The sequence below is a fragment of the Halococcus saccharolyticus DSM 5350 genome, from assembly GCF_000336915.1.
In the GTDB taxonomy this organism is placed as follows: domain Archaea; phylum Halobacteriota; class Halobacteria; order Halobacteriales; family Halococcaceae; genus Halococcus; species Halococcus saccharolyticus.
On the sequence record NZ_AOMD01000033.1, the window covers coordinates 111,206 to 166,353 of the forward strand.

At 65.5% G+C, this 55,148-nt stretch carries 60 protein-coding genes, 1 tRNA gene and 1 pseudogene (2 of these 62 running past the window's edge); 29 read left to right on the forward strand and 33 right to left on the reverse strand.

The features are described 5' to 3' along the window. The 3 genes in view from C449_RS16240 to C449_RS16250 are tightly spaced (each overlapping or abutting the next) and all read left to right on the forward strand, a layout consistent with a single transcriptional unit that may run on beyond the window. Positions 1 to 312: the 3' portion of a hypothetical protein gene (locus tag C449_RS16240; RefSeq protein ID WP_006079136.1), read on the forward strand. It extends 288 nt beyond the left edge of the window; only the last 312 of its 600 coding nucleotides appear in the window; the start codon falls outside the window, past its left edge; its stop codon occupies positions 310 to 312. Beyond that, positions 309 to 833 carry a cation:proton antiporter regulatory subunit gene (locus C449_RS16245; RefSeq protein ID WP_006079137.1) on the forward strand — a complete coding sequence of 175 codons (525 nt, stop codon included), beginning with the start codon at positions 309 to 311 and terminating at the stop codon, positions 831 to 833. Before C449_RS16240 ends, C449_RS16245 begins: the two co-directional genes overlap by 4 nt. Then, entirely contained in the window at positions 834 to 2,021 is a 1,188-nt protein-coding gene (locus C449_RS16250; protein WP_006079138.1) for a cation:proton antiporter, read from the forward strand. A 91-nt stretch (positions 2,022 to 2,112) separates the two neighbouring features. Here C449_RS16250 and C449_RS16255 read toward each other — a convergent pair whose 3' ends face one another. Beyond that, entirely contained in the window at positions 2,113 to 2,541 is a 429-nt protein-coding gene (locus tag C449_RS16255; RefSeq protein ID WP_006079139.1) for a hypothetical protein, read from the reverse strand. A 221-nt stretch (positions 2,542 to 2,762) separates the two neighbouring features. Between C449_RS16255 and C449_RS16260 the strand changes: the two genes are divergently transcribed. Next, complete coding sequence (locus C449_RS16260) at positions 2,763 to 5,213, forward strand: DEAD/DEAH box helicase (protein ID WP_006079140.1); 2,451 nt, start codon at positions 2,763 to 2,765, stop codon at positions 5,211 to 5,213. On the opposite strand, the gene C449_RS16265 is transcribed toward C449_RS16260, so the two are convergent. The 4 genes from C449_RS16265 to C449_RS16280 form a co-directional block, all read right to left on the reverse strand. Then, positions 5,214 to 5,858, reverse strand: a complete 645-nt coding sequence (locus C449_RS16265) for an Sjogren's syndrome/scleroderma autoantigen 1 family protein (protein ID WP_006079141.1) — start codon at positions 5,856 to 5,858, stop codon at positions 5,214 to 5,216. 142 nt (positions 5,859 to 6,000) lie between these two features. Beyond that, positions 6,001 to 6,630, reverse strand: a complete 630-nt coding sequence (locus tag C449_RS16270; protein ID WP_006079142.1) for a hypothetical protein — start codon at positions 6,628 to 6,630, stop codon at positions 6,001 to 6,003. Positions 6,631 to 7,013: 383 nt separating this feature from the next. Continuing rightward, entirely contained in the window at positions 7,014 to 7,874 is an 861-nt protein-coding gene (locus C449_RS16275; protein WP_006079143.1) for a sulfurtransferase, read from the reverse strand. A 1,042-nt stretch (positions 7,875 to 8,916) separates the two neighbouring features. Continuing rightward, positions 8,917 to 9,807, reverse strand: coding sequence for a sulfurtransferase (locus C449_RS16280; protein ID WP_006079144.1), 891 nt, complete (start codon positions 9,805 to 9,807; stop codon positions 8,917 to 8,919). 184 nt (positions 9,808 to 9,991) lie between these two features. Between C449_RS16280 and C449_RS16285 the strand changes: the two genes are divergently transcribed. The 3 genes from C449_RS16285 (at position 9,992) to C449_RS16295 (ending at position 11,906) form a co-directional block, all read left to right on the forward strand. Continuing rightward, positions 9,992 to 10,780, forward strand: coding sequence for a sulfurtransferase (locus C449_RS16285; protein WP_006079145.1), 789 nt, complete (start codon positions 9,992 to 9,994; stop codon positions 10,778 to 10,780). 239 nt (positions 10,781 to 11,019) lie between these two features. Next, a complete protein-coding gene (locus C449_RS16290) occupies positions 11,020 to 11,679 on the forward strand; it encodes a helix-turn-helix domain-containing protein (RefSeq protein WP_006079146.1) in 660 nt (219 codons plus the stop codon). Positions 11,680 to 11,765: 86 nt separating this feature from the next. Beyond that, complete coding sequence (locus tag C449_RS16295; RefSeq protein WP_080504954.1) at positions 11,766 to 11,906, forward strand: YHS domain-containing protein; 141 nt, start codon at positions 11,766 to 11,768, stop codon at positions 11,904 to 11,906. 53 nt (positions 11,907 to 11,959) lie between these two features. Here the strand turns inward: C449_RS16295 and C449_RS16300 are convergent, their stop codons facing one another. After that, complete coding sequence (locus tag C449_RS16300; protein WP_006079148.1) at positions 11,960 to 12,637, reverse strand: class I SAM-dependent methyltransferase; 678 nt, start codon at positions 12,635 to 12,637, stop codon at positions 11,960 to 11,962. 179 nt (positions 12,638 to 12,816) lie between these two features. Between C449_RS16300 and C449_RS16305 the strand changes: the two genes are divergently transcribed. The 3 genes from C449_RS16305 to C449_RS16315 all read left to right on the forward strand — a co-directional run bounded on the left by C449_RS16305 (position 12,817) and on the right by C449_RS16315 (position 15,494). Continuing rightward, complete coding sequence (locus C449_RS16305) at positions 12,817 to 13,242, forward strand: DUF2391 family protein (protein WP_006079149.1); 426 nt, start codon at positions 12,817 to 12,819, stop codon at positions 13,240 to 13,242. 103 nt (positions 13,243 to 13,345) lie between these two features. Then, a complete protein-coding gene (locus C449_RS16310) occupies positions 13,346 to 13,924 on the forward strand; it encodes a DUF7090 family protein (RefSeq protein WP_006079150.1) in 579 nt (192 codons plus the stop codon). 148 nt (positions 13,925 to 14,072) lie between these two features. After that, positions 14,073 to 15,494 (forward strand): S8 family peptidase, encoded by a 1,422-nt coding sequence (locus C449_RS16315; RefSeq protein ID WP_006079151.1) that lies wholly within the window; start codon positions 14,073 to 14,075, stop codon positions 15,492 to 15,494. Positions 15,495 to 15,622: 128 nt separating this feature from the next. Here C449_RS16315 and C449_RS19075 read toward each other — a convergent pair. After that, positions 15,623 to 15,771, reverse strand: a pseudogene (locus C449_RS19075) (DUF7089 family protein); the annotation flags it as partial. A gap of 101 nt (positions 15,772 to 15,872) precedes the next feature. On the opposite strand from C449_RS19075, the gene C449_RS16320 reads away from it, so the two are divergent. Continuing rightward, the gene (locus C449_RS16320; protein WP_006079152.1) at positions 15,873 to 16,382 is read left to right on the forward strand and encodes a hypothetical protein; all 510 of its coding nucleotides are present in this window, start codon (positions 15,873 to 15,875) and stop codon (positions 16,380 to 16,382) included. Positions 16,383 to 16,404: 22 nt separating this feature from the next. On the opposite strand, the gene C449_RS16325 is transcribed toward C449_RS16320, so the two are convergent. The 3 genes from C449_RS16325 to C449_RS16330 form a co-directional block, all read right to left on the reverse strand. Next, positions 16,405 to 17,187, reverse strand: coding sequence for a DUF7089 family protein (locus C449_RS16325; protein ID WP_006079153.1), 783 nt, complete (start codon positions 17,185 to 17,187; stop codon positions 16,405 to 16,407). 6 nt (positions 17,188 to 17,193) lie between these two features. Then, positions 17,194 to 17,283 (reverse strand): hypothetical protein, encoded by a 90-nt coding sequence (locus C449_RS19080; protein ID WP_445298244.1) that lies wholly within the window; start codon positions 17,281 to 17,283, stop codon positions 17,194 to 17,196. Positions 17,284 to 17,402: 119 nt separating this feature from the next. Continuing rightward, positions 17,403 to 18,011 (reverse strand): MBL fold metallo-hydrolase, encoded by a 609-nt coding sequence (locus C449_RS16330; protein WP_006079154.1) that lies wholly within the window; start codon positions 18,009 to 18,011, stop codon positions 17,403 to 17,405. 94 nt (positions 18,012 to 18,105) lie between these two features. Between C449_RS16330 and C449_RS16335 the strand changes: the two genes are divergently transcribed. The 4 genes from C449_RS16335 (at position 18,106) to C449_RS16350 (ending at position 20,570) form a co-directional block, all read left to right on the forward strand. After that, a complete protein-coding gene (locus C449_RS16335) occupies positions 18,106 to 18,288 on the forward strand; it encodes a DUF5786 family protein (RefSeq protein ID WP_006079155.1) in 183 nt (60 codons plus the stop codon). Further along, complete coding sequence (locus C449_RS16340) at positions 18,289 to 18,876, forward strand: endonuclease dU (protein WP_006079156.1); 588 nt, start codon at positions 18,289 to 18,291, stop codon at positions 18,874 to 18,876. A gap of 253 nt (positions 18,877 to 19,129) precedes the next feature. After that, entirely contained in the window at positions 19,130 to 19,720 is a 591-nt protein-coding gene (locus C449_RS16345; protein WP_006079157.1) for a uracil-DNA glycosylase, read from the forward strand. A gap of 148 nt (positions 19,721 to 19,868) precedes the next feature. Then, positions 19,869 to 20,570, forward strand: a complete 702-nt coding sequence (locus C449_RS16350) for a TIGR00266 family protein (RefSeq protein WP_006079158.1) — start codon at positions 19,869 to 19,871, stop codon at positions 20,568 to 20,570. Positions 20,571 to 20,609: 39 nt separating this feature from the next. On the opposite strand, the gene bioD is transcribed toward C449_RS16350, so the two are convergent. From bioD to bioB, 4 genes are read right to left on the reverse strand one after another with little or no spacing between them, the layout of a single operon-like run. Further along, on the reverse strand, positions 20,610 to 21,311 hold the full coding sequence (bioD, locus tag C449_RS16355) for a dethiobiotin synthase (RefSeq protein WP_006079159.1): 702 nt from the start codon (positions 21,309 to 21,311) through the stop codon (positions 20,610 to 20,612). Beyond that, positions 21,304 to 22,581 (reverse strand): aminotransferase class I/II-fold pyridoxal phosphate-dependent enzyme, encoded by a 1,278-nt coding sequence (locus C449_RS16360; protein ID WP_006079160.1) that lies wholly within the window; start codon positions 22,579 to 22,581, stop codon positions 21,304 to 21,306. Before C449_RS16360 ends, bioD begins: the two co-directional genes overlap by 8 nt. Then, entirely contained in the window at positions 22,581 to 23,675 is a 1,095-nt protein-coding gene (locus C449_RS16365; RefSeq protein ID WP_006079161.1) for a hypothetical protein, read from the reverse strand. Before C449_RS16365 ends, C449_RS16360 begins: the two co-directional genes overlap by 1 nt. A 30-nt stretch (positions 23,676 to 23,705) precedes the next feature. Beyond that, the gene (bioB, locus tag C449_RS16370) at positions 23,706 to 24,827 is read right to left on the reverse strand and encodes a biotin synthase BioB (protein ID WP_006079162.1); all 1,122 of its coding nucleotides are present in this window, start codon (positions 24,825 to 24,827) and stop codon (positions 23,706 to 23,708) included. A gap of 109 nt (positions 24,828 to 24,936) precedes the next feature. Here bioB and hisH point away from each other — a divergent pair, with 109 nt between their 5' ends. The 9 genes from hisH to C449_RS16415 all read left to right on the forward strand — a co-directional run bounded on the left by hisH (position 24,937) and on the right by C449_RS16415 (position 35,793). Next, a complete protein-coding gene (gene hisH, locus C449_RS16375) occupies positions 24,937 to 25,590 on the forward strand; it encodes an imidazole glycerol phosphate synthase subunit HisH (RefSeq protein ID WP_049914388.1) in 654 nt (217 codons plus the stop codon). Between the two features lie 76 nt (positions 25,591 to 25,666). Further along, the gene (locus C449_RS16380; protein ID WP_006079164.1) at positions 25,667 to 26,611 is read left to right on the forward strand and encodes a cation diffusion facilitator family transporter; all 945 of its coding nucleotides are present in this window, start codon (positions 25,667 to 25,669) and stop codon (positions 26,609 to 26,611) included. Positions 26,612 to 27,096: 485 nt separating this feature from the next. Next, positions 27,097 to 29,319 (forward strand): ATP-dependent DNA helicase, encoded by a 2,223-nt coding sequence (locus C449_RS16385; RefSeq protein WP_006079165.1) that lies wholly within the window; start codon positions 27,097 to 27,099, stop codon positions 29,317 to 29,319. 98 nt (positions 29,320 to 29,417) lie between these two features. After that, a complete protein-coding gene (locus C449_RS16390) occupies positions 29,418 to 29,831 on the forward strand; it encodes a hypothetical protein (RefSeq protein ID WP_006079166.1) in 414 nt (137 codons plus the stop codon). Next, the gene (locus C449_RS16395) at positions 29,828 to 30,049 is read left to right on the forward strand and encodes a helix-turn-helix transcriptional regulator (RefSeq protein WP_006079167.1); all 222 of its coding nucleotides are present in this window, start codon (positions 29,828 to 29,830) and stop codon (positions 30,047 to 30,049) included. The genes C449_RS16390 and C449_RS16395 overlap by 4 nt, the downstream gene beginning before the upstream one ends. Positions 30,050 to 30,149: 100 nt before the next feature. Then, positions 30,150 to 30,572 (forward strand): PPC domain-containing DNA-binding protein, encoded by a 423-nt coding sequence (locus tag C449_RS16400; protein WP_006079168.1) that lies wholly within the window; start codon positions 30,150 to 30,152, stop codon positions 30,570 to 30,572. Beyond that, positions 30,572 to 34,117 carry a DNA polymerase II large subunit gene (locus tag C449_RS16405; protein ID WP_006079169.1) on the forward strand — a complete coding sequence of 1,182 codons (3,546 nt, stop codon included), beginning with the start codon at positions 30,572 to 30,574 and terminating at the stop codon, positions 34,115 to 34,117. The genes C449_RS16400 and C449_RS16405 overlap by 1 nt, the downstream gene beginning before the upstream one ends. Before the next feature lie 467 nt (positions 34,118 to 34,584). Further along, positions 34,585 to 34,905: a DUF7130 family rubredoxin-like protein gene (locus tag C449_RS16410; RefSeq protein WP_006079170.1), complete on the forward strand. Its 321-nt coding sequence runs from the start codon at positions 34,585 to 34,587 to the stop codon at positions 34,903 to 34,905. 9 nt (positions 34,906 to 34,914) lie between these two features. Beyond that, positions 34,915 to 35,793: a ketopantoate reductase family protein gene (locus tag C449_RS16415; RefSeq protein ID WP_006079171.1), complete on the forward strand. Its 879-nt coding sequence runs from the start codon at positions 34,915 to 34,917 to the stop codon at positions 35,791 to 35,793. A gap of 24 nt (positions 35,794 to 35,817) precedes the next feature. Here C449_RS16415 and C449_RS16420 read toward each other — a convergent pair whose 3' ends face one another. After that, positions 35,818 to 37,281 carry a sulfatase gene (locus tag C449_RS16420; protein ID WP_006079172.1) on the reverse strand — a complete coding sequence of 488 codons (1,464 nt, stop codon included), beginning with the start codon at positions 37,279 to 37,281 and terminating at the stop codon, positions 35,818 to 35,820. 186 nt (positions 37,282 to 37,467) lie between these two features. On the opposite strand from C449_RS16420, the gene C449_RS16425 reads away from it, so the two are divergent. Then, positions 37,468 to 39,189 (forward strand): cation:proton antiporter, encoded by a 1,722-nt coding sequence (locus C449_RS16425; protein ID WP_006079173.1) that lies wholly within the window; start codon positions 37,468 to 37,470, stop codon positions 39,187 to 39,189. A 71-nt stretch (positions 39,190 to 39,260) separates the two neighbouring features. On the opposite strand, the gene C449_RS16430 is transcribed toward C449_RS16425, so the two are convergent. Next, the gene (locus C449_RS16430) at positions 39,261 to 39,629 is read right to left on the reverse strand and encodes a NifU family protein (protein ID WP_006079174.1); all 369 of its coding nucleotides are present in this window, start codon (positions 39,627 to 39,629) and stop codon (positions 39,261 to 39,263) included. A 31-nt stretch (positions 39,630 to 39,660) separates the two neighbouring features. Next, positions 39,661 to 40,023, reverse strand: coding sequence for a DUF5783 family protein (locus C449_RS16435; RefSeq protein ID WP_006079175.1), 363 nt, complete (start codon positions 40,021 to 40,023; stop codon positions 39,661 to 39,663). Between the two features lie 122 nt (positions 40,024 to 40,145). On the opposite strand from C449_RS16435, the gene C449_RS16440 reads away from it, so the two are divergent. Both C449_RS16440 and C449_RS16445 read left to right on the forward strand, forming a co-directional pair. Continuing rightward, positions 40,146 to 41,237 (forward strand): aminopeptidase, encoded by a 1,092-nt coding sequence (locus C449_RS16440; protein ID WP_006079176.1) that lies wholly within the window; start codon positions 40,146 to 40,148, stop codon positions 41,235 to 41,237. Positions 41,238 to 41,307: 70 nt separating this feature from the next. Next, positions 41,308 to 42,408 carry an aminopeptidase gene (locus tag C449_RS16445; RefSeq protein ID WP_006079177.1) on the forward strand — a complete coding sequence of 367 codons (1,101 nt, stop codon included), beginning with the start codon at positions 41,308 to 41,310 and terminating at the stop codon, positions 42,406 to 42,408. 6 nt (positions 42,409 to 42,414) lie between these two features. On the opposite strand, the gene C449_RS16450 is transcribed toward C449_RS16445, so the two are convergent. Then, positions 42,415 to 43,113, reverse strand: coding sequence for an SDR family NAD(P)-dependent oxidoreductase (locus C449_RS16450; RefSeq protein ID WP_006079178.1), 699 nt, complete (start codon positions 43,111 to 43,113; stop codon positions 42,415 to 42,417). A 320-nt stretch (positions 43,114 to 43,433) separates the two neighbouring features. Further along, a tRNA-Arg gene (locus tag C449_RS16455) sits at positions 43,434 to 43,508 on the reverse strand. Positions 43,509 to 43,591: 83 nt separating this feature from the next. Here C449_RS16455 and C449_RS16460 point away from each other — a divergent pair. Together C449_RS16460 and C449_RS16465 are read left to right on the forward strand one after the other, a co-directional pair. Next, entirely contained in the window at positions 43,592 to 44,173 is a 582-nt protein-coding gene (locus tag C449_RS16460; RefSeq protein WP_006079179.1) for an AAA family ATPase, read from the forward strand. Beyond that, complete coding sequence (locus C449_RS16465; protein WP_006079180.1) at positions 44,170 to 44,583, forward strand: RNA-binding domain-containing protein; 414 nt, start codon at positions 44,170 to 44,172, stop codon at positions 44,581 to 44,583. The genes C449_RS16460 and C449_RS16465 overlap by 4 nt, the downstream gene beginning before the upstream one ends. Here C449_RS16465 and C449_RS16470 read toward each other — a convergent pair. The 14 genes from C449_RS16470 to thpR all read right to left on the reverse strand — a co-directional run. Continuing rightward, positions 44,567 to 45,658 (reverse strand): molybdopterin-dependent oxidoreductase, encoded by a 1,092-nt coding sequence (locus tag C449_RS16470; RefSeq protein ID WP_006079181.1) that lies wholly within the window; start codon positions 45,656 to 45,658, stop codon positions 44,567 to 44,569. The two genes, C449_RS16465 and C449_RS16470, sit on opposite strands and share 17 nt — an antisense overlap. A gap of 60 nt (positions 45,659 to 45,718) precedes the next feature. Next, positions 45,719 to 46,702: a lamin tail domain-containing protein gene (locus C449_RS16475; protein WP_006079182.1), complete on the reverse strand. Its 984-nt coding sequence runs from the start codon at positions 46,700 to 46,702 to the stop codon at positions 45,719 to 45,721. Positions 46,703 to 46,765: 63 nt separating this feature from the next. Next, positions 46,766 to 47,323, reverse strand: coding sequence for a magnesium transporter (locus C449_RS16480; protein WP_006079183.1), 558 nt, complete (start codon positions 47,321 to 47,323; stop codon positions 46,766 to 46,768). Further along, positions 47,324 to 47,902: a magnesium transporter gene (locus C449_RS16485; RefSeq protein ID WP_006079184.1), complete on the reverse strand. Its 579-nt coding sequence runs from the start codon at positions 47,900 to 47,902 to the stop codon at positions 47,324 to 47,326. A 147-nt stretch (positions 47,903 to 48,049) separates the two neighbouring features. Further along, positions 48,050 to 48,901: a type II CAAX endopeptidase family protein gene (locus C449_RS16490; protein WP_006079185.1), complete on the reverse strand. Its 852-nt coding sequence runs from the start codon at positions 48,899 to 48,901 to the stop codon at positions 48,050 to 48,052. A gap of 89 nt (positions 48,902 to 48,990) precedes the next feature. Then, entirely contained in the window at positions 48,991 to 50,394 is a 1,404-nt protein-coding gene (locus C449_RS16495) for a signal recognition particle protein Srp54 (RefSeq protein ID WP_006079186.1), read from the reverse strand. A 244-nt stretch (positions 50,395 to 50,638) separates the two neighbouring features. Beyond that, entirely contained in the window at positions 50,639 to 51,130 is a 492-nt protein-coding gene (locus C449_RS16500; protein WP_006079187.1) for a metal-dependent hydrolase, read from the reverse strand. 18 nt (positions 51,131 to 51,148) lie between these two features. Further along, positions 51,149 to 52,462 carry a signal recognition particle-docking protein FtsY gene (ftsY, locus tag C449_RS16505; RefSeq protein WP_006079188.1) on the reverse strand — a complete coding sequence of 438 codons (1,314 nt, stop codon included), beginning with the start codon at positions 52,460 to 52,462 and terminating at the stop codon, positions 51,149 to 51,151. Between the two features lie 9 nt (positions 52,463 to 52,471). Then, positions 52,472 to 52,945: a prefoldin subunit alpha gene (pfdA, locus tag C449_RS16510; protein WP_006079189.1), complete on the reverse strand. Its 474-nt coding sequence runs from the start codon at positions 52,943 to 52,945 to the stop codon at positions 52,472 to 52,474. 109 nt (positions 52,946 to 53,054) lie between these two features. After that, the gene (locus C449_RS16515) at positions 53,055 to 53,720 is read right to left on the reverse strand and encodes a translation initiation factor IF-6 (protein ID WP_006079190.1); all 666 of its coding nucleotides are present in this window, start codon (positions 53,718 to 53,720) and stop codon (positions 53,055 to 53,057) included. Between the two features lies 1 nt (position 53,721). Then, positions 53,722 to 54,000, reverse strand: a complete 279-nt coding sequence (locus tag C449_RS16520; RefSeq protein ID WP_006079191.1) for a 50S ribosomal protein L31e — start codon at positions 53,998 to 54,000, stop codon at positions 53,722 to 53,724. Further along, positions 53,997 to 54,149, reverse strand: a complete 153-nt coding sequence (locus C449_RS16525) for a 50S ribosomal protein L39e (protein WP_006079192.1) — start codon at positions 54,147 to 54,149, stop codon at positions 53,997 to 53,999. The genes C449_RS16520 and C449_RS16525 overlap by 4 nt, the downstream gene beginning before the upstream one ends. Positions 54,150 to 54,209: 60 nt before the next feature. Continuing rightward, positions 54,210 to 55,007 carry a ZIP family metal transporter gene (locus tag C449_RS16530; RefSeq protein WP_006079193.1) on the reverse strand — a complete coding sequence of 266 codons (798 nt, stop codon included), beginning with the start codon at positions 55,005 to 55,007 and terminating at the stop codon, positions 54,210 to 54,212. Between the two features lie 80 nt (positions 55,008 to 55,087). After that, positions 55,088 to 55,148: the 3' end of an RNA 2',3'-cyclic phosphodiesterase gene (gene thpR / locus C449_RS16535; RefSeq protein ID WP_006079194.1), read on the reverse strand. 491 nt of this gene lie beyond the right edge of the window; only the last 61 of its 552 coding nucleotides appear in the window; its start codon lies off the right edge, out of view; its stop codon occupies positions 55,088 to 55,090.

Sequence of the window (55,148 nt, forward strand, 5' to 3'; positions counted from 1 at the left end):
CTGATGCTGACGATCGCGGACCCGATCAGCGGCCTGCTCGGCTCGGGCGAGCTTCGGACCGCGAAGCAGGCGTCGGTGCTCGCGATCACCTTCTCGATCTGTTTCGCCATCGCGATCCCGTTCGTTCCGGCTATCCCTGCCGTTTCGGGGGCGATCGCTGCGACGATCGCCGATGGAGTGAAACCCGTCGTTCGGGGGTACGTGATCGACGACAATCTCACGATCCCGATCGCCGCGGCGGTGGCGATCGCGGTCGGACTCCGCGTTCCTCTCCACACCGTTTTGCCCCTCGGTATCGGAGGTCTCATATGACTGTCTATGAGACCGACCTCCCCGGCGTCGGCAAGAAGTTCGAAGTCGAACTCGATGGCGAGCGCCGGCTGGTCGTCGTGATCCACAACACGGGCCGGCGTGAGGTGTTCGTCCGTCCCGAGCCTGACGCGGACGCCGAAAAGCTGTTCGACCTCTCCGACCGACTGGCTCGCCAGGTCGGTACTATTCTCGAAGGCGCGTATTTCCAGCCCATCCGGACCGATTCCATCGAGACCGTGCTCTCCGACGATGCGCTCATCGAGTGGGTGAACGTCGGCCCGGAATCGCCCTTCGTTGGCGGCACGCTCGCGGAGACGCGACTTCGCGAGGAAATCGGCGTCTCGGTCGTCGCGATCCAGCGCGGTGAGGAGACGATCACCAACCCCGGACCGGACACCGAGATCGGAACCGACGACACGCTCGTGGTGCTCGGCTCGCGGGACGCTTGTCGCCGGCTCCACGATCTCGCCGCCGGCGACCGCACCCTCGACGACGATCCGGACGACCCGGACGCGACGTAGATGGCGACGCTCCTGCTCGAACTCGGCGCGGCCTTCGCCGCGATCGCGCTCGCGGGCTCGCTCGCCCGAGCGCTCGGTCAGTCGGTCATCCCGTTTTACATCCTCGCCGGCCTCGTAGTCAACCCCTTCGTGCTTGGTACACTCGGCTTGCCCGCCATCGAGGACCGCGAGGTCATCACCGTCCTCGCGGAGCTCGGGATCGTCTTCCTCCTCTTTTTCCTCGGACTCGAGTTCTCGTTCGAGCAGTTGCTCGCGAGCGGCGACCGGATGACGAGGGTGGGACTGCTCGACATCGTGGTGAACTTCCCGGTCGGCGTCGGGCTCGGTCTCGCGCTCGGCTGGACGCCGATCGAGGCGGTCGTGCTCGGCGGGATCGTCTACATCTCCTCTAGTGCAGTGATCACGAAGTCGCTGATCGACCTGGGGTGGATCGCGAACGCCGAGAGCGAACCCGTGCTCGGGACGCTCGTGTTCGAGGATCTCGCCATCGCAGTCTACCTCGCGCTTCTGGCGGCACTGCTCGGTGGGACCGCCGACCTCGGTGCAGCGCTCGTGGACGTCGCGGTCGTGGCCGGCTTCTTCCTCGCCTTGGTGCTCGCGGTGGCCGTCGGCGGCGGGTGGTTCGAGCGCATGCTCGCCATCCGCTCGAACGAGCTGTTCGTTCTTCGGGCGGTGGCGCTGGCGGTACTCATCGCGGGTGCGGCGCTCGCGATCGGGGCGAGCGAGGCGGTTGCGGCCTTTTTCGTTGGGATGGGGTTCAGTTCGACCGACCACGTCCACCGGCTCGAAACGCTGCTCGTCCCGCTCCGGGACGTGTTCGCGGCCGTCTTCTTCTTCTGGATCGGGCTCCGGACCGATCCGCGCCTCGTCGTGGGAGTTGCCGTTCCGCTCGCGTTGGCAGTCGTTCTCACTGCCCCGGCGAAGTTCGTCTCGGGGTACTATGGGGGACGGCTGTATGATCTCGACGACCGTCGGTCGGTCCGGGTCGCGTGCAGCCTCGTTACCCGCGGGGAGTTCTCGCTTATCATCGCGGCGCTCGCGGCGACCCAGGGCACCGGACCGGTGCTGACTGAGACGGTACCGGCATTTGCCGTGGGTTACGTCCTCGTCATGAGTGTGCTTGGCACGACCCTGATGGATTCCGCAGGGACCGTCGAACGGCTGCTTGAACCTGTTCTTCCCGGCTGATGGCGCTCGATCCGTCGCTCCGCTGGAGATGTCTCCGAGAGGAGTTCTACTGTGTTGGAGATCGAGACGGTCGATGACCCGTCTCGCGTCGTTAGCTGGTCTGATCGACGATGATGTAGGTGCGTTGGTAGTCCTGGGCGACGCCCTGTCCGTTGAAGTCGAAGGTGAGTGCTTGCTGTGATCCACTGCTCACCGACGCGTCCTTCGAGATCGACGAGGCCACGTTGCCGGACGAATCGAGGACTTGGACAGTGATGTTCGCTTCGTGAGCGTTGTTGGTGTCGGTGTTTTCCGCAGTCAGTCGAACGACCATTCGGTCTTCACTGTAGACGGACGTGTCCTGGCTCTTGATGTTGAGATCCGATGACGCCGTTTCTGCGCCGAAGAGCGATATCTTCTCCGTGTTCAGCTCAGTGAAGCTCAGTGCTGCGGCGACGCCCGTACCGCCGATCACCAGACCGACGATGAGTGCGACAACGAGAGCGTTTCTGCCGGTGGTTCGGTTGATGGGTGTGTCCATCGTACACGACGTTTCATTCGCTCCAGTAAATATCAGTACCGATATTATATATTACGAGCTAATATTCGCAATATAGTTTTTGGGACTTCGAAGTGGCGTACTTTAGTATTTCTGTCCAGTTCCCGACTATCACCAGCAGTCGGACCGTCCGGGTTGGTGTGTCGATCAGTTTCAGCCCGGTACGCGAACGCTTAACCCCAGCGACACACAACCGCGCTCCAATGGCGACGACCGGCGAGGAGTACGTCGAGCGCCCGCTCGTGGCTTCGGACGTCCTCGAACGCCGGCAGTATCAGGTCGAACTCGCGCGCGAGGCCGCGCGCGGGCACACGTTGGTCTGTCTTCCGACCGGGCTGGGAAAGACCACCGTGAGCCTGCTCGTGACGGCGACCCGACTCCACGAGGTAGGTGGGACTGCACTCTTGCTCGCGCCGACCAAACCCCTCGTGACCCAACACACCGAGTTCTACCGCGAGGCCCTCACGATCCCGGACGAGGAGATCGTCGTGTTCACCGGCGAGGTCCGGCCCGACGACAGGGAGGATCTCTTCGAGCGCGCACGCGTGGTGATCGCCACTCCCCAGGTGATCGAAAACGACCTCATCGGCGGCCGAATCGATCTCGCCGACGTCTCGCATCTGACGTTCGACGAGTGTCACCGCGCGTCGGGCGAGTACGCCTACAACTACATCGCCGAGCGCTATCACGCCGACAGCGAGGCCCCCCTGGTCACCGGCATGAGCGCGTCCCCGGGCGGCGATGAGGAGGCGATCCGGTCGGTCTGTGAGAACCTCGGACTCTCGACCGTGGCGGTGATGACCGAGGACGACGCCGACGTCGCGGCGTACACCCATCGCACGGACGTCGAGTGGGAGCGCGTGACCCTTCCCGACGAGATTCTCGCGATCCGGGACGCGCTGGTGGCGGTGATTGAGGATCGGCTCGAGGGGCTGAAAGAACTCGGTGTGACCCGTTCGACCAGTGCGGACATCTCCCAGCGCGATCTGAATCGGATTCGCGGGGAACTCCAGCAGTTGATCGACAACGATCAGTCAGAGGGCTACGAGGGGATGAGCATTCACGCCGAGGTGATGAAGCTCCGGCGGGCGGTCACGCTCGCCGAGACCCAGAGCGTCGAGTCCCTCCGACGATACTTCGAGCGCCAGCGCAACGCCGCACGCTCCTCGGGGGCGTCGAAGGCCGCCCAGCGGTTCGTCTCCGAGGCCAAAGTCAGAGACGCCATGGACCGCGTCGAGCGCTTCGACGATCTCCACCCGAAGTTCCGCCGAGCGCGCATTCTGCTCGCCCAAACGTTAGGAATCGAGGACGGCGAGCGCGTCATCGTGTTCACCGAGTCGCGCGACACCGCCGAGACTCTGACCGACTTTCTCGGCGAGCACTTCAGCACGCGGAAGTTCGTGGGGCAGGGTGACAAGGAGGGCTCGGATGGGATGACCCAGAAGGAGCAACAGGAAACCTTGGACGAATTTCGGAATGGGGAGTTCGAGGTCCTCGTCTCGACCTCCGTGGCGGAGGAGGGTCTCGACGTCCCCGAGGTCGATCTCGTCCTGTTCTACGAGCCAGTCCCGACTGCGATCCGATCGATCCAGCGCAAGGGCCGGACCGGTCGCCAGACGGAGGGCCGGGTGATGGTGTTGCTCGCCGAGGACACCCGCGACGAGGCGTACTTCTGGAAGTCCCGTCACGAGGAATCTCGGATGGAAGAAGAGCTCGAAACGCTGAAAAGTGCCGCCAGAGCCATCGAGTCCGATCTCGCCCAGTCGGACCTCGGTTCGTTCGAGAGTAGTGACGTGGCGGTGACCGGCGAATCCGCCACGACCGACGACGGCGCAGCCGCGAACGCGACCGCGGGCGACGGCGGGCAGTCGGGCCTGACGGCGTTCGCAACACCGGACGAGGTCGCCGCTGAGGACGGGGCTGCCGGAGCGACCGACGTGGGTGACGCGGACGAGGAGGACGAAGCGGGCGTCGTGGCGACAGCCACCGCTGACGCCGAGGACGAGACCGAGATCGTGATCGACCAGCGCGAACTCGACTCGTCGATCGCGCGCGACCTCTCGACGCGCGAGGGGACCGAGACCCGTCTGGAGACGCTCGCGGTCGGCGACTACGTGCTCTCGGATCGGGTGGTCGTCGAGCGTAAATCCGTGAGCGACTTCCTCGACACGCTGACCGGCGGGGACCGGTCGGTGTTCGAGCAGGTCGGCGACGCGTCGCGTCACTACGCCAGGCCCGTCGTCGTGATCGAGGGCGAGGACCTCTACGGCGAGCGGAACGTCCACCCGAACGCGATCCGGGGTGCGCTCGCTTCCTTGGCCGTGGACTTCGGCGCGAGCGTGCTCCGGACGACAGACGAAGCCGACACCGCTGACCTCCTCGCCGTGATCGCCGGCCGCGAACAGGAGGTTGACGATCGCGAGGTCAGCGTTCACGGCGAGAAGGGGACGAAGACGCTGGCCGAACAGCAGGAGTACGTCGTGAGCGCGATCGCGGACATCGGGCCGGTGACCGCACGCGCACTGCTCGACGCGTTCGGGACGGTTGAGGGCGTGATGATCGCGAACGAGGACGACCTCCGTGAGGTGTCGGGGATCGGTGAAGTCACGGCCGAGCGGATCCGCGAGGTCGTCGGCAGCGACTACGAGACGTAGTTAACGTCGTGCGTTCCGCACGGCTTCGAGCGCTTCAGCGGCCTCGTGGGCGGCGGCGAGGTGGTCGCGTGCTCGTCCGAGGTCGTCGATGTTCTCGGCGGCGCTCGCGAGTCGATGGAGGGTGCGCGAGAGCGACGCCTCGGTCGCCGCGAGATCGCCCGTTCCTTCGTTGGAGCCCCGATCAGGGCTCGCATTCGTCACGTCGCCACGCGACTGCGACGGTGGCGCACGCCGATCGTCGACCGGTGTCGACTTCGGCCGTCCTGTCCCCGCAGTCGTCTCCCGGGGTCGTGATTCCGCGGCACGATCGGCTTCGGCGGACCGCTCGTCGTGAGGATCGTCGACGGGGATCTGTCGGCTGTCGTCCGCTGTTTCGGCCCCTGCTGCCCCGCCAGCGGCCGGCGCGTCGTTCGCCGCGGTCCTCGTCTCGCTGTCTTCGCCGGTGGCCTGCTGGCACGTCGAGCAGAACGTCTGTCCGTCGTAGCGGAACAGCGGGTTCCCGCAGGTGTCGCAGTGGCTGTTGGTCATCGTCGCACCCTGGAGGAGGAGCTCGCTCATCTGCTCGGTCGTCTCGCGTTTCTCCTCGTCCTCGGCGAACCGCTCACGGAGTTTCTCGCGTTCGGCTTCCTTGTCGAAGTCGCTCATACCCGTCGAAAGGCACCGCGATTCAAAAAGGACTGTGGGTCGGTCTCGTAGGGATTACCCGGCGGTAGGAGTACGGTAGCGGTGCAGTCGTGGACCGTTCGAGCGAGTAAACTCGCGAGCGCGTGACCGCAGCAAACGGTGGTTAGCAGACGGGTTTCGGATTCACGCCCATCGATTCGAGCCGCTCCGTATACTCGTCGTAGGCGGTCTGGATCGCGTCGCCGGCGGCTTCCTCGGCACGCGCCCACTCCTCGTCGGTCTCGCAGACGTCGCCGAGGAGGTCTTTGCCGCGCTCGAGCTGGGCGTCGACGTCGTCGCCGAGATCGCGGAAGAGCTGTGCGCCGCTCGTGTCGGCCTGGCCGACGAAGAAGCCGACGAGCTGTTCTTTCGACTTCGCGGTCGCGATGGTCCGGCCGACGAACGCGCCTGCGCGACCGGCGGTGTCGTCGATCGAGCGGAGGTACTCGTGGATGGCCGGCGTCTCGTCCGGTTCGTGGTCACCGTCGAGACGCTGTGTGACCTGGCCGTAGTGATCGCCCTCTTCGCTGGCGGTGGTGGCGAAGACCTCTTGGGCGGCGTCGTCACCCTCGCTTTCGGCCCACTCCTCGAACGTCTCGCGGGCGTGAAACTCGCTGTCGGCGGCCGCGCGGAGCACCGGTGCGGACTCCATCTCCCCTTCGGTGTCGGCGTACAGCGACTTCGAGGAGCCGAGCCGCGAGAGCGCGGTTCGGTTGTCCTCGCGAACGCTATCGACGAACTGACTCGAATCCATGTGCGCTCACAGACACGCAGGCGGTTTGTAACCATCGCCCTCTTTCGAACACGAACGAAGTCGATCGCTCGAAGCGAGCGCCATCGATCACTGAAAAACGGTGGGTGGTTGCTGTGGCGTGGACTGCCTGACGGTTCGCCACTTCGATTTGAGGCCTCGCCCTGCTCCGCGGGTCGTTCCTCCCCGCTCCGCTACGAGGCCTCGTTTACTCCGTTCACTCGGCCTCGCCTGTCTCGATCGGGGCGTTGACCAGATTCCCCCACTCGGTCCACGAGCCGTCGTAGTTCNGCCAGCCCGCTCAGAGATGTGTATAAGAGACAGGGCCTCGCCCTGCTCCGCGGGTCGTTCCTCCCCGCTCCGCTACGAGGCCTCGTTTACTCCGTTCACTCGGCCTCGCCTGTCTCGATCGGGGCGTTGACCAGATTCCCCCACTCGGTCCACGAGCCGTCGTAGTTCACGACGTTCTCGTAGCCCAGCAGTTCGTGGAGCGCGAACCACGCGATCGAGGAGCGCTCGCCGATCCGGCAGTACGCGACGACCTCCTGATCGTCGGTCACGCCGTCGGACTCGTAGAGCTCGCGGAGTTCGTCGGCGGTCTTGAACGTGCCGTCGTCGTTGACCGTCGCGGCCCACGAGATGTTCGACGCGCCGGGGATGTGGCCGCCACGTTGGGCGGTCTCCTGGAGTCCGGGCGGCGCGAGGATCTCGCCCTTGAACTCCTCGGGCGAGCGAACGTCGACGAGGGGAACGCCGCGCTCCATCGCGTTCTCGACATCGGTGCGGTACGCCCGAATCCCCTCGTATGGGCCGCTCGCGGCGTAGTCTTGACTCGAAAACTCCGGTACGTCGGTCGTAGTCGGGTAGTCGTTCGCCAGCCAGTAGTCCCGGCCGCCGTTCATCAGCTTCACGTCGTCGTGGCCGTAGTACTTGAACTGCCAGTAGGTGTACGCCGCGAACCAGTTCGAGTTGTCGCCGTAGAGAACTACTGTACTATCCTCCGTGAGACCGTGCTCGCCCATCACGTCCGCGAAGTCCTCCTTCGAGAGGACGTCGCGTCGGGTCTGGTCCTGAAGTTGGGTTTCCCAGTTCAGCCCGATCGCACCCGGTGCGTGGGCCTCCTCGTACGCCTCCGTGTCGACGTCGACCTCGATCAATCGGTATGCGGGGTCGTCGTCCTGAAACTCCTCGATGTGCTCCTCGACCCAGTCGGCCGAAACGAGCACGTCATTTGCGTAGTCACTCATGACCACTCGTCGCTTCGATCCGGGGGCATATATTACCGATACTCTCGGCAGATCACGTCACCATCACCCACGTACCAGAAAATTTTGCTGGTTCAGACTGGGGACGAGTGCGGTAAGCCAGGCCGACCGAGCTGCGATGACGACCGGTGGAAGCGAGTTGCCGAGTGACGTGCCACGAACCAGAGATTTTTGCTGGCATCTCTGAGTGTCGATCTGCGGATGAGCTACTTCGCCATGCTCCGCGGCTCGCATTCGTTCGCCGCTCCGCCACGTGGCGGAGTTCGCTGCGCTTACTCCGCCTCGCCAGTCTCCACAGTTTGGGGTATCCTAAAACGGTTGGTATGGTGTTCAGCCAACAGCAGGGAACTCCGCTACTGCCGGGACTGAATAGCAGTGATACTTGGCTGCTTCTCAGAGGCCGCTTTTCAGGTCGTTTCTGAGATGTGTGAAGCGTTTTATGACACCTTCGACAGCAATTTAAATGATAGCTGTTGAATCCGAATCATGGCGTCAGATCAAACTAAGACGTTAATCGGGGTAGGATGGGTTGTAATTGGGTTGGTGCAGGCAGTTCTCTATGCCGTGCAAAGTGACTGGTTAGCTACTGGTTTTGGTATATTCTACTCTATCTTAGGAATCGTGTATCTCTGGGCGGAAGTTTACAGGTGAGGGTGTCATAGAACAGTTGGCATGGCTTTCGACTATCAACTGAGATGCCTGCTACCGCTGTTTCTGAATGGCAGCGATATTAGGTAGTTCTCAGACACCTGGTTCTTGGGCTGCTGCTGAGGTCTGGGAAGAATTCTATGACACCCTCCACGGTTCGCCCGACGGCTCACCGTTCCGATACGAGGCCTCGTTCACTCCGTTCACTCGGCCTCGCCTGTCTCGATCGGCGCACGAACCAAATTACCCCACTCGGTCCACGAGCCGTCGTAGTTCCGGACGTCGTCGTAGCCCAGCAGGTCGTGGAGCGCGAACCACTCGATCGAGGAGCNGATGTGTATAAGAGACAGCCGCTACGAGGCCTCGTTTACTCCGTTCACTCGGCCTCGCCTGTCTCGATCGGGGCGTTGACCAGATTCCCCCACTCGGTCCACGAGCCGTCGTAGTTCCGGACGTCGTCGTAGCCCAGCAGGTCGTGGAGCGCGAACCACTCGATCGAGGAGCGCTCGCCGACGCGGCAGTAGGTGATGATCGATTCGTCGCCCTCGACGCCGTGATCGGCGTAGAGTTCGCGGAGCTCGTCGGCGGATTTGAACGTGCCGTCGTCGTTCAGGACCTGTGCGACCGGAACGTTCGACGCACCGGGAATGTGGCCGCCGCGCTGGGCGGTTTCCTGGAGGCCCTCGGGTGCGATCTTCTCGCCGGTGAACTCCGCAGGCGAGCGCACGTCGACCATCGGGATTCCGGTTTCGAGTGCCTCGTCGACCTCGCGCTTGTACGCTCGGATGTTGTCGTAGGGACCGCCAGCGACGTACTCGGTGGGTGAGAACGCGGGCACCTCGTCGGTCAGGGGGTAGTCGTTGTGAACCCAGTAGTCTTTCCCGCCGTCGAGCACGCGCGCGTCGTCGTGACCGAAGTACTTGAACTCCCAGTAGGCGAACAGCGCGAACCAGTTGGCGATGTGGCCGTCGCCGTAGAACACTACTGTGGAATCGTCCGCGATGCCGTGGCTCCCACAGAGCGACTCGAACCCCTCCTTGTCGAGGATGTCGCGTTCGGTCTCGTCCGAGAGGTCTTCGTCCCACTGGAGCCCGATCGCGCCGGGGATGTGCCCCTCGTCGTACCGTGAGGGAAAGTCGTCGTCTTCGGGTGATTCGGGGCTGTTGACCTCCACGAGCCGGTATTCGGCATCGTCATCTCGAAACTCGTCGAGGTGGTTTTCTATCCAGTCGGCCGAAACCAGGACGTCGTTGGCGTAATCGCTCATGATCCGTCTTCGTTTCGTCGACTGAGCACAAAGCGTTCCTGCTTGAATAGGTAGCGTCGTTCGTGGAACGATCGCTTCGTGCCCCTCTCACCGATTCTTCGTTGTGCTCCGCCGTCAGCAGCGGTGCCGAACCGTGGTCGCATCGGATGGTTGGGTTCAAGCCACCACGCCACGTAGCAAAATCATGACTGATGTCGTGGTGTCCGCCGAATGGCTCGACGAGAACCGCGATGACGTGCGGATCGTCGACGTGCGCGACGAGTGGGAGTTCGAGGGGATCGGCCACGTTCCCGGTGCGGTCAACATCCCCTTCGATTCGTTCCGCGCTCCCGACGGCGACGAGGGAATGCTGCCCGGCGAAGAGGTCTTCGCCGATCTCCTCGGCGGGGCGGGAATCGAACGCGGCGACGAGATCGTGGCGTACGACGACACGCACGGCGTGTTCGCCGCCCGATTTCTCGTCACGGCCGAACTCTACGGTCACGACCGGTCAAATCTCCATCTGCTCGACGGGGATTACAGCGCGTGGGGTCGTGGCCACGAGACGACTACCGAAACGACTCCGGCCGACCCCGTCGAGTACGCCCTCGAACGACCCGACGACACAGTACTGATCGATCGTGAAGCGATCACAGCAGCGGTCGATGACGGCGATGGACTGCTGGTCGACACTCGTGAGGCGTGGGAGTACGAAGAGGGCCACATCCCCGGCGCAATCCAGCTCGACTGGCGTGAGTTCGTCGACGACGAAACACGTGGACTCGAGGATCGAGAGACGATCGAGGACCTTCTCGACGACCACGGCATCCCCCGCGACCGCCGAGTGATCCTCTACTGCAACACCGCCCGCCGGATCAGCCACACCTACCTCGTCTTGCGACATCTCGGCTTCGAGAACCTCGGGTTCTACGAGGGGAGCCTGACCGAGTGGGAGCAGGCGGGTGGGGTGATCGAGACAAGCGAGGGCGACTGAGTGCAGCGAGGAAGCCCTCGTAGCGGAGCGGGGAGCGAACGCGACCCGCGGAGCAGGGCGAGAGCGACTGAACGGAGTCGTTCGAGAGGCCCGGAGGGTCTCTCGTGATGACGAGTGTGCGAAACTCTCTCGAACCATGAAGGGGACCTCGAATCGAAGCGGCGAACCGCGGAGACCGACTGATCGCCCGCTCCATTGGATCAACACGCATATGCAAACACGCGGTGAATGGATCCTCAATGAGCACTATCGCGAACATCGAGATTCCCGCCGACGAGTTCGCCCTCCACGATACACTCGTCGCGGTGTCCGACCTCGAACTCGACGTCGAGCGCGTCGTGGCCCACGACGACGAGCGCGTGATGCCGTTCATCTGGGTGTCGAGCGACCACATGGACGACGTCGAACGGGCGTTCGAGAACGATGCGAGTATCGAGAACCTCGAACTCCTCTCCGATCTCGGCGAGGAGCGACTCTACCGGATGGACTGGACCACGGAAATCGAGGTGGTGGTCCAGATCCTCGTCGAGGCGGATGCGACGGTACTCGACGCCTTCGGGACGGACGGCCGGTGGGAGTTCCGAATCCTGTTTCCCGAGCGCGAGGCGCTGTCGATGACCCACGAGTTCTGTGAGGAGAACGGACTTACTATCGATATCCAGAACATCTACGAGATGGACGCTGATCGCCACGGTCGGTTCGGACTCAGCGAAGCCCAACACGAGACGCTCATCGCGGCGTTCGAGCACGGGCACTACGAGGTACCCCGCGACATCACCCTCGACGACCTCGCCGATGAACTCGACATCTCTCACCAGGCACTCTCCGAGCGGTTCCGGCGGGCGTACAGCACGCTGATCGAGAACACCCTGATCGTCGGTGTCGGCGACGAGGAGTGACGGAGTCGGCGGCAGACAGGGTGGTTCGCTCGTCGCTTGCAACTGCTGGACAGGGATTTAGTCGTGTTCGGACCGAAGAAGCGACGATGACACGATGCGTAGTCTGCGGAAGGGACGTGCATCGAGACGACGCACCGGAGCGAACGGATCACGACGGCGAGACGTACTACTTCGACGCCACGGAGTGCAAAGAGGCGTTCGAGGACGATCCTGAACAGTACACGTAGACAGGAGTCTCGCCGCGGCGGCCCGGACTTCTCTGGCAGTTCCCGTCGAGATGTCAGGGAACGACGCCGACGGTCAGCAGCGTGCCGTGAGTCCGGTAGCGCTCGACCATCGCCGTGCGGGTGTCGAACCCGTCGGTCGGGAACTCTTCGTCGGGCGGGATCTCGATCTCACGGTCGGGAATCGTGTCCTGGCTGGCGACGTGAAACCCCGCCTCGCGGAACACGTCACGGTACTCGGCCATCCCCCACCGAGTCATCGCCACGCCGACGTTCTCCTCCCAGTCGGCGGTGTGGACGCTCTCTTCGAAGTAGTTCACCGCACAGTAGAAGGTGCCGCCCGGCCGGAGCACGCGCCGGAGTTCGTCGAGTGCGGCGCGGGGATCGTTCGCGTAGTAGAACGCTTCCATCGTGACGGCGTGATCGAGGCTGTCGTCGGCGAACGGGAGGTGTTCGAAGTCACCGACGAGAAAGCCGACTACGGGATCGTCGGTGTACGAGGCGGCGTTTCTGACCATCTCGGGTGCGCCGTCGAGACCGTAGCTCCGCACGTCGGCGGTCTCGCGGAGTGCGCGCCCGGCGTAGCCGCTGCCACAGCCCAGATCGAGCACGCGGTCGCCGGCCTCGACGGGCATGCGGGCGAGGACGTGCTTTGCGGTGTGCCAGTGGCGTTCCTCCATCCCGCGGTCGCGGCCCTCGGCGGCCCACGCGTCGAACTCCTCTCTGACGCTCATACCGGGGCCAGGGAGGCGACCGTGAAAACCGATTCGCCGGGCCGTCGTTCAGCAGTCGTTCACGGACCGGAGCGGTAGGACGACCGTCTCGCCGGAAGGGGGGTCGGATGTGCGAGTCGATCGGGACGTGGCCGTCCCGATAGCGCAGGCGTCTTGTTCGACGGCCGCGAGCGACCGGTATGGCGCGATGGCGACCCCAGTTCCAGGTGGCGGACATCGCTCAGCAGGTCGTCGGCGGTTTCCTGCTCGCCGGGCCGTTCGTCGTCACCGAGGAGGTCTGGACGCTCGCGATCAGCATGGGGTGGCTGCACGGGATCGCCACCATCGCGCTCGTGTTCGCCATCGGCTACGGTGCGCTCTATGAGGCCGACGCCGACCGCGACCCGGAACGCGAGCGGACCGTCGTGGGAGTCCCGGTCCGGTTCGTCTCGCTGATGGGTGTCGCCTTCGGATCGGTCGTGATACTCGCGGTGGTGTTCGACGCCCCGGCGACGTTTCTCGCGGATCTACCGGCGATGGAGCGCCTCGGCGTGACGCTTCGGGCGATCTCCGTGGGGGCGATCTTCAGCGTCGTGGGTGCGGCCACCGCGGATAGCGTGTACTGAACCGGCGGATTTTGCGGGAACCGGTGCCGAACGGTGTCGCCAAACCGATCGAGCGGACCGCGGGGTCGCAGGGATTAAGACGACTCCCGTCCCGGTTCGGCGCATGGATTATGCGCTCACGGTTGAGGACACACCGGACACCATTCCAGCCGGGACCGGAGTACTCCTCTGTCATCCAAGCACCGGCGAAACCGACCGGATCGACACCGACTTCCTGAGTACCGACACTGACCGCTTTCTCGTGATCTCGACGCGGACCACCGCCCGCGAGGTCGAACAGAAACTCGAACACTACACGGTCGACCGATCGAAAGCGACGATCCTCGACGCACTCAGCGTCGAACGAGGCTACTCGCGCCGCTCGGGCGACGATATCCATTACGTCGCCTCGCCCGACGACCTCGATGGAATCGTCGAGAGCACTCGCGAGTTCCTCGCCGCGACCGACGGCAAACGACGGGTCAGCGTCGACTCGATCACCGAGATGGCGTACTACGCCGACGAAGAGCGCGCCCGCGAGGCGGTGACGTCGCTGCTCGCCCTCCTCGACGAACACGACGCCGTCGGACTGTTTCACCTCGCGGAGGAGGTCCACGACGAGAGTATCGTCGAAGGCTATCGCGACCTGTTCGACGGCGTGATCACGCTCGACCCCGACGGCAGCGTGGTCGGCGAGTTCTGACGGTTCCGGCAGTGTTCACGTCGCCCTGACCGGATTGCTGCTAATAGACGCCGAACTCGATCCGTGAGCAAATTCCGCCATCCCATGACAAACGATAACATCGGGTAAGACAAACCTTATCAATTTCGGGGAAGAATCGAATATTGCCATGTCACAGCACAACAGACGAACGTTCCTTCAGCTGACTGGTACGGCGATCGGCGCTGCAACGCTCGGTGCAGGCACCGCGACGGCGAGTACCTCGGACTCGCGATTCTTCATCAACCTCCGCGACGTCGACCGTTCGGAGGTCCCCGACGACATCGAGATCATCCACGATCTCTCGCAGGCCGATGTCCTCGTCGCACGCGGCGACCAGGAGCGTGTAAATGGCACGACGGTCGCCGACCGTGTCATCGATCGGGGCGACGATCGCACTGGTGCCGTCAAGTCACGGGATGGACCGACAACCGACGGCAAGGGGTCGAGCCACAACCACGACGGTCCGCCGAAAAACAGCGAGTTCCAGTGGGACAAGCGGATCCAGGATCTCAACAACGAACTGACCGACAAACCGGGCGGCGGCAAGTCCATCCACGATACGGCGACCGGCGCGGGCACCCGTGTCGCCGTCGTCGACTCCGGCGTCTACGACGCCCATCCCGATCTCGCGGGCGTCGTCAACGACGACCTCTCCGAGAACGTCTCGGAGGACGAGTTCGACTTCCGTCCCAACGGTGCCGGCGACCACGGGACACACGTCGCGGGCATCATCGCTGCGACCAACAGCAACGACGGTCCAGATGGCGGTGTCCTTGGGACGGCCCCGGACACCGAAATCGTCGCCTATCGGATGTTCTCGGGTCAGGAAGGCAAACAGGGCGACGGCTACGCCGGATGGGTGAAAGCCGCCGAAGCGGACTGTGACGTCATCAACTACAGCGTCGGCTTCCCTGCACCGTTCGTCTACGTCGACGAGTACCCGTTCCTCACGGAGGAACTCCGCATTGCTGAACAGGTCGCGGAGTACGTCCGTTCGCAGGGAACGGTCATCGTCAACTCCGCGGGCAACGACTCACTCAACATGTCCCCGGAGAACACCCTCAGCATCCCCACGGAGGCCGAGGGTGTCTTCGGCGTCGCCGCGACCGGACCGATCGGCTGTGGCTGGGGCGGCAAGCACAGCGACAACGAGGCGAAGTGGCTCACGGGCAACCGACTGGAGGACCCGACGGACTCCCCGGCCTTTTACACCAACTACGGGAGCGCCGTCGACGTGAGCGCCGCGGGCGGGGACTTCGACACCGAAGCCGAGGTCGAGGAAGCCCAGCGCGACCTCGTTTACTCGACCGTCTTCGAAACCGACGAAAGCGGCGACACTGTTCCGGCCTACGGCTGGAAGGCCGGCACCTCGATGGCCGCCCCGCAGGTCGCGGGTGCGGCTGCGCTCGTCCGCTCGCTGCGTCCCGACGCCAGCGTCGAAGAGATCGAATCGCTCATCCAGGACACCGCGAGCAGCGCACCTGGGGGCGAAACCTATCACGGTGCCGGTCACCTCGATCTGGAACGACTGGTCAAGCGCGTGAAGTAACGGCCACTGTCCGTCGTCTTCCGAGCACTTCACGCCGTCGGCGATCGCCTTTCGTTTCTAAATGATGATTTACCGCAGCGAGGGCAATCGCTTGATGAGCGTGCGCTCGTCGATCGACGAGCGGTGGGTCACCCGTCGAATTCCCCGAGAGTCTTCGTGGCCCATTCGGCCACGTACTCCGCACCATACTCGCGGTAGGCTTGGTATCGAGCGCACCGAACGGTGTTGGGAGGTCGAGGTCGTGTTTTATCCCGCTGCAGGCGAGTTCTGACGATGCTCGGATCAGCGCGGAGACGACTCTCACCTCAAGACATTTGTTTCCGGATCATGTGGCTGGAATAGATGGGAGAGTTTCGGACGAGAGGCGGTCGCTGTGTGGTGGAACACGGTGAAGTACGCCTCGAACCTCTCGGCCTCGGTGGTCGGCTCCGGCGGCATTACGAGAACCTCAAACTCGCCCACCGGCAGCGGTACGAGCGGGGACTGCTTCGTTTTGGATTCGTTCTGTTGATGGGTGTCTACAGCGTCGGACAGTTTCTGTACGCGCTGGTGTTCGGTAACGAGTGGCTCGCAGTGCTGGGAATCGGCGGCGCAGTCGGATTCCTCGTAGTCGTATATGGATACTTTCTGGTCCGCAAACGCATCAGACGGTGGTTTCGCGGATATACGGACGAGCGAACGATCCCGGTACGTGCCATCGAATCGATCGATCCGCGGCCGAAACGCCCCTTCCGAGCGCCACACATCGTTATCCACTACAGCGAGTACGGCACGGAAGCGAAACGCTACGTCGGCGTCTGTACGCAGACGCCGCTCGCCGACGAGGAGTTCGAGACGGCGAAAGCGGTGCTCATGGACGAACACGATCTTCCGATCACTACGGCGTGACCCATAGTCACCGCGGCGTTCGTCACCCGTCGAGCTTCTCGAAGGTCTTCGTGGTCCACTTGACCGCGTACTCCGCACCGTACTCGCGATAGGCCTTGGTATCGAGCGCACCGAACGGTGTCGGGAGGTCGAGGTCGTGTTTCACGCCGCTGCAGGCCAGTTCCGCAGCCGCCGCGAAGGACGTGTCGCCGGTGGCGACCTCGTTCGAGAGGTCGGCGAGCCGTGGTTCGAGACGTTCGCCAGCGTCGACCCACGCATCGTGGAGTTCGGGATGGCTGTCGCGCCACGTCGTGAAGGTTTCGCGGGTGTGGAGACCGCAATAGGCGTCGTAGAGCGCGGCGGCGAGCTGATAAGTGTCGGCGGGGCCGAGCAGCGTCGCGGCCGCGAGGTCGGGATAGGAAGACTCGAAAAAGCCGAGGAAGTGTTCCGGGAGGCTGAGGCCCGTCTCGACGAGAGCGTCGGCGAGTAAGAAGTCGACGAACGCGTCGGGTGATCCTTGGAGACGGGGTTTGACGAGGACCGTCGGCGGCCTGGTTTGGGTAGTCCACGCGACCCCGCCGTCGCCGGGCATCCCGACCGTGAACGCGTCGCCCGCGTAGCGTTCGAGTGCGGCGGGAGCGTCCGACGGAAGCCACTCGTCGGGATAGCTGCGCGGATCGAGGCCGTCGACGAGCGGGCCGAGTGACTCCGCGACCGTGGGATCGAGCGTCTCGAAATCGCGCTCGCAGTCGAGAACGAGCGCGCCGGGCACGTGCTCGTCCCGAACGGACGCGAGCTCGTCCGTAAGCTCCCGCGGCTCGAACATGACGAGTTACGTGAGCGCGAGCGCAACGATGACGCCCACCGCGAGCAGCGCCGATACTCCGACTGTTCCCACCACGACCTTCGTTGCCTGACTCATGGCCACCCTTTCTCAGGGCGGTGTGTTAAGTGCTTCAATTGCCCCGTCCCGTCCTGCCCGCGACACAGTCGCCGCGATAGGCCTCCCAGTGTGACTGCGCCTGCGATCTGTCGTCCGAGTCACTCCGGGTACTTCGGTTCGCGCCGCTCCGCCCGTTCGAGCGCACGCTCGATCACGGCTCGCACGTCGCCGTGGAACGTGCCGCCGTGGCCGGCGTACATCCCCTCGACGCCCTCGGGGAGTCGATCGAGGATTCGCTCGATGCTCTCGATGAGCTCCTCACGGGACTGGCCCGCCATATCGGTTCGGCCGAAACTGCCGTCCTCGAATGCGCCGTCGTCGTGGACTACGACATCACCCGAGAAGATCGTCGACTCGGAGACGAACGCGACGTGGTCGTCGGCGTGGCCGGGTGTGTACACCACCTCGAACTCCTCGTCGCCGATCCCGACCCAATCGCCGTCGCCGAGCGCATCCGTGCGCCGCGGGTGATCACCGTACGCCCAGAGCTCGGGATCGAAGGCGTCGAGCACGGTGTCGAGCGCGCCGACGTGATCGCCGTGTTGGTGGGTCAGGGCGACTGCGTCGAGAGCGTCGACGTGCTCGGCGATCACGTCCTCGACGCCGTCCATCGCCCCGGCGTCGACCAGCACTGTGCGCTCGCCGTCGACGAGATATGCGTTGCAGGTGAACGTCTCGGCACCCTCGGTAACGGTGATCGCGTCCATGATTCATGCTCGGCCGCCGACTGCTTGAGTGTGCCGGCAACGGGTTCATCTACTTACAAATGTTTTTTCTGTAGGGATTCCCTTAGTGGCGTGTATGGGCTTTGGGAGCTACGATGAATCCGAGCAGGGGAACCAGGAGTATGACACCGACTTCGAGAACGAGGACGACGGCGACCTCAAAACCGAAGAGAACGACCACGCGGGCGAGGTAAACTTCGAGTTCGGCGAGTCGAACGACGAACTCCTCGACCGACTGCAGGACATCAAAGAGGAGTAGATGAAGACCGGGGCTCGCGCCCTCGGCGTCGCCGAATCGTACCGCTCTGACGCCGCACGGAGCACCCTCGCCGGTGCGGTGGTCCGGGCCGACCGCGTCGTCGACGGGTTCGCCGTCGACTCGTGCACCGTGGGCGGCACCGACGCCACCGAGACCGTCGTCGCTCTCGCCGATCGCCTCGCGCGCGAGGACGTCGCCTACCTACTTTTCGCCGGCATCGCGCCCGCGTGGTACAACCTCATCGACCTCCACCGTCTCCACACCGCCGTCGACCGTCCCGTGCTCTTGATCTCGTTCGAGGCGAGCCCCGGCCTCGAACCCGCGCTCCACGAGGCGTTTGCTGGCGACGCGCTCGAATCACGGCTCGAAACATATCGTGCGCAGCCGCCGCGTCGCCGGCTGTCGGTCAACGACGAGACGGTGTTCGTCCGGAGCGTGGGTCTGGCGGACGACGAGGCCGCCGACGTCGTCCGCGCGTTCACGCCGGAGGGCGGCCGGCCCGAACCGCTGCGAGTCGCCCGGCTGGTCGCCCGCGCTGCCGATGCGTGGCAGGCGATGGATGGGGGCACTCTCGATACGGCAAACTGATCGGTGGTATCGCTCTCGGGCGGAGCACTACTGGGACCGAACCCGACACAGATGAGAACCGCAGGCCACACCCTCCCTAGCCGATTCGCTCGATCGCTTCGCTCCCTCACTCATCCCTCGCACGAGTCGCGCGCCTCGACGGCGCGCTCCCGCGCGCCAACCGCCGACACAGCACCGCCCAGCAGCTACCCCGAAGCCGGACGGTTAAGACGACCGCCAGCGAACCCGGCGTGTGAGCGACGATACGGGCCACATGGATGGATTGGAGGTGATCGAGTGCGAGCGCTGTCCCGAACTCTGCGCGTCGCGCAGCCGGATCGTCAACGGGACGGGGCCCGAAGACGCCGAGTTGCTGTTCGTCGGCGAAGGGCCGGGCGAACACGAGGACGAGGGTGGCGAGCCGTTCGTCGGCCGGAGCGGAACCGTCCTCGACGATGCACTCCGCGACCACGGCCTCGAACGCGACGCCGTCCGGATCACCAACTGCGTCCGGTGTCGCCCACCGGGGAACCGCGATCCCCACAAGGATGAGCTCGCAAACTGCCGGGAGTATCTCGAACGCGAGATCAGTCGTGTGGACCCCGAGCTCGTGGTCACGCTCGGGAAGGTCCCCACCGAACACCTCCTCGGCCGCGACGCCGCGGTCACGAAGGAGGCGGGCACGATCGAGGACGCGCGACTCGACGGAACCGCCCACCGCGTCCTGATCTGCGTCCACCCCGCAGCCACGCTGTACGATTCGAGCCAGCAGGGGACGTTCGAGTCGGCGATCGCCACCGCCGCCGAGGTCGCTGGCGTGGCCGAGAGCGACGGGAGTGGCCAGTCGCGCCTCGGCGGGTTCTGAAATCTCGCGTAGGGTCGTATCCTCCGCTCTTTCGACGGGACCGTCTTCGGATCACCGATCGAACGTTCGTAGTTAATGTCCCTCAAAAACTATTTGACCGTTGCGGGGATGGCCACCTGCACGGACGACTCCTCGTCCGAGAGACACTATGGATGTCGAACTCACCCACCGCCCGTCGTACACCCACCTCGTGGTCGAACTCGCCGCCGGCGAAACCGTCATGGCCGAACCCGGCGCGATGGTCACCCACTCGCCGTCGGTGTCGATCGAGACGGAATCGAGCCGTGACGGTCTCGTGAGCTCCGCGAAATCGATGCTCGGCGGCGAGTCGGCGTTTGCCAACCGGTTCACTGCCGAGAGCGAGCCAGGGACCGTGACGCTCTCGCCGCCGACACCCGGTGACGTCCACCACCACGAACTCGACGGCGAGACGCTGTACGCCGTCGACGGGGCGTATCTCGCCTCCGATCCCGATATCGACATCGACTCGGAGTTCGGCGGCCTGGAGTCGATGCTGTCAGGTGCGGGCCTCACGCCGCTCGCGCTGAAGGGTACCGGCGACGTGTTCATCGAGGCGTTCGGTGGATTGGAGACTATCGCCCTCGATCACGGTGAGTCCCACGTCGTCGATAACGACCACGTCGTGGCGTGGGAGGGCAGCGTCGAGTTCGATGCGCGCCGGGTCGGCGGGCTGAAATCCACACTCCTCAGCGGCGAGGGGATCGTAATGGACTTCACCGGTCCCGGGACGGTGTGGTACCAGACCCGCGGGCTCGATACCTTCACCGAGGAGATCATGGAAGCGATGCCCGGCACCGGCGACGACGGCGGTTTCGAAGTCGAGTTCTGAAAGCGTCGAACCACCGTCCGAAACGCACCGGTCCGCTGTTCAGCCGAGCGCGCGTCGGACGTTGTCGGGAAACACGTCGCGATCGAGCCGACGCCGGACACTGGGAACGGCGTCGGCTGGCGTGGCGAGATCGAACGACGGCAGTGTGTGAACCGGCACGCCAGTCATGCGTTCGAGCTCGGCCCCGTTCGTCCGCTCGGCGATCGTCTCGCCGGCGTACTCGTTCAGGACGACGGCGTGGGTCCGAACGCCACGCGCCGCGAGTGCCTCGACCGTGAGCGCGGTGTGGTTCAGCGTCCCGAGTCCCGAGCGTGCGACCACCACCGCCGGGAGTTCGAGGTCGGCGACGAGGTCGATCACCTCTCGATCGTCGACGAGCGGCACCCGAACCCCACCGACGCCTTCGAGCACCCCGACCTCGCTGGTAGCGAGCGCCCGCTCGCAGCCCTCGCGGATCGCAGCGTACGAGAGCGACGCGCCGATCTGCTCGGCGGCGACGCGCGGCGCGAGTGGCGGTTCGAGCCGTTCGATGCAGGTCGCGGCGTCGTCTGTCTCACACGCTTCGGCGACGAACTCCGCATCGTCGTCGGGCGGATAGCCAGTCTGAACCGGCTTGACGGCGCGCGCATCCACGCCGTCCTCGCGAAGCCACCCGACGAGCCCAGCGGTGACGACCGTCTTGCCCACTCCCGTGTCGGTCCCCACCACCGCGAACGTCCCCTCCGAAGCCGTTTCACTCATCCAGTACTCCAGCAGCGCGCCCCGCCTCGTGGAACGCTTCCAGACACCGCTCGATCTCCCTCTCGGTGTGCGTCGCCATCGGAGCGACGCGAATCCGACTCGTCCCCTCGGGCACCGTCGGCGGGCGGATCGCCGGCGCGACGATCCCGTGCTCGGCGAGTGACTCCCCGAACGCGACCGCCTTCGACCTATTGCCGACGAGCACCGGGAGGATCTGGCTTTCGCCGAGCACGCGATAGCCCATTTCGTCGAGTCCGTCGCGGAGCCGTTCGACGACGTTCCACAGCCGCTCGCGGCGCTCGCCCTCGCGGGCGATAGCGAGGGCTTCGCGCGCCGCAGCCGCTGCTGGTGGCGCGAGGCCGGTCGAAAACACGAACGAGCGCGCGGCGTTCGCGAGGTGTTCGACCAGCGCCTCGCTTCCGGCGACGTACCCGCCCTGGCTCGCGAGCGCCTTCGAGAGCGTCCCCAACTGGACTTGCACCCGATCCCCGAGCCCTTCGTGTCCGACGATCCCGGCTCCGTCGGCGTAGAGACCAGTCGCGTGGGCTTCGTCGACCATCACCCACGCGCCGTGACGCTCGGCGGCGTCACAGATCGCCGCGAGCGGAGCGACGTCGCCGTCCATGCTGAACACCGAGTCGGTCACGACCAGCCACGATTCGTCTTCGCCCTTCCTTGCCTGCTCGTCTCGTCTCGCCATCGCCGCGCCGAGCGCATCGGCGTCCGCGTGATCGTAGACCATCGTCTCCGCACACGCGAGTCGGCAGCCGTCCACGATGCTCGCGTGGTTCAGCTCGTCGGAGAAGATCACGTCGGGCGCGAGCGCGGCGATCGTGCCGACGTTCGCGGCGTAGCCCGACGAGAAGACGAGCGCACGCTCGGTGTCCTTCGTCCGGGCGAGGTTGCGTTCGAGCGCGCGGTGGACGGGCGTATCGCCGGTGACGAGGCGGCTCGCGCCCGCGCCGGTTCCCACCTCTCGGGCTGCCGCCGCAGCCGCCTGCTGCACGCGATCGTTGTCGGCCAATCCGAGGTAGTTGTTCGACGCGAGGATCACCTGATCTTCGCCCGCGAAGTTCGAGATTCCATCACCTGGATCGGTGGCCACGCGGCTCCGTGCCGCGACCCGCTCGGTCGGCGCGAGGTCGCGCCGGAGACCTCGCTGCTCGCGTGCGTCGAGTCGCTCCCGGAGGGCGAAGCCATGCGCTGAATTCTGATGGTCGTCTTCGACGGTCTCCGTCGTTTCCGGGACGGTCGTGTCGCGTTCTGCCATCAGAACCCTGGCATCAGGTCCGCGGGGCCGAACACGCCGTACTCGCCCGCACGATTGCGCCGCACGCCCGCCTTCAGGTAGCCGAGTGCGGGGCCGTTGACGTTCGCCGCCATGCTGGTCTCGTCACCGAGTTCGAAGGTGTTGGTCGCGCGCTCGCCGTCGAACGTTTTCCCGGTGACGGTCACGGTCGTCGTGGTGGGCTTCTCGTCGTTGCGTACGTCGAGCACGCCGCCGACGGTCACGTCTGCGGCGTCGCAGATGCCCGCTCGCTCCAAGAGCACGTCGTCGGCGTGTTCCATGTCCTCGAACTCGATCACGCCGTTGTGATCGTCGACGATCGCTTCGATCTCGTCGTCCGAGAGGTCGCGTGCGCTCTCGTTGTCGTAGCCAGGCAAGTGTGCGATATCCTCTCTGACTGTGCCCCGGTTGTCCTCGTAGCCCGATTGCAGTCCGACGCCCCAGTGGATATCCACTGCTTCGACTTCGACGAACGACTGGGCGGCGAGTGCCGCCGCACCGGTCAGGAAGCCTGGCGTCGCGCCCGCACCGCAGACGAACGTGATCCCCGACTCCTCGAAGGCGTCGGGACGCTCGTCGAGCAGCCCGATCACCCGCGATCGCTTCAGAACATCGACGAGCACGCCCTTGTAGTCCGCTGCGGCGAACTCTGCGGCGACTTCGGGGATGAAGTCGTGTTCGAGGTTCGGGAGCGCGATCAACACCGCATCGATCGCGTCGCTCTCCGCGATGGTGTCCGCGATCGGCGTCTCAGTGGGGCGGGCCTGCGCCGACGCGACGACGCCCGCCTGCTCGCCGTGCTGTTTGACCGTCGCCGTGCCGCCGTCCGTCTGCGGCTCGCGGCTCTCGCCGGTCGCCGCTCGCCCGTCCGCGGCTTCCCGCCGGTCGGCCGCGCTCGCCACGTTCCCTTCCGTCGCGGCGAGGAGTTCGTCCACGTCGAGGCCGTCGTGATCGACCGCGATACCGTGGCGATCGCAGGCCGCCACGGGCGTCAGCCCTTGCTTGGCCTGTGAGACTTCGAGTGCTCGCCGTCCGATACCGCCCGTACCGAGTACCGCGAATCTGATGTCGTCCATAGTCTGGATGGTGTCTCCGTCCGTCATCGATCAGTCGTCGCTCGCGTTGCTCGTGGCCGTCCCCGCTGCCGTCTCGACCGTTGAGGTCGGCGAGTCAGCGTCGTCCCGCCCGCGAGCCTTCACGTCGGCGGGATCGAACTCGTTCGTCTCCATGTTCGGCTCCAGACCGGCGCGCTCGATCGACTCAATGTCTGCGCCGGGTGACTGGCCCGCGGTCGTGAGGTAATCCCCAGTGAGGACGCCGTCTGCACCCGCCTCGAAGGGGAGGTGTTGCTCGTCGGGCCGGAGATTGACCTCGCGCCCGCCGGTCAGCCGGACCCGTGCCTCGGGGTGGAGCAGTCGGTAGATCGCGATCGTCTTGATCAACTCCGCCGTCGAGATATCGGCGTGGTCGGCGTCGCCGAGCGGCGTGCCTTCGACGGGATTGAGGACGTTCACGGGAAGCGAGGACACCCCGATCTTCTGCAACTCGATCGCGGCCTCGACTCGATCCGTGGGTGTCTCGCCCATCCCGAGGATCACGCCAGCGCACAGGTCCATTCCGGCCTCCTTGGCGACTCGGAGGGTGTGCAGCCGATCCTCGAAGTCGTGGGTGTTCACGATCTCGTCGAAGTAGCGCCGCGAGGTCTCGATGTTGTGATTGTAGTGATTCAGCCCCTCTTCGACGAGGATCGTGGCTTCTTCTTCGGTGAGAAGGCCGAGCGAGGCGTCGACCTCCACTCTGGTCTCGTCGCGCACGAGCCGAATGGCCTCGATGACCTCGGCCCACTCCTCGGGACGGCGCTCCTTCGAGACGCCCTTCTCGGCGACCACGATCCCGAAACGTTGTGCGCCGTCGCGCTCGGCGCGTTTGGCGGCCGCGAGGATCTCCTCTGGATCGAGGAAACCGTAGGTGTCGATCCCAGTGTCGAAGTGGACCGACTGTGCGCAGAACCCGCAGTCCTCGGCGCAGTCGCCCGCCTTCGCGTTCACGATCGAACACGCGTCGACCGTGCCGTCGCCGAACTCCGATCGGACGAAATCGGCGGCTGCCGCGAGTTCCTCGACCGGCTGGGCGAGCAGCGCCACGCCGTCCGTCCGGTCGAGGCGCTCGCCGTCGAGAACACGCCCCACCGCGTCGTCGATCGTTGCGTTTCCAGTCTCGTAAACCACAAATCAGAAAACAGTTGACGGGATCATAGTCCTTGCGGGCGATGGCTGCATCCGGCCGTCGACGTCGCCGAGAGAAAGCGACTTAGCCCGTCCCGTGGTACGCGACGACATGAGCGAAGCGCAGACCCAGCGCACCGCGGCGTCGGTGGTCGTGGTCGACTACGGTCTCGGCAATCTCCGGAGCGCGACCCGCGGTCTCGAACGCGCGGGGGCCGCCGTCGAGATCACCGACGACCCCGCCGCATTCGCGGGCGCGGACGGGATCGTGCTGCCGGGCGTGGGCGCGTTCCGTGAGGGCGTCGAGAACGCCGGCCCCTATCGCGAGGCGCTGCTCGACGCCGCCGACGCAGGGACGCCGGTGTTCGGCATCTGTCTCGGGATGCAGATGCTCCTCACCACGAGCGAGGAGGCAGAACGCGCTGGCGAGGGCGACGTCGAGGGGCTCGATCTGATCCCCGGCCGGAACGTCCGCTTTACCGGCGATCGGAAGGTGCCCCACATGGGCTGGAACGAGCTCGCGGTCGAGCGCGACCACCCGCTCGTCGAAGGGGTGGATGGGGAGTACGCCTACTTCGTTCACTCCTACTACGCCGAACCCAACGACGAGAACGCGGTCGTCGCCCGCACGGAGTACGGCGTCGACTTCCCGGCCGTCGTGGCCGACGAGTCCGGCACCGTCTTTGGGACCCAGTTCCACCCCGAGAAAAGTGGCGAGACCGGTCTGCGGATCCTGCGGAACTTCGTCGATCTCTGCGCTGAATAACCTGGCCGCCGGCCAACGCGTCGCTCTTCTGTCCGTTGCGAAAGAACCTTTGTGGGATGCGCGTGCAGACCGTGCAATGGCAAGCAACAGGTCCGTCGTGATCGCTGCCCTGATCGCCAACGGCGCGATCGCGATCCTCAAGTTCGCCGGCTTTCTCCTCACCGGGAGCGCGGCGATGCTCTCGGAGACCTATCACTCGATCTCCGATACGGGTAATCAGATCTTCCTCCTCATCGGTATTCGGTATGGCGGCAAGGAAGCCAGCCGCGAGCACCCGTTCGGCTACGGGAAGGCACAGTTCTTCTACAGCTTCCTCGTGAGCGTCCTCCTCTTCGGGATCGCGGGCTGGGAGAGCGCGAAACACGGCTACAACGCGATCGTCCACCCACACACCGCGGAGATGGGGCAGGCGTCGCTCCCACTGATCGGTTCCTTCCCTGGAATCTGGGTCAACTACGGCGTGCTCATCGCTGCGATCGTCTTCGAGGCCTACGCGCTCAAGAAAGCCAACGACGAGATGACTCGCCAGATCGACGAACACGGCTGGAGCGGATACCGCGAGGCATTTCGGAAAACGAGCGACGTGACCACGCTGACCGCACTGACCGAGGACACGATCGCCATGGCCGGTGCGGGGATCGCGCTGTTCGGGGTGTTCCTCAGTCGATACACCGGCAACCCGCTCTACGACGCGGTGGCCGCACTCCTGATCGGACTCATGCTCATGGGCTTCGCGATCGCGCTCGCGTGGGAGAACAAACGTCTCCTGCTCGGCGAGAGCCTGCCGGCCGACGAGGAACGCAAACTCCGCGAGGTGATCGCCGAATGGGATGGTGTCGAAGAGATCATCGACTTCCGGACCGTCTACTTCGGACCAGAACAGCTCCTCGTGACCGCCGACGTCGCGCTCGACGCGGGCCTCGAAACCGAAGACATCGACGACTACATCTCCGAAATCGAAAACACACTGATGGAAACGCAACCGCAGATCCGGAAGGTCTACATCGAACCCGAGGTCTGACGGCCCCACATTTTGCTACGGTCGTTCGCGTTGCTCACTCCCTCGCAAAATGTGGATCAAAAGCCGTTGTCACCTCCTCCGGAAGAGCGAAGCTCTTCCGTGCTCTCGCTCGCTTCGCTCACGAGAACTTCGGAGGTTCCTCGGCCCGCTCACTGGCCTGCGGCCTCGTTCGCGGTACGATTACTTCATCCCGCCACCGCCCCGCGACCGCCACACACCTCCCCAGCCGACTGCGCTCCTCGTTCGCCTGCGGCTCACTCCGGTGCTCATCCACTAGCAGAGCAAGCTCTGTTGAGCCTGCACTCGCTCGGTTCGTGCAGACCTCGCGCGCCGTTTCGCGGTCGGTACTCGTATTCACTCACACATGACCGCGTGCGCGCCGACCGTAGTGGCCAGACGTGAGAGTGCTGACACGCGACGCCCTCGACCACTTCCGCTGCGCCACACGAACCCTTTTGTCCGAACGCGCCGGAAAACCGGCTACTGTGGCCGCCGACTCGTCTCCCTCGCTGCGATTCTTCCCGTACGAGTCTCCCTACGAGAACCAGACCGCGGCGATCGAACGCATCCACGACGCGCTCGGCGACGAGCGCGACGTCCTCTTCGAGGGAGCCTGTGGCACCGGCAAGACCCTCTCGGCGCTCGTGCCCGCGCTCGAATTCGCCCGCGGGGAGGACAAGACGGTGGTCATCACCACCAACGTCCACCAGCAGATGCGCCAGTTCGTCGCCGACGCCCGCGCGATCAACGACCACGAACCCCTGAAAGCCGCGGTGTTCAAGGGCAAGGCCGCGATGTGTCACATCGACGTCGACTACGAGGAGTGCCAGGTGCTCCGCGATAGCACGAAAGACCTCGTCGACGCCGAGGAGGATCTCGCGGAGCTCGAAGCCCGCGAGGACGACCTCCTCGCGGCGAGCCAGGCGGGCGACGACGACGCAACCGAGGCCCGCAGCGCGGTGATGGACGAACTGGAGAGCGTCGAGAGCGAAGTTGACGATCTCCGCGGGGAATCGATCTGCGAGCACTACTACAACAACCTCACCGCCGACACCGACGCCTTCTACGCGTGGCTCGCGAGCGATGTCAGGACTCCCGAAGAGATCTACGAGTACGCTGAGGGAGAGAATCTCTGCGGGTACGAACTCCTCAAGGAGGGGATGGAAGCGATGGATCTCGTGGTGTGTAACTACCACCACCTGCTCGATCCCACCATCCGCGAGCAGTTCTTCCGGTGGCTCGGCCGCGACCCCGAGGACGTCATCGCCGTGTTCGACGAGGCTCACAACGTCGAGAGCGCGGCGCGCGAGCACGCGACTCGCACCCTGACCGAGACTACACTCGACAGCGCGCTCGCCGAGCTCGACGACGCGGGCGATCCGCGAGCGGACCAGGCGAACAACGTCGTCGGGGCGTTCCGGCGCGCGCTCGTCGCGACCTACGACGAACAGTTGGGATTCGGCGAGCGCGAGCGGATCGACGAGGATTGGGAGGACCTCGCGATCGCCAACCCAGAGGGTCGCGACGACCTCACGCTCGCCTTCCTCGACGCCTACACCGGACAGGGGATCGACGCCGACGTGGAGGCCGGCCTCGCGCTCGGGGCGGCGCTCGACCGGGAGTACGACCGGGCGTACCGCAACGGCGAGACCCAGGTCCGAAAGGAGTGCCAGACCCTCCAAACGCTGCGGTTCGTCGAGTCGTGGCTCGCCGACGGCGGTAAGCGCGCTGGGGGCGCGCGATCCTCGTCGGGCGAGCGAAGCGAGTCCGACGGCACGTCCGGCGGCCGCCATCCCGTGGTCTCGGTGCGCGAGGGGCCGGACGGCGTCTACGGCCGTGCGGAGTCGTTCGCCTCGATCCCGAGCGACGTGACCGAGCCGCTCTTTTCGAGCCTCCACGCGAGCGTGCTGATGAGCGCGACGCTCCGGCCGTTCGAAGTTCTCGAAGACGTGCTCGGTCTCGACGATCCCGAAACGATGGCGTACGGCCTCACCTTCCCCGAGGAACGCCGCCGGACGTTCGCGGTCGACACGCCAGCGCTGTTCGCGAGCGAACGCGACGATCCCGCGGTTCAGGAGTCGGTCGCCGGCACCGTGCGCGACGCGATCCGCTTCACGCCAGGCAACACCCTTCTCTTTTTCCCGAGCTACGCCGAGGCCGAGCGGTATCACGACCGGATCGCTGCCGGAACCGCGGCGACGACGTACCTCGACGAACCGGGCGAGGCGGTCGAGTCGCTCCGCGAGCGGTTCGCGGCGGACGCCGACGGCGCGCTGTTCACTTCGCTGTGGGGCACGCTCACCGAGGGTGTGAGTTTCGACGGTGACGACGCCAATACCGTGCTCGTGGTCGGAGTTCCGTATCCCCATCTCGACGACCGACTCGAAGCTGTCGAGGACGCCTACGACGCCGCGTTCGACGACGCCTCGGGCTGGGAGTACGCCGTCGAGATCCCCACGATCAGGAAGACGCGCCAGGCGCTCGGCCGGGTGCTGCGCTCGCCCGAGGAGATCGGAGTCCGTGCGCTGCTCGATGCGCGCTACACCCAGCGCGGCCACGAGGAGATGGGCAAGTACAGCGTCAGGGACTCCTTCCCGGCCGAGGAGCGCGCCGAACTTGTCGATGTCGCGCCCGGGAAACTCAAATACGCGATGCTGAACTTCTATACCGACCACGACGCCTACGACGGCGACCCGCCGACGCCGTGACTTGGTCCCGGAACCCTCCTCCGTTCTCCTCGATTCCCGCTCAACCCATTCGACAGCGTTAAGTGAGCGTGTAAAGCAGGCTTTACACACCACAGATCATGACAGAAACGCCACCGATCCAGAAGGGACAGCGATACAATCGAATCGTCATCGCCGTGTTCGCGGCAGGTGTCCTGAGCTTCTTCATTGGCATGGCTCTCGACCAGTACTTTGTGGGACTCGTCGTGTACTCGGTCGCGGGCTTATCCGGGGTCGCGGCGTTGCTGTATCTGCGGTTCGTGAGCCCGGTCAGACTGGCAGACGAACGCCAACAGCGGCTACACGAACGCGCCAGCGGCGCGCTCGTGACGCTAGTTGCGATGGTCGGTCTCCCGGTGGTGATCGGCCTGTACCTGTTCGACGCAACCAGCTACTACGCCATCTCACCGTTTCTTTGGGGTGCTATCTCTGCAGTCGGTGGACTGTACCTGCTGTGGGGCGGTATCTACACCCTCTTTCGGTACCGCTCGTGAAAAACAACCTTCGAGCGCGGCGAGACCGCACGGATCAGAGTCAGGGCGATCTCGCGGCAGCGGTCGACGTCACCCGCCAGACCATCAACGCTATCGAACGCGAACGCTACGACCCCTCGATCGAACTGGCATTCAAGCTCGCCACCCACTTCGACTGTCGCATCGAGGACCTGTTCGATCCGGAGTTGGACGGGGCGATGCAAGACTCTGAGGGATAAGACGACGCCCGTGCACGAAGGCACGCGGATACGGAAACGCCGCCGATCCAACCGTGCCGCGAGGTCAAGGTTTTTGCCGCCGCCACGCGACCGCGTGGATATGGACTATCAGACACTCGACGCCGGCCGCGAGTTCGTCGCGCGGCTCGATACCGGTGCGGACTGGCGAAGCGAGATCGAGACGCTCGCTGCCGACGCCGGCGTCGACGCGGGGTTTTTCTTCGGGCTCGGCGCAGTTCAGGACGCCGAACTCTACTTCTACGACCAGGACACGAAGGAGTACGACGCGATCGAATTCGACGAACCGCTCGAAGTCGCGGCGTGTGTCGGCAACGTCTCGTGGCTCTCGGGTGATCGGTTTGCCCACACCCACGCGGTCTGCTCGCGCGAGGACGGCTCGACGATCGCGGGCCACCTCAACGCTGGAACGGTGTTCGCCGGCGAGATATACCTCCGCGAGTTCGACGCCCACCTCGAACGCGAGCGCGACGAGACGACCGATCTCGATCTCTGGCCGCTCTAATGCGCGCCGACGACGAACGCTACTTCGAGCGGATCGAATCCCAGCTCGACGAGGCGTTCGCGGTCGCTGAAACCGCACGCGGGAAAGGTGGCGATCCCACTCCCGAGATCGAGATCCCCGTGGCGAAGGACATGGCCGACCGGGTCGAGAACATCCTCGGGATCGAGGGCGTCGCCGACCGCGTCCGCGAACTCGAAGGCGAGATGAGCCGGGAGGAGGCCGCCCTCGAACTCGCCGCGGACTTCGCGGAGGGGCGAGTCGGCGACTACGAGACCGACGCCGGCAAGATCGAGGGCGCGGTCCGAACTGCGGTTGCGCTCCTCACCGAAGGCGTGGTCGCCGCGCCGATCGAAGGGATCGATCGGGTCGATCTCGCCGAGAATCCCGATGGAACCGAGTTCGTCCGGGTGTTTTACGCCGGACCGATCCGCTCGGCCGGTGGGACCGCTCAGGCACTCTCGGTGCTCGTCGCGGACTACACCCGCGCGCTGCTCGGCCTCGCCGAATACGAGGCCCGCGAGGAGGAGGTCGAACGCTACGCCGAGGAGGTCGACCTCTACGACGCCGAAACTGGCCTCCAGTACTCCCCGAAAGACGCCGAGACGAAGTTCATCGCCCGGAACTCGCCGGTGATGCTCGACGGCGAGGCCACCGGCCAGGAGGAGGTCTCGGGCTTTCGCGACCTCGAACGCGTGGGGACGAACAACCCTCGCGGCGGGATGTGTCTCGTGCTCGCCGAGGGGATCGCCCAGAAGGCTCCCAAGATCGAGCGCTACACCACCGATCTCGACGAGGTGGACTGGCCGTGGCTCGACGACCTGATCGCCGGCACCATCGGGAAATCTGCCGGGAACGATGACGACGCTGACGGCTCGGATGCTGACGACGCCGAAGACCAGGCTGACGAAGCTGATGACGGCGACGAAACCGACGACGAATCGGAATCGGCTGCCGACGAGGATTCAGAACCCGACGGCCCGCTTCGGCCCGAGCCCTCGACGAAGTTCCTCCGGGACCTGATCGCCGGCCGGCCGGTGTTCGGCCACCCGAGCGAGGCCGGCGGCTTCCGGCTGCGGTACGGCCGCGCGCGCAATCACGGCTTCGCGACCGCGGGGGTCCATCCCGCGACGATGCATCTCGTCGACGACTTCCTCGCGACCGGCACGCAGTTGAAGACCGAACGACCAGGAAAAGCCGCCGGTGTCGTGCCCGTCGATTCGATCGAGGGGCCCACCGTGAGGCTGGCGAACGGCGACGTCCGCCGGATCGACGATCCCGAGGAAGCCCTCGAACTCAGAAACGGGGTCGAGGCGATCCTCGATCTCGGCGAGTACCTCGTCAATTATGGGGAGTTCGTCGAGAACAACCACCCGCTCGCGCCCGCCTCCTACACCCACGAGTGGTGGATCCAGGAGTTCGACGCGACCGACGCGAACGTCCAGGCGCTCGCGGACTCGACACGGGTCGATCTCGAACACCCCACTCCCGAGGAAGCGATCGAGTGGGCGATCGAGTACGACGCGCCGCTCCATCCCGAGTACACCTACTGCTGGCACGATCTCTCGGTCGAGTCGTTCAAAACGCTTGCCGACGCGGTCGCGGCGGGCGAACTCGTCAAGGGCGAACTGGCGCTCGAACCTGCGCCCGAGGTCCGTGACGCGCTCGAAGCGCTGCTCGTTCCGCACAACCAGGCCGCGGACGCGCTTCGAATCACCGAATTCCGGGCGCTCGTCCGATCGCTCGGGTTCGACGAGAACTGCGATCGGACGTGGGAGCGCCTCTCGACGGAAGCGAGCGCCTGGCCGAACGCGATGAAGGCCGCCCGCGAGGTCGCGCCGTTCGCCCTCCGCGAACGCGCCCCGACCCGGATCGGCGGCCGGATGGGTCGCCCCGAGAAGTCCGAACAGCGCGAGCTCTCGCCCGCGGTCCACACCCTCTTTCCCATCGGCGAGGCCGGCGGCAACCAGCGCGACGTGAGCGCGGCGGCCGAGCACGTCCACGACGACGTCGGGGAGCGCGGTGTCGTTCCCGTCCAGGTCGGTCGGCGCGAGTGCGTCGATTGCGGCGAACGGAGCTACGAGACGCGGTGCCCAGACTGCGGCGGCGTCACCGAGCCGCGCTACGAGTGTCGCGACTGCGAGATCGCGGTCGAACCCGACGAGTCGGGGCGGGCCGAGTGCCCGCGCTGCGGGAGCGAGGCAACCCCGACCGAGTGGCGCACGGTCGACATCCGCGAGGAGTTCCACGACGCGCTCGACGCGGTCGGCGAGCGCGAGAGCGCCTTCGACATGGTGAAAGGCGTGAAGGGGTTGACCTCGAAGCTCAAGACGCCCGAACCGATGGAGAAGGGCGTCCTGCGAGCGAAACACGGCGTTTCGTCGTTTAAGGACGGCACGGTCAGGTACGACATGACCGACCTCCCAGTGACGAGCGTCCGTCCCGCCGAACTCGACGTCTCGGTCGATCAGTTCCGCGAACTCGGCTACCACGAGGACATCGATGGCGACCCGCTCCGCCACGCCGATCAGTTGGTCGAACTCCGGGTTCAGGACATCGTGCTCTCGAACGGCGCGGCCGAGCACCTCCTCCGGACGGCGGATTTCGTCGACGACCTCCTCGACCGGTACTACGGTCTCGATTCGTTCTACGACTTCGACGATCGCGACGACCTCGTGGGCGAACTCGTGTTCGGGATGGCCCCTCACACTTCGGCGGCGGTCGTCGGTCGCGTCGTAGGGTTCACGAGCGCCGCCGTTGGGTACGCACACCCTTATTTTCACGCATCGAAAAGAAGAAATTGCGATGGTGACGAGGATTGTGTAATGCTGTTGATGGATGGGCTGTTGAACTTCTCGAAGGAGTACCTGCCGGACAAACGGGGTGGCCGGATGGACGCTCCGCTGGTGATGTCCTCGCGGATCGATCCCGCCGAGATCGACGACGAGGCCCACAACATGGACGTGGTCGAGCGTTACCCTCGCGAGTTCTACGAGGCGACCCTCGAAATGGCCGAACCAGGCAGCGTGGATATCGAGATCGCCGAGGAAAGTATCGGCACCGACACGGAGTACACTGGATTCCGCCACACTCACGACACCTCGAATCTCGCGCTCGGCCCCTCCTTGTCGGCGTACAAAACGCTGGGCGCGATGACCGAGAAGATGGACGCCCAGCTCGAACTCGCCAGAAAGCTCCGGGCCGTGGACGAGACCGACGTCGCCGAGCGCATCATCGAGTACCACTTTTTGCCCGATCTCATCGGCAACCTCAGAGCCTTCTCCCGTCAGGAGACGCGGTGTCTCGACTGCGGCACCAAGTACCGCCGAATGCCGCTCACCGGCGAGTGCCGCGAGTGTGGCGGCGGCGTGAATCTGACTGTCCACGAGGGCTCGGTGAAGAAGTACATCGACACCGCCACCCGGGTCGCCGAGGAGTACGGCACCCGCGACTACACCAAGCAGCGCCTCGAAGTGCTTGACAAAACTCTCGAAAGCGTGTTCGAGAACGACAAAAACAAACAGAGCGGGATTGCCGATTTCATGTAGACGAACCTTTTTATTTCGGGGGTTCGCGCTCGCTCGTTTCACTCGATCGCGCTCAACCCCTCGCAAAAACGTTCATGAAAAACACCCGCTCGTTCGCCTGCGGCTCACTCGCGGTGTTCTCGTGAGCGACCGCAGGGAGCGAACGAGAGCCAGAGAGACGCGAAGCGTCTCTCGTGAACCGCGCTCGCTGCGCTCGCGTGGATACTATCTCCACCGACCGCAACCCCACCGCAGAAGCCCTCGGCCCGCGCGGCGGGCCTCGCCCTTCATCCGCCAGGAAAGCAGCACTCTCCCGAGCCCTGCGGTCGCTCCGCGATCGCAGGACGCCAGATCCGCACCGCCCCGCGACCGCACCACGACTGCACAGCACCACCGAACCCCTCGACAGTCCGGGATGAACGGCACCCTCCAAGCTCTCGCACAACCAGCGTAAGTGTTTATTACCGTTGCTGTCCAAGACTACGGGTATGAGTGACACAGGCGAGGAGCGCGTCAGAGCGTCTGACGGCCGACGGCTGCGTTTCGAGCAGACGGTGTACGACGAGCACGGCGAGGAGTTGGGCACGATCCGCGGGTTCGATGACGACGGGTTTTACGTGACGGCCGAAGAGGGCATCGTCCCGCTCGAAACCGAACACGCTCGGGGTGCCACGCCAGGCGCGGGCGAGATGGACCTCATGTGGCGGTGCTGGGAGTGCGGCGAGATCGGCAAGATCGCCGACATCCCCGATGAGTGCCCCTCCTGTGGCGCGCCGAAGGAGGACATCTATTACTGGACCGAGGATTAGTCCCACTGAATGGAGATCGTCGTCTTCGGTGCCGGCAGCCTCGGGAGTCTCGTCGGCGGACTGTGCGCCCGCGAGCACCACGTGACCCTCGTCGGCCGCGATCCCCACATCCAGGCAGTCCGCGATTCGGGTCTCCACGTCGGCGGCGCGTTCGATTTCACCGTCCGCCCGGCCGCACGAACCGATCCACCTCCGTCTGCCGATCTCGCGCTGGTGACTGTCAAGGCGTTCGACACCGACGACGCTGCCCGCGCGCTCGTCGACTGCGATCTCGACGCCGTCTGCTCGCTCCAGAACGGTCTCGGCAACGAGGAGCGCCTCGCCACTCGCCTCGACGGCGTCCTCGCGGGAACCTGCACCTACGGCGCGAGGCTCGTCGAACCGGGCCGCGTCGAGTGTACCGGGATCGGCGAGATCGCTCTCGGCGCACCCGATGGCGGTCGCTCGGCGTGCGCCGAACGGGTCGGCCGTGCGCTCCGGAGGGCAGGCGTGGAGACGACCGTCGCCGACGATATGCCCCGACGACTTTGGAAGAAGCTCGCGGTCAACGCGGGCATCAACCCCACGACCGCGCTCGCCCGAGTCGAAAACGGCGCGCTCGCCGACGAGCCACTCCACGGCATCGCCGGCGACGCCGCCCGTGAAACCGCTCGGGTCGCGCGCGAGCAGGGCGTCGATCTCGGGGACGACGAAGCTGTCGCGGCGCTCGATGCGGTCGTCGAGGCCACGGCCGCAAACACCTCCTCGATGCTCCAGGACGTGCGTGCCGGCCGGCGAACGGAGATCGACGCCATCAACGGGGCCGTCGTCGACCGCGCCGACGCGCCGGTACCGGTGAACCGGACGCTCGCCGGGCTGGTCCGAGCGTGGGAAGCTGGCGATCAGTAGTCCCGTTCGCCTTGCTCCCGTCGCTCACTCGATGTAGCCGAGGTCTTCGAGACGTTGTTTCGCGTCGTCGCCCATCCCCGACAGCACCGCGTCGTCTTCGACGTCGGTCCACGCCTCGCGGTCGGCCTCGAATTCTCCTAACGAATTTTCGAGCGCCGCGATCACGGGGTCGTCGGTCTCGCGGACGTTCTCGGTCTCGCCGGGGTCCTCGTCGAGCCGGTAGGCCTCGTCGGCGATCCGCTCGTTGTGGATGTACTTGCCAGCGGGCCGGCGAGCCGCTCGCATCCGGGAGTAAAACCGCGAGTTCTTCGGGAGGTCGATCCCGGCGTCGCTCGCCTTTCCCTCCAGTTGGTTGAGTTCGACCACCGGCTGGTAGTACTCCACGAACGCGTTCGGCTCGTCGCGGAACCCCTCACCGAGCAGCGACCGCTGGGGATCGAGCGAAACGCCCTCGCCCTCCACTCCGGCGTGATCGAGCACAGTATGGTAGAGATCGATGAGTTCCACCTGCTCGTCGTACCGGCCCGCGTCGATATCGGGGTGTTTGACCATGAGGGGGACGTTCACGATCGGATCGTACACGCCGAACTCGTGGCCGTAGAGGTCGTGTTCGCCGTGGAGTTCGCCGTGGTCGGCACAGACTACCACGAGGGTGTCCTCCCACTCACCGTTCGCCCGCATCCACGAGAACAGCCGATCGAGCTGGTCGTCGACGTGGTGAATCTCGGCGTCGTACAGCCTGCGGATCGCCTCCCACTCGTCGTCGCCGATGTCGCGCGCACCGGCGTTGTACTCCTTCGAGTTCTGGCACACGGCAGTCGAATCGACGCCGGGGGCGAACTGCTCTCTGTGCTCGTCGGGCGGGTGGTAGGGGAGATGGGCGTCCATCAGGTTGATGAACGAGAAGTACGGCTCGTCGGTCCCGTCGATGAACTCGATCGTGCGATCGATCACCGCGGGCGTCTTCGAGTCCGCGCCGCCGCCGCTCGCGAGGTGTTCGTGGATCGCGTTGCCGACGCCCACGAGCCAGTCCGCGACCTGCCGGAGGCGCTCGCTGTCGTTCATCGTCTTCCACGCCCGCGCGAGCGGCCCCGAGAGGAACTCGCCGGGCATCACTTCGAAGAAGTTGTCCTGACTATCGAACCCGTCGGTGAGGTGGGTGTAGGGGGTGATCCACGCGTTCGAGGAGTAACACGCGCTCGTGTGGGTCGCCGAGAGTGACTCGGCGAGGGTGGTGGCGTCTTCGAGATACGGGTTCTCCTGAGTCGCCCCGTGGTCGCCGGGATACAGTCCCGTGAACATCGAGGCGTGCACGGGAAGCGTCCACGGCGCTGGTGCGACCGCCTGCTCGAAGACAGCGGCCTCCTCGGCGAACCGTTCGAGCCCGGGCGTCGTCTCGCGGTCGTAGCCATAACAGGAGAGGTGGTCCTTCCGGACCGTGTCCATGACGACGAACAGGACGTTCCGGTTCGACGCGCGATCGCTCATACATACCCGTCGCCGTCCCCGCGCATAAATACACGCCGTTCGCGCGTCGCCGTCGGATGAACGAGAGGGAGGATAGAATAAGAGAGGGACGTTACCACACCGCTGACCCCGCTCGTTCATCCAACCGGAACCGACGTGGCACCCGCAAACACGGGGCTTAACACACCCTGTGGAGTATCCGTAGCCATGTTAGCACAGACGGTCGCGACGACCGAGATCGATCTGCTTATCGTCTTCATGATCGCCGCCGGTGTCGGTATCTTCGTCGCGAAGGTCGGTCGGTTTCCCTACACCATCGCGCTCCTGATCGCGGGCTTTGGGATCTCCGTGATTCAGACCCAGACCGGGGTCGATCTGTTCCCTTTCGAGCTCTCACACGACCTCATTCTGCTGGCGCTCCTGCCGCCGCTCCTCTTTGAGGGGGCGGCGACGACCGAGATCAACTCCTTCCGGGCGAACCTCGCTCCGATCCTCGCGATGGCCGTTCCCGGGCTCGTGGTTTCGGTGCTCGTGCTCGGGTTCCTCGGCCAGTTCGCGTTCGGGTTCCCGCTGTTGATCTCGCTGTTGTTCGCTGCGATGATCCTTCCGACCGACCCGGTGAGCGTGCTCGCGCTGTTCAAGGAACTCGGCGCACCGGAGCGGCTCTCGACGCTGGTCGAGGGCGAGAGCCTGCTGAACGACGGCGTCGGCGTCGTAGTGTTCACCGCGCTGCTCGCGCTCGCCGAGGAAGCCCAGCAGTCCGGCACGCCGGCCGCGGAGCTGTTGACGCCCTCCCGAATCGGGTCGACCGTGCTCGACATCGCGATTTCGAGCGGTGGCGGGCTGGTCGTCGGGCTGGTCACTGGCTACGCGGTCTACCGGGTGATGGCGAACCTGGACGAGCACATGACCGAGATCGTGCTCACGCTCATTCTGACCTACGGAAGCTTTCTGCTCGCCGAACACTACTTCCACGTCTCCGGCGTGATCGCGACGGTGGTCGCGGGGCTACTCATCGGCAACCGTGGCGCGGAGCACGCGATGAGCCCACAGACCAAGCTTTCGGTGTTCAATACGCTCGAAACCGCTGCGTTCATCACCAACACGTTCATTTTCGTCGCGATCGGTGCGACCACGCCGGTCAGAAATCTCGTCGAGTATGCCGGCCCGATTCTGATCGCGATCCCGCTCGTACTGGTCGCACGCGCTGTGGCGGTCTACCCGCTCACCGCGATCGCGAACCAGGTCACCGACCGCGACGTACCCCTGAACTACCAGCACGTGATGCTCTGGGGCGGTCTCCACGGGTCGATCCCGATCGCACTCGCCTTGGGGTTGGATGCGTCCGGTCTCGGGGGGCCGCTGGTGACACAGCTGAAGGCGATGGTGTTCGGGGTCGCCGCGTTCAGTCTCGTCGTCCAGGGGCTCTCGATGGCGGGACTACTCGACCGGCTCGGGATCGTCACGCGGACGGAGGACGAACGGCTCTACGAACTCCTCAGCGGCCGCGAACGGGCGACCGACGCCGCGCTCGAAGCCGCCGAGAATCTCCGCCAGCAGGGCGACATCCCGGGCAACGTCTACGAGGACTTCACCGCTGAGTACGAGGAGGAACAGGAGGATCTCCACCGCGCGATCTCGCAGCTGATGCAGGAAAACCCCGAACTTCGGCGCGAGGAGCTGTTGGTCGGCGAACGCCGACTGCTCCAGCGCGAGAAGAGCGCGATCCAGGACGCGATTCGCGACGGTGTCATCGCCGACGACGTCGGCGACCGGCTGCTCGAAGAGGTCGACCTCAAGCTCGATCGGGTCAACGACGGCGTGAGCACCGTCGACGAGCGCGAGGAGGAGTTCGAGGAGTTCTGGCGCACCCAGGCGAACGAGTTCGGCCTCGACATCGAATCCCGACGCGAGGGTGCGGACGACTGATTCGGACGGGTCGCAACGCTCTATCGTGCCCTAAAAACGAGCGATGGTGAACGGGGAAGCGCTCGCCGTGCTCAGAACGGGGCCTGCGGCCCTTCGTCGTCCTCGCTGCCGCCCTCGCCGGGGAACGATGGACTCATTCCGCCGCCGCCGAAGCCGGCATCGCCCATCCCGCCGCCGTCCATCCCGGTGTTGGCGTGAACCTGTTCGATCTCGGGGATCTCCTTGACCATCCGGCTCTTGATCGCCTGGATCGTCATCGGCGAAATCCCACAGCCCGAGCAGGCACCGCCGAGCGAGACCGTAACCTCGCCGGCCTCGCGGTCGAGGTCCTGGATCGCGGCGCTGCCGCCGTGCATCTGGATCTGCGGGAAGTTCCGGCGCAGGAAGTTCGAGATCTCCTCGCGCAGGTCGTCGTCGCTCCCCTGTGTTTCCGTGCTCATGATCGTGTCTCACGGTACGGCGGCTGTCTTCTTAGGCTTTTGGACTCCCGTCATCGAGTCCGAACACTGCCTCGAGCTCGGTTTCGAGCGTTTCGACGTACTCCGTGAGAACGCGGTCGAGTTTCTCCTCGTCGACCACCACGCCGGTAACGCGCTCGGCGGGATCGTCGGGGAGCTCGATCCTGAACTCCCCGTTTCCGTCGGCTGCACCGTCCTCACTGTCCGCGTCGTAGAACGGCTCGCTCTCGTTCAGCACCTGCTGGTCGATCGCGTGGACGAGATTGGAGTCGTAGCGCTCGCCCATCTGCTCGAAGGCGTTTCGATACGCGGTCTGGAGCTCGGGGAAGTAGTGCTCGTACTTGTCCTCGAACTTTTCGGGACTGAACTCGGTCATGGTCGGTTCGTCGGGCGGGACGGACTAAAGCCAGGCGATCGGTGGGCTGAGTCGCGCTCATGTCCGACGAATCACTCTCCGCGTTCCACAATCGATTTGTGACCCATGGATGAACGATCGGTATGGATCCGCGCGTCCGCGAGCACGCTGACGTCCTCGTCGAACACTGCTGTGACGTGACCGCCGATGACAACGTCCTGATTCACGCCCCGCCGGCGGCCGAGGACCTCGTGGTCGCGCTCTACGAACGCCTCGGCGAGCGCGGCGCGCGACCCGCGCTCCACTGGTCGAGCGGGCGGGCTGGACGGGCGTACGCCCGGGCGATGGACCCCGACGAGTACCGCACCGCCGACCACACGCTCGCCGAGATGGAAGAAACCGATGTCGTATTCATGATCGGCGGATCGCAAAACACCGCCGAAACCAGCGACGTGGCTCCCGAGATGAGCGCCGCACGGGGTCGGGCCCACGAACCGATCTTCAAGGAGCGCCTCGCCAAACAGTGGGTCATCACCCAGCATCCGACGGCTGGCAACGCACAGAAAGCCGAAATGAGCACCGAAGCCTACAACGAGTTCGTCTACCGCGCGGTGAATAAGGACTGGGACGCCCAGCGAGAACACCAAGCACAGATGGTCGAAATCCTCGATCCGGCGAGTGAGGTCCGGATCGTCTCGGGCGAGACCACCGATATCTCGATGTCGATCGACGGGATGGACGCCGCGAACGACGACGGCGAGATGAACATGCCTGGCGGCGAGGTGTTCACCGTCCCGGTACCAGAATCGGTCGCTGGCGAAGTCCGCTTCGACAAGCCGCTCCTTCGGAGCGGACGGGAGATCGAGGACGCCTTCCTCCGGTTCGAAGACGGCGAGGTGGTCGAGCACAGTGCGGAGAAAAATGAGGACCTCCTGACGTCGATCCTCGACACCGACGAGGGTGCGCGCCGGCTGGGCGAACTCGGCATCGGGATGAACCGCGACATCGATCGGTTCACGTACAACATGCTGTTCGACGAGAAGATGGGCGACACCGTCCACATGGCGGTCGGGGACGCCATCGACGAGTGCGTTCCCGACGATGCCGAGAAGAACGAGAGCGCCCAGCACGTCGACATGATCGTGGACACGAGCGAAGATTCGCGAATCGAGATCGATGGCGAGGTGATCCAGCGAAACGGCACGTTCCGGTTCGAGGACGGCTTCGACGCGTAGCTCTGCTTCGATCGGCCTGGCAACATTTGCGTTCCGAAAACGGTTTGCACGGTCCAGTCGGGGTTCGCGTATGGATCCGCGCATCCGTGAGCACGCCCAGCTCGTCGCCGACGCTGTCGACCTCTCGGCGGGCGATGACTTCGTGATCAAATCCGAGCCTCCGGCCGACGATCTCGTTACTGCGCTCTACGAGATCGCCGGCGAGCGGGGTGCGAACCCGCTCGCGATCCGGACCAATCGGAGCGGCCGGGCGATCCGGGCGTATCTCCGGGCGGCCGACGAGGCCGATGTCGAGTTCGAGACGCCGGCCCACCAGCAGGCGCTCATCGAGGACGCCGACTGCCACGCCGTTATTCGCGCTCACCAGAACGTGACCGAACTCGGCGACGTCGCCAGCGAGACCAACGCGGCCTACGAGAGCGCCCACAGCCCGATCCTCGACGAGCGCCTCGGCGACCGCTGGACACTGACCCAGCACCCGACCCCCGCGAACGCCCAGCTCGCCGAGATGAGCACCGAGGCCTACGAGAACTTCGTCTACGACGCCGTTCTGAAGGACTGGGACGAACAGGAGGCGTTCCAGGCACAGATGGTCGAAATCCTCGACCCCGCCGAGGAGGTCCGGATCGTCTCGGGAGAGGGGACTGATGTACGGATGTCGGTCGCGGGCAACCACACCATCAACGACACCAGCTCCAACAACCTCCCCGGCGGCGAGGTGTTCACCGCACCGGTTCCCGACTCCGTCGAGGGCGAGGTTCACTTCGACAAACCGGTCTACCGCCGCGGCAGCGAGATCACCGACGTCCGACTGACGTTCGAGGACGGCGAGGTGGTCGAGCACAGCGCAGAGAAAAACGGGGATCTGCTGACCTCGATCCTCGACACCGACGAGGGCGCGCGCCGGCTGGGCGAGTTGGGAATCGGGATGAATCGCGACATCACGGAGTTCACGTACAACATGCTGTTCGACGAGAAGATGGGCGATACCGTCCACATGGCGGTCGGACGGGCTTACGAGGCGAACGTCGGCGAGGACAACGAACAGAACGAGAGTGCCCAGCACGTCGACATGATCGTGGACATGGGCGAGGACTCCCGGATCGAGGTCGACGGTGACGTGATCCAGCGGAACGGAACCTTCCGCTTCGAGGACGGCTTCGAAGAGTAGCGCCCGTTAGAACTCCTCGACGTGCGGTCGCAGATCGAGTTCGAGCGTCCACGCGCTGCGCTCCTGCTCCACCAAGTGCCAGTAGCTCTCGGCGATGGCGTCGGGATCGAGATACTCCTCCGGACTCCCGACCTCGCGTTCGGGTGGTCGGATCCCACCGTCGATGACGACGTGAGCGACGTGGATGCCCTCCGGACCGAGGTCGCGCGCCATCGACTCCGCCATTCCGCGGACGGCGAACTTGCCGGCCGAGAACGCGAGCGCGCCGTCGTTGCCTCGTACTGAGGAGGTCGCACCGGTGAAGATCACCGTCCCGCCGTCCTCGTCGAGCATGTCCTCGACGGCCTCCTGCGAGCAGAGGAAGCCACCCCGAGCGCCGACCGCGAGCGCCTGGTCGAACTCCTCGGTCGAGAGGTCCTGCAGCCCCTTCCACGCACCGCCGCTGGCGTGGTTCACGAGCACGTCCACGGGCCCGAACGCCTCGCGGACGGTCTCGAACCCCGCTTCGACCGCTTCCGGGTCGGTGATGTCGGTCGGGACCGCGAGCGCGTCGCCAGGCGTTTCGTCGAGTTCGTCAGCGAGGCTCTCGATGAACTCTCCCGAGCGTGCGAACAGTCCCACGTCGCAGCCCTCGGATGCAAATTTCCGGGCGATCGACGCACCGAGACCCGAGCCGACGCCCGCGATGACGACTGTGCGTGTCATGATTGAACTAGCAGGTGTGCCGACAAAACCGTTTGGCGGCTGGCGGTGTTGGTGCGGTGGCGGTGCGGAAGTCACTAGCAACCGTACCGCGAGCGACCGCAGGGAGTGAGCGGGCCGACGACTGACCGAAGGGAAGGAGGAGGCTTTTGGCTCAGATTTTGCCAGCGGAGCGAGCGCTAGCAAGCGGAGCGCAGCAAAAGGTGGACGGGCACGACGGGATTTGAACCACGGTTGTTCCACTCGCTTCGCTCGTTTCACTCCCTGATTCAAATCCCGCGTCCGTCGTTCGTCACGCCTCGCTGTCGCTCGGCGATGACTCACGGGCACGACGGGATTTGAACCCGCGACCGTTTGGTTAGAAGCCAAACGCTCTCTCCGGACTGAGCTACGTGCCCCGGTCGGGGATTCGCGCCGTCGGTGAAAAGTAGTCGGGTCTGGTGCGGAACGCTTACGCCTGTCTCCGGCCAACCGTCGACCGATGAGGGTCATCGGGATCGTCGGATTGCCCGGCAGTGGCAAGAGCGAGGCTGCGGCCGTCGCCCGCGAGACGGGGGTGCCCGTGGTGACGATGGGCGACGTCATCCGAGAGGCGTGCCGCGAGCGTGGACTCGACCCCGCGACACACCACGGCGAGATGGCGAGTGCGCTCCGCGAGGAGGGGGGACCGGAGGCGATCGCCGAGCGCTCGCTGCCGATGATCGAGGACGCACTCGACGACGCCGACACCGTGCTGGTCGACGGGATTCGATCGGCTGTCGAGGCGACGCGCTTCGAGGCCGCGTTCGGCGAGGCGTTCACGCTCGTCGCGATCGAGGTCCCCTTCGAGATTCGGGCCGAGCGCGTCGATTCGCGCGGCCGGGACACTCCTGCCACCGAGGGCGGTGAGAGTCTCGAAGCACGTGACGAGCGCGAACGCGGGTTCGGGATGGACCACGCGATCGCCGACGCCGATCTCACGATCACGAACACCGACTCGCTCGACGCGTTCCATGACCGGATTCAGGCGTTACTCGACGGCCGGACGGATGCGATCGGCGCGGAGCGGGGGACCGAGTCGTGATCTACCGGGTCGACGTTGCGATCACCGCGCCCGTACGCGACACCGAAGTCACCGATCGCGTCGCCGACGCGATCACGAACCTCTTTCCGGAGGCCGAACTCGAACGCGGACCGGGCGAGATCAGCGCCGAAACCCACTCGCTCGACCACTTCTCGGAACTCCTCCACCGCCAGGAGATCCTCGATACCGCTCGGGGCGAGTTCTTCGACGGCCGTCAGGGCGACGCCCTCTCCTTCGATCTGAAGAAACAGGCCGCGTTCGAGGGCGTGGTCAACTTCGCGGTCGGCGAGCCGAGCGAACTCGGCGAGATCCACGTCCGGGTGCGCGTCCACGAGCCGTCCGTCGAGGCGTACGTCGATCACGTCGCCCCGTCGACCGAGGACGGAACGCCGGTCACCGACGGTCCGTAGCACGGTCCGCGCTCGCCTCGTCGAACCCGCTAACGAAGATTGCTACCCACTCGCTCATGTCTCGCTTTCGACGTACTTCGACCGATTCGACCCATTTCACCCACTGGAATCCGCGCCGGCCGGGCGCGACGAGCCGGAGGGGGAAGCCGTGGCCGTGGCTGAGCCGTTCGCCATCGACGTGGGTCGCGAGCAGTGCGTCGCGGGCCTCCTCGATCGGCAGACTCCAGCGATAGCCCGTCACCGATCGGAACGAAATCCACTGCGCCTCGTCGGTCGGTTCGGCGCTATCGAGGAGATCGCCGATTCGGATACCCTGCCAGTCGTGCGTCGAGTACCAGCCGCTGGTGCAGTCGAGCACGGCGCGGCGTCCCGCGTCCGAATCGAGCGCTCCACCGTCGAACGCGAGTTCGCGCTCGACTCGGCCGCCGACCCGGAGCTGCCAGTCGTCGGGATCGATCGGATCGGGATCGTCAGCGACCCAGCTCGTGACCGGGAACGCGTTGCCCTCGCCGCTGCCGTCCTCGCGCGACCCAGTGAAGCGGTGGTCAGCGCCCGCGAGCCCGAACAGCCGGTTGGCTCCGCGCTGGAGTCGCCACGTCAGCGCACCGAATCCCACGACAGCGACGCCACTCAGTGCAGTCCGTCGCCCCGCGAAGTCGTCGGTGCTCGGGGCGCGGAACCGTCCGCGTAGGTGGATGAGCAAGAGAGGAACGACGAGCACGCCGAGCGCCATGTGGACGAACAGCCCCGTCCACGGACCGATCCCGAAACGGCCACCGAACGTCCAGTAGACTCCGGTAGCGAGCGCCGCGATGGCCACAGCTCCGAGGAGGATCGAGAACGGGGTGTATCGGTCCCACGCTGCCCGGCTGGTCACACGGTGGCGCACGCGTCGGAGTTTCCAGAACAGCAAGAGGACGAGCGAGAGGCCGCCGATCCCGTGGGTCACGAACACCCACGCGTCGCCGGTGCGTCCCGACACGAGCCCGAGGAGGCCGGTGGCGACCGCGAAGCAGACGGCTCCGAGAATCGACCAGTCGACCAGCCGCGGCGGGAGTTCGAGACGCGATCCCATCGTTCAGAGTACGGGCTCCAGGCGGTTGAGCCCTGCGCCCACTTGCGACGGACGCCCCTCTCAGCCGTACGACCGCTCGGCGACCGTCTTGCCTACCTCGTTCCGCACCGTTACGGTGTCGCCGTCGTTGTTCCAGACGGCCCCCGACGCACCCCAGTACAGTTCGTTTCGACTATCCGACCCGGAACCCGTATAGAGCGCGACCCGCTCGCCTGGTCCGAGCGCGAACCCCTGTGGGAACGTGTAGGTGTGATCGGCGGCGTCGCTCACGGTCCAACCGGCGAGAACGAGTCGGTCCTCGCCTCGATTCTCGAATACGATCCGTTCGCCGTTGGGGTTCGCGTTGTCGTTGCCCGGCGCGTCCGCGTCGATCTCGGCGATCACGAGTCCGCCTGGTTCCGACCGCTCCCCGGTCGTCGCTCCCGACTCGGTGCTATCGGTCGCACACGTCCAGAGACCGAGTTTCTTCCGCTGGGCGCGCGTCTCGGCCCGGTCGAACCGATCGCGACCCGCGAACGAGGTGTCGTACACCCGGGCGTACCCCTCGGCGACGAGTCGGTAGTTGACTCCGGTCCCGTCGTGGCGGACGAACGCCAGCAGCCGACCGTAGCGGTCGCGGCGGTCGCCGCCGACCACGAGGCGCACCTGCTCGTCCGCGAGCACTCGTTCGACGAACTCGCTCGCGTTCCGGCCAGCGTCCCGGAGACAGGTATTCCCCGCCTCGGTGTCGGGAACGCCCTCGAACTCCGGAGGATCGTTCGCGACGTGGACTTCCGGCGTGTCGACGCCGAGCAGCCGGACCGTGTCGATCGTCCCGTTCGAGTATCGGACTTCGATGGTGTCGCCGTCGACGACCCGGATGACGGTCGCCGCTCGTCCCGTCGCTCGGTCAACGGCTGTTCCGCCCGTGGCAGTCGCTGCCGGGGTCGTCGTGGCACCTGGCGTCTCGACCGGCGACGCCGTGGGTTCGGTCGTCCCCGGCGTCGTTCCCGCGCAGCCAGTGAGGACGACACAGGTGACGAGAACCCACGTGAGGCGGCGCATACTCACACGATCGCGTCATCCCTTCTAAACCCTCGGACGAGTTTCGGCGGTTCCGTCTCGGGTTCAGACCATGACCTGGACGACCCCGAATAACACGAGCACGCCGAGCACGTCACAGACGTTCGTCACGACCGGGATCACGAGATCGTCGGGATCGAGCTCGAACCGGTAGGCGGCGTAGGTCGCCACGACGGTGACGGCGACGGCGAGCACCGAGAGCACCGCACCGCTCGCGGTCGCGACCAGCACCACCGTCGGGAGCGTGAGGCCCGAGCCGGCGGTGAGTGCGGTGAGTCCCCACGCTCCCGCGCCGACGACCGGAAAGACGGTGAGCGCGAGCCCTACGGTCGCGACGGCGTTGCCGGCGAGGGTGTCGTCGGTCGGCGAAAAGGAGAGCGTGCCGAGATGGAACGCCGTCGAGAGCCGCGCGGCGAGAACGCTCCCCAGATTGCCTGCCGTGCCGATCGTGACCGGAACGAGCACGAGCAGCGCGGGGTAGCGAAGCAGGGTGGCCTCGAACGAGCCGAGCACGAACCCGCTGCCGAGTTCGACGAGCGTGAGCACGACGAGGACGGGCAACAGCGCCCGTGTGATCGCCCGGAACGTCCACTCGGTCGCCACTCATCCACCTCCGAGCGCGAGCACGATCCGCACTGCGAGCAACAGGTAGGCGATCCCGAACACGTCGCCGGTGGTCGTGACGAGCGGCCCGACCAGCGTGTCGGGGTTGTACCCCCGCCGGTAGCCAGCGAACACCGCGAGCACGACCACCGTCGAGAGCGTCACGCCCGAGAACAGCCCGGCGAGCACCGCGATCCCGACGAGCGTGGTAAGCGGCGCGGGTGACGCCGAAAGCGCCCACAGGACGACGTACGCCGCAGTCGCGGCGAACGCGCTCGCGAGCAATCCGTTCGCGATCGACGCCGCGACCGCCGACCGGAGCCGTGGGTCACCGCCGCGCACTCGGGGTTCGACGAGGCCTTGGTGAAGCGCGGTGGCGATCCGTGCGCCGAGCGAGCTGTAGACGTTGCCTCGCGTCGCGAGCAACGCGGGCACGAGCACGAGCAGTCCCGACACCGCTCGGAGTTCCTCGCGCATCCCGCCGAGGACTACGCCCGCGAGAAGCCCGCCGACGAGACTCGCCGACAGCGCCGGCAGCGCCTCGCGGTAGGCCTCGCGCGCGACCTCGGCAACGGTCATTGCGTGGATCGACCGCCGCCAACGGTAAAAAGGTCGCTCAGTGCCGTCGTGTTGAGCACCACTCGATCGGCCTCGGGAGCGACGGATCTCGGGTATCCGATTCGCAGTCGGGCAGCTGGCGGGGCTCGTCTCTCCGTTGCTCCACCATCATCCAGGTTCTCCGGATTGGAGCTCGCGGCCGTAAATAGCCACCAGACCGAGCGCGAGCGCCCACGTGACTGCCGCTTCGAACCAGTGTAGCGTGTTGGTGACGTGCTGGATCGGGTTCAGTAGCGTCGAGGCGTTGAGGCTGGCGTGAAATAGCACTACCAGCAAGACGCTACGCTCGGTGGCACGGTACAGCCACGTGAACACGACCGAAAGTGCTAGCGTGTTGATCGCGTACGGAACGAAGGGTGTGCCGTACTGACTCACTCCTGCCGTCATGAACAGTGGGAGATGCCAGAGCGCCCATACGGCACCGATCACGAGGCTCGCCATCACTGCGTCGAACCGTTCGAGCAGTCGCGGCAGGGCGAACCCGCGCCAACCGAGTTCCTCCTGTCCGCCACCCAGCACGGACAGAGAAATCACGTCGAGCGTGTAGATCAGTGGCAGCGCGTAGATCGGTCCCTGTCGAACGAGATCGGGCTGTTCGATCGGAGCTCCGAGAGCGACGGCGGCAACGCTCGTAGCTGTAATCAGGACGAACGGAATCCCCAGTGTAGCGAGATACCACTGAGGGTGGACGCGCCACCGGAGCACCGGACCGACCCACGCTCGCAGCGAGTCGCCAACGAGCCACGTGACGATCGCCGCCGCAACTGGTGGACCCAATACGCCGATAACGGTCATCCCGAGCACCAACGGCTCTCGATCGACGACACCGGCGGCTACGGGCACCCATCCGGCCCACGAGATAACCAGCGTCAGCGCGAAGAAGCTCGAGACGTCACGACTGGCAACGAACGCGCCGATCGGACCAAGCCGGTACGTTCGAGAGGCGACTGATCCGTTCATCGCTGCCGATCATCGCGTTCATATGCAATAAACACGTTCACGAGCGACGAACATATCACGTGGTGTCACCGGACGAAGTGAGAATCCGCTCAGCCGAACGGTCCGCCACCGCCGCCCATGCCACCCATTCCACCCATCCCGCCGCCGCCCTCGCCCTCCATCCGCTTCATCATCCGCTGCATGTCGGCGTCGCCCATCCCCTGGAACTGCTTTAGGGTGCGCTCCATCATCCGGTGCTGTTCTAAGAGTTCCTGCACGCGCTCTTCGGGCTGGCCGCTACCGCGCGCGATCCGGCGGGTCTGGCTCGCGCCGATCGAGCGGGGGTTTTCGAGTTCGTCCTCGGTCATCGAGTCCATTACGATGTCGAAGCTCCGCATCCGGTCCTGGGTGACGTCCATCGCGTCGTCGGGGAGCTGGTCCTTGATCCCGCCGCCCAATCCAGGGATCATGTCGAGCACCTGATCGAGGGGCCCCATCTTGTTCATCGCGTCCATCTGGTGGCGCATGTCCTTCAGGGTGAACTGCCCCTCCAGGATGTCCTCTGGGTCCCAGTCCTCCTCGTCGGTGTCGGTGTCGGCCATCGCGCGCTCGACGCGCTCGGCGAGCTGCTTGAGGTCGCCCATCCCCAGCAGCCGGGAGATGAACCCGTTGGGCTCGAAGCGCTCGACGTCCTGAACCGTCTCACCGGTCCCGAGGAACGCGATCGAGGAGTCGGTCTCGTTGACCGCCGTGAGCGCACCTCCACCCTTCGCGGTCCCATCGAGCTTGGTGATCGCGACGCCGTCGATCCCGATCGCCTCCTCGAAGCGCTGAGCCTGATCCTTCGCTCCCTGCCCCAACGCCGCGTCCATCACGAGCAGGCTCCGATCGGGTTCGACGACCGCGTCGATTTCCTGAATCTCGTCGATCAGTCCCTCCTCCAGGGCGTGGCGACCCGCGGTGTCGACGATGTGGATGTCGGCTTCCTCGGTCGCCGCGAGGCCGTCGCGGGCGATCTGGACGGGATCGTCGGCGTCGGGATCGCCGTAGAAGGTGACCTCCGCGCGTTCTGCCATCTCCTTCGCCTGATCGTACGCGCCTGGCCGGAAGGTGTCGGTCTGGATCACCGCCGGGCGCAGCCCCTTCTTTGAGAACCACCACGCCATCTTCGCCGCGGTCGTCGTCTTCCCCGACCCCTGGAGCCCGGCGAGCAGGATGGTCTGGGGTTCGAGCGGGAGGTCGGTCGATTCGCCGACGAGATCGACCATCTCCTCGTAGACGATCCGGAGGACGAAATCGCGAGCTGTGGTGCCGCCTGGCGGCTCCTCTTCGAGCGCGCGCTGCTCGATACTGTCCGAGAGCTCCATCACGAGGTCGATCTCGACGTCGGCCTGGATCAGCGAGCGCTGGATCTCCCGGACGACCTCCTCGACGTCCTCCTCGTCGAGTCTGGTCTTTCCCTGAAGTCGGTCGAGAGTTCCCCGGAGGGAACTCCCGAGGTCGTCGAGTACCATTTCCCATCTCTACGCCGTGTGGCTGGTAAAGGCTTGTCCGTCGAACTGTGTGGCTGAGGCTCATCCTGGCTTTGAGGCTGTGGCATCGAAACGGGTAGAAACGACGTGAAATGCTCACTCACCCGAGACAGATGAATACCGCAGGCCACACCCTCCCCAACCGATTCGCTCCGCTCGTTTCACTCGCTTCGCTCATCCCTCGCGCGAGTCGTGCGCTTCGCGTACTCCCGCGCGCCATCCGCTGTTACCCGATGATCCCCGTGAACCACAACACTGCGGCCGTCGCGCCCACCCCGAGCACGAACAGGAACCCGTTCGCGAGCGTGCTCGACGCGCGGGCGAACCCGAGCGAGAACCGACGGGTGGACAGCGGCCAGAACGGCGCGATCCCCATCGGCGTCAGCCAGTCGGCGACGAGATGTGCGACGACCGCCAGCGCGCCGAGTCCGAACCCGAACGAGCCAAGCAGCCGTGGCTCGAACCTGGGTAGCCCAGTTCCGAGGAACCATCCGGCCGCGCCGCACGCGAGTCCGACGAGCACCGCGAACCCGATGGTGTGGGTCGGGCCACGATGGGAAACGAACGGGAGCCGCAGATCGACATCCGGCAGCATGGCGAGCCAGATCATCACGGCGAACCCGGTGATGGCAAGCGCGACCCGCCCCGTCACGAGCATCGCGTAGCCCGCTGGCGCGTAGCAAAGCAGCCCGACCCCGATGTGGCCCTGGCGGTACACACCTGCTCCGCTCCCCGACTACTCCTCGCCGCCGAGCAGCCGGTCGACGAGCACGTCGGGATCGAACCGCTCGATGTCGTCGTAGCCCTGGCCAGTCCCCAAGAAGAGAATCGGTTTGCCGGTGACGTGGGCGATCGAGATCGCCGCCCCACCCTGGGAGTCGGCGTCGGCCTTCGCCAGAATTGCGCCGTCGATCGCCGCGGCGTCGTCGAACTCCTCGGCGCGATTGGTGGCGTCCTGGCCCGCGACCGCCTCGTCCACGAACAGTGTCATGTCGGGATCGACCACGCGATCGATCTTCGCGAGCTGGGCCATCAGGTCGTTCGAGGTGTGGAGTCGACCCGCCGTATCGCCGAGCACCACGTCGATGTCGTTCGCCTCGGCGTACTCGACCGCATCGTAGAGCACGGCGGCCGGATCGGAGCCCTGGTCGTGAGCGATCAGCTTCTTTCCCAGTCGATCGGCGTGCTCGCCCAACTGCTCGTTCGCGCCCGCCCGATAGGTGTCGCCGTTCGCGAGCACGGTCGAAAGCCCGCGCTCCTCGAAGTAGCGCGCGAGCTTCGCGATGGTCGTCGTCTTCCCGACACCGTTGATCCCCGTGAAGACGATCGTCACGGGCTTGTCGGCCTCCGCGATCCGTTCGTCGAAGTCGAACTGGCCGACGCTGATCACCTCCCGGAGGGCCTCGGCGAGCGCCTCTTCGACCACCGTGCCGGTGGTCTTGACTTGGGCGCGGGTCGCGCCGGTAAGCTCCTCGCGGAGCCGGTCGAGGATCGCCTCGGCGACGCTCATCTCGACGTCGCTTTCGAGCAGCGCCATCTCGAGATCGAACAGCGGGGCGTCGAGTTCGCCCGCCTCGATCAGCGACTGGCCGGTGGCGAACAGTTTCGCACGCGTCCCGAGACCGAGATTGCTTCCTTCCCCATCGTCGCTCTCCGCCTCGTCCGCTTCTCGATCGTCGTCCGTCCTTGACGTCGACCATCCTCTGCGCGCCGCGTCGGCAGCGGTCTCCGTGGACCGCTCCGCCGCCGGCTCCGTTGGCTCCGCCGGCTCGTCCGCCGTCGCTGATGCGGGTTCACCATCCGGGCCTTCCGTTTCGGGGGTCGCGTCGGCCTCGGCTCCTGCTGACGCCGCCGCCTCCCTCGTGGTCTCCGGCTCCGTCTCGGCTCCGGCCTCTGCCTCGACCCCACCGCCGGGAGCGTCGGGTTCGGCCTCGTCGCTCTCGATTTCACTCTCGGCTTCGGAGTCTGCGGCCTCACTGGCCGCCTCGTCGAGTTCCTCCTCGGCGTCGCGCTGGAAGGAGGAGAGCTTGTCCTTGAGTCCGTCGAACATCGTTCGGCCTTACTCGTCGTCGTCCGCGTCCTCGCCCATGCCGCCCATCTGGCCCTGGAGCTGCTGCATCTGCTGTTGTTGGAGCTGCTGGGCCTGCTGTTCCAGCTCGTCGCGCTCGCCCTCGACCTCGGTGATCTCCTCGCGGACCTCCTCGATCCGGTCGTCGAGCGCGTCGCGTTTGGTTTCGAGGGTGTCGATCGCGCCCTCCTTGTCGCGCTCGGCAGCGTAGCCACCGCCGAGGCTCACCACTGCCTCGTCGATATCCTGGATCTCGGCCCGGACGTACGCGTCGCCGCCGAGCGGGACCTGCACTGTCGAGCCGCTCTCGAGCGCGTCGAGCGCCTCCGTCGCCTCGTCGATCTCGCGCTGTTCCTCTTGAAACTCTTCGATCTCCTGTTCGAGCGCCTGCTCGTGGCGTTCGAGGTTCTCGATCTCCTCTGAAAGTTGTTCGAGCTGGCCGCCACCGCCGCCACCGAGGCTCATCGGCTGCCTCCCCGCACGGCAGCCGCTTTCGATCGATACGTTTCGGATGTTACGAACTCGTCCATATCCCGGTTGGGCGGGCGCGCCGGAAGTATGTTGTCTTACCCGCTCACTCGATGTACCCGAGCGCGTCCTCGATCCGCCCGAGTTCGGGGCCAGTCGTCTCGTCACCCGCGACGTACCCATGCGAATTGGCGAGCAGTCCCGATCCTACCACCGGCGCACCGTAGTTGATGGTCCCGATGTCCGCCGGTACGTCGAGCAGTTCTTCCAGATAGTCGAGCTCCTCGTCGGTGCTCTTCGGATGACAGAGCACGCCCTGATTGGTGGCGACCGCCGCCGTCCCGACGGTTCGAACGCCAGCGAGCACGCCCCGATCGGCCGGCACGCCGAGATGTTCCTCGACGACGGCGATCGCCTCGTCGGGGAGATCTGGGTGGAGATACGCGCCGTCATCGTTCGCGAGCACGACGTTGCCGGCGGCGTTGATCCGGCCCGGCAGCTCCGCGACCGATACATCGAGCGCCTCGTCGAGCCGGTCGCGCTCGACGTCGGTAAGTCGGCTGCTCGTCACCAACCCGTTGGAGTTGCCCGCGACGAGCGCACCTACGGTGCCGGAGCCGGCGATCGTCGTTCGTACTGTGGAGACGCCGAGCTCGTCGGTCAGTTCCGCGAGACGGTCGTCGTCGACGTCGGGCCGAACGAGCAAACAGTCGTCGGTGGCTCGGGCGAAGACGCCGACGTACGCCGAACCGGCGAAGGCCGCGCGGAGCACGCTACTCCGCGTGTTCGGCTTCGACCACGCGCTCGCCTTCCTCCTCGAACCGCGCCGCCCGCACGCGGAGCTTGCTCGGGGGGTTCGACCGCCCACGCGACCAGACCGCTTCGTTGATCGAAGGGTCGAGCCGCACCGCGTCGTGATCTGTTTTGAAATGCTGTGCGAGGTGGTCCCGGATGAGCGTCATCGCCCGGTCTGCACCCTCGTGGTTCGCGCCCGCCTTCACGTCTCTGAGGGGGACCGTCACGACCCGCTCCTCGAAGTCCTCGGCGCTCATTCGTCCGTGTCGCTCCGCCGCCAGTTACGCCGCTTCGGGTTGCGCATCACGTCGCGGTCGGTCTTCATGATGACCCACGCCGGTACCCGCGAGTTCTGGCGTTCGAGCTTCCCCAGCCGCTTCTTCTTGGCTTTCGAGTTCTTACCCATGATGGGTGTGTTCCGCCGGCGTGGCTTAAATCGTTGTCCTTCTGTCCGCAACGCACTCTCTCAGACAAGCGCCAGCGGAGCCATCACGACCACGCCGACGCCGAGCCCGGCGAGGAGTTCTCGACGGCCGCCACCGGGCAACCCCGCACCGACCTCGCGCGCCTCGGGAATGAACTCCGAGACGACGAGGTAGATCATCGCGCCCGCCGCGAACCCGAAGCCGAACGGGACGAACGCGCGCGCGACCCGGACGAACGCGAACGCCACCACCGCGCCGACGGGTTGGGGCAGGCTCGAGAACACCGACCACCAGACCAGGCGTTGCCGCGGCACGCCCATCTCCCGGAGCGGGATCGAAACCGCTACACCCTCGGGAACGTTATGGATCGAGATCGCGACGGTCATGAAGGCAGCGAGCACCGGCACCGTGAACCCCAGCAGTTCTATTCCACCGCCGAAATTCAGGTCGGCAAAGGAGACCCCCACGGCGACCCCTTCGGGAAAGCTGTGGACCGTGAGCACGCCGAGGATCAAGAGGAGTTTTCGATAATCGGCCTCGGCGTACTGCTTCGGATGCACTTCCCAGCCCTCGATGACGTGGTGGCTGACGATCACGAGCGCGACGCCGGCGAGGAGTCCGGGAACGATCCCCCAGACTGTGCCCTCGGCGAGCCCCTCGAACACTAGGCCGAACACCGACGCTGCCACCATGATCCCCGAGGCCAGCCCCCAGAGAACGACGCTCGTCCGATCGCTCACGTCGTCGACGAGGAAGAAGGGCAGCGCCCCGAGGCCGGTCGCGAGCGCGGTGAGCAACCCCGCAACGAACACCAACGCGAGGTTCGCCAGCGCGACCATACTGTCGAACGACGATCCAGCGACTTAGGACTTATCAAAACACGTATATTTTCGGCCTGCCTAAACCGATGTGTCGCGGTTCAGAGCGCGAAGCGCTCGACGGTCGTGTACTCCGGTCCGTCGTCGGCGAGCACGCTCTCG

Coding starts and splice junctions, on each gene's coding strand:
- C449_RS16245 (WP_006079137.1), top strand. CDS start 309: ATGACTGTCTATGAGACCGACCTCCCCGGCGTCGGCAAGAAGTTCGAA.
- C449_RS16250 (WP_006079138.1), top strand. CDS start 834: ATGGCGACGCTCCTGCTCGAACTCGGCGCGGCCTTCGCCGCGATCGCG.
- C449_RS16255 (WP_006079139.1), bottom strand. CDS start 2,541: ATGGACACACCCATCAACCGAACCACCGGCAGAAACGCTCTCGTTGTC.
- C449_RS16260 (WP_006079140.1), top strand. CDS start 2,763: ATGGCGACGACCGGCGAGGAGTACGTCGAGCGCCCGCTCGTGGCTTCG.
- C449_RS16265 (WP_006079141.1), bottom strand. CDS start 5,858: ATGAGCGACTTCGACAAGGAAGCCGAACGCGAGAAACTCCGTGAGCGG.
- C449_RS16270 (WP_006079142.1), bottom strand. CDS start 6,630: ATGGATTCGAGTCAGTTCGTCGATAGCGTTCGCGAGGACAACCGAACC.
- C449_RS16275 (WP_006079143.1), bottom strand. CDS start 7,874: ATGAGTGACTACGCAAATGACGTGCTCGTTTCGGCCGACTGGGTCGAG.
- C449_RS16280 (WP_006079144.1), bottom strand. CDS start 9,807: ATGAGCGATTACGCCAACGACGTCCTGGTTTCGGCCGACTGGATAGAA.
- C449_RS16285 (WP_006079145.1), top strand. CDS start 9,992: ATGACTGATGTCGTGGTGTCCGCCGAATGGCTCGACGAGAACCGCGAT.
- C449_RS16290 (WP_006079146.1), top strand. CDS start 11,020: ATGAGCACTATCGCGAACATCGAGATTCCCGCCGACGAGTTCGCCCTC.
- C449_RS16295 (WP_080504954.1), top strand. CDS start 11,766: ATGACACGATGCGTAGTCTGCGGAAGGGACGTGCATCGAGACGACGCA.
- C449_RS16300 (WP_006079148.1), bottom strand. CDS start 12,637: ATGAGCGTCAGAGAGGAGTTCGACGCGTGGGCCGCCGAGGGCCGCGAC.
- C449_RS16305 (WP_006079149.1), top strand. CDS start 12,817: ATGGCGCGATGGCGACCCCAGTTCCAGGTGGCGGACATCGCTCAGCAG.
- C449_RS16310 (WP_006079150.1), top strand. CDS start 13,346: ATGGATTATGCGCTCACGGTTGAGGACACACCGGACACCATTCCAGCC.
- C449_RS16315 (WP_006079151.1), top strand. CDS start 14,073: ATGTCACAGCACAACAGACGAACGTTCCTTCAGCTGACTGGTACGGCG.
- C449_RS16325 (WP_006079153.1), bottom strand. CDS start 17,187: ATGTTCGAGCCGCGGGAGCTTACGGACGAGCTCGCGTCCGTTCGGGAC.
- C449_RS19080 (WP_445298244.1), bottom strand. CDS start 17,283: ATGAGTCAGGCAACGAAGGTCGTGGTGGGAACAGTCGGAGTATCGGCG.
- C449_RS16330 (WP_006079154.1), bottom strand. CDS start 18,011: ATGGACGCGATCACCGTTACCGAGGGTGCCGAGACGTTCACCTGCAAC.
- C449_RS16335 (WP_006079155.1), top strand. CDS start 18,106: ATGGGCTTTGGGAGCTACGATGAATCCGAGCAGGGGAACCAGGAGTAT.
- C449_RS16340 (WP_006079156.1), top strand. CDS start 18,289: ATGAAGACCGGGGCTCGCGCCCTCGGCGTCGCCGAATCGTACCGCTCT.
- C449_RS16345 (WP_006079157.1), top strand. CDS start 19,130: ATGGATGGATTGGAGGTGATCGAGTGCGAGCGCTGTCCCGAACTCTGC.
- C449_RS16350 (WP_006079158.1), top strand. CDS start 19,869: ATGGATGTCGAACTCACCCACCGCCCGTCGTACACCCACCTCGTGGTC.
- bioD (WP_006079159.1), bottom strand. CDS start 21,311: ATGAGTGAAACGGCTTCGGAGGGGACGTTCGCGGTGGTGGGGACCGAC.
- C449_RS16360 (WP_006079160.1), bottom strand. CDS start 22,581: ATGGCAGAACGCGACACGACCGTCCCGGAAACGACGGAGACCGTCGAA.
- C449_RS16365 (WP_006079161.1), bottom strand. CDS start 23,675: ATGGACGACATCAGATTCGCGGTACTCGGTACGGGCGGTATCGGACGG.
- hisH (WP_049914388.1), top strand. CDS start 24,937: ATGAGCGAAGCGCAGACCCAGCGCACCGCGGCGTCGGTGGTCGTGGTC.
- C449_RS16380 (WP_006079164.1), top strand. CDS start 25,667: ATGGCAAGCAACAGGTCCGTCGTGATCGCTGCCCTGATCGCCAACGGC.
- C449_RS16390 (WP_006079166.1), top strand. CDS start 29,418: ATGACAGAAACGCCACCGATCCAGAAGGGACAGCGATACAATCGAATC.
- C449_RS16400 (WP_006079168.1), top strand. CDS start 30,150: ATGGACTATCAGACACTCGACGCCGGCCGCGAGTTCGTCGCGCGGCTC.
- C449_RS16405 (WP_006079169.1), top strand. CDS start 30,572: ATGCGCGCCGACGACGAACGCTACTTCGAGCGGATCGAATCCCAGCTC.
- C449_RS16410 (WP_006079170.1), top strand. CDS start 34,585: ATGAGTGACACAGGCGAGGAGCGCGTCAGAGCGTCTGACGGCCGACGG.
- C449_RS16415 (WP_006079171.1), top strand. CDS start 34,915: ATGGAGATCGTCGTCTTCGGTGCCGGCAGCCTCGGGAGTCTCGTCGGC.
- C449_RS16420 (WP_006079172.1), bottom strand. CDS start 37,281: ATGAGCGATCGCGCGTCGAACCGGAACGTCCTGTTCGTCGTCATGGAC.
- C449_RS16425 (WP_006079173.1), top strand. CDS start 37,468: ATGTTAGCACAGACGGTCGCGACGACCGAGATCGATCTGCTTATCGTC.
- C449_RS16430 (WP_006079174.1), bottom strand. CDS start 39,629: ATGAGCACGGAAACACAGGGGAGCGACGACGACCTGCGCGAGGAGATC.
- C449_RS16435 (WP_006079175.1), bottom strand. CDS start 40,023: ATGACCGAGTTCAGTCCCGAAAAGTTCGAGGACAAGTACGAGCACTAC.
- C449_RS16440 (WP_006079176.1), top strand. CDS start 40,146: ATGGATCCGCGCGTCCGCGAGCACGCTGACGTCCTCGTCGAACACTGC.
- C449_RS16445 (WP_006079177.1), top strand. CDS start 41,308: ATGGATCCGCGCATCCGTGAGCACGCCCAGCTCGTCGCCGACGCTGTC.
- C449_RS16450 (WP_006079178.1), bottom strand. CDS start 43,113: ATGACACGCACAGTCGTCATCGCGGGCGTCGGCTCGGGTCTCGGTGCG.
- C449_RS16460 (WP_006079179.1), top strand. CDS start 43,592: ATGAGGGTCATCGGGATCGTCGGATTGCCCGGCAGTGGCAAGAGCGAG.
- C449_RS16470 (WP_006079181.1), bottom strand. CDS start 45,658: ATGGGATCGCGTCTCGAACTCCCGCCGCGGCTGGTCGACTGGTCGATT.
- C449_RS16475 (WP_006079182.1), bottom strand. CDS start 46,702: ATGCGCCGCCTCACGTGGGTTCTCGTCACCTGTGTCGTCCTCACTGGC.
- C449_RS16485 (WP_006079184.1), bottom strand. CDS start 47,902: ATGACCGTTGCCGAGGTCGCGCGCGAGGCCTACCGCGAGGCGCTGCCG.
- C449_RS16490 (WP_006079185.1), bottom strand. CDS start 48,901: ATGAACGGATCAGTCGCCTCTCGAACGTACCGGCTTGGTCCGATCGGC.
- C449_RS16495 (WP_006079186.1), bottom strand. CDS start 50,394: ATGGTACTCGACGACCTCGGGAGTTCCCTCCGGGGAACTCTCGACCGA.
- ftsY (WP_006079188.1), bottom strand. CDS start 52,462: ATGTTCGACGGACTCAAGGACAAGCTCTCCTCCTTCCAGCGCGACGCC.
- pfdA (WP_006079189.1), bottom strand. CDS start 52,945: ATGAGCCTCGGTGGCGGCGGTGGCGGCCAGCTCGAACAACTTTCAGAG.
- C449_RS16520 (WP_006079191.1), bottom strand. CDS start 54,000: ATGAGCGCCGAGGACTTCGAGGAGCGGGTCGTGACGGTCCCCCTCAGA.
- C449_RS16525 (WP_006079192.1), bottom strand. CDS start 54,149: ATGGGTAAGAACTCGAAAGCCAAGAAGAAGCGGCTGGGGAAGCTCGAA.
- C449_RS16530 (WP_006079193.1), bottom strand. CDS start 55,007: ATGGTCGCGCTGGCGAACCTCGCGTTGGTGTTCGTTGCGGGGTTGCTC.